Raw genomic sequence first — 53,220 nt, 5'->3', positions numbered from 1 at the left:
TGTGCCACAAAAATTCTTGTGGGGTGGGCATCTTGCCCGCCCCAAATATTTGCACAGGCAAGATGCCTGTGCCACAAAAATTCTTGTGGGGTGGGCATCTTGCCCGCCCCAAATATTTGCACAGGCAAGATGCCTGTGCCACAAGGATTTCACAGGCAAGATGCCTGTGCCACAAAAAATCTTGTGGGGTGGGCATCTTGCCCGCCCCAAACTATTTGCACAGGCAAGATGCCTGTGCCACAAAAAATCTTGTGGGGTGGGCATCTTGCCCGCCCCAAACTATTTAAAATTCTCCTAAAGACCGGCCGCACAAACAGCCGCACCAATTAACCCTACATTGGGATTCAAAACAAGACGAACAGGCATCATTTCTAACAGCGAATCCATCCGGCCTTTGTGGGTAAAAGCCCGCATAAAACCGCCTTCTAGAATCAGTGGCAAAATCTTAGCAGCGATGCCGCCGGCTACGTACAAACCGCCGTAAGGTAACAGTGTCACAGCCAGATTTCCCGCCACTGCACCGTAGGCTTCTACGAACATTTGCATTGTTTGTTCGGAAAGCCGATCGCACTTTTTGAGTGCCGCCTGTGCAATTGTCGCCCCCGGATCGACAGTCTTCTCGCTTTTCCCGATTTCTGACTCCCATTTTTTGATAACTTCCCCTATCTCCGGCGATTCAGGAGCAAACTTTCTGTCCCGCAAAAACTGGTAAATTGAAACAATCCCTAGTCCCGAAACCACACGCTCGATCGATATTCTTTGAATGTCGTGTTTTGCTAACAAATATTTCAGCAATTCAAACTCCAACTCCGAACGAGGAGCAAAGTCACCGTGTCCCCCTTCCGAAGAAAAAACCTTGATGCCATTTGCCTCGGGAACTGCAAAACAATTTCCCAAACCAGTCCCCGCACCAATAACAGCAATTGGATCGTGTTGGCGGGGTTTTCCGACTTGCAAAATGTGCAAATCTCGATCGTCCAAAGCCCACACGCCGTAGCCAACCGCGACAAAATCATTAATTAAACTGACGCGGGATATTCCTAATTCTTGTTCCAGACGCTTCGCATCCAGCCTCCAAGGCAAATTAGTCAGTTTTGCAGTGTTGTTAACCACCGGGCCTGCGATCGCAAAACAAGCTTTTTCAGGCAATGGCGCAAAATCCAATTTCATAGCAGCTTCCGTCAAAAACTGCTGCACCATCGGCACTAAATCGGGAAACTCCCCGCTCGGATAGCGAAACTCGTAAAGAGCGTTCATTTCACCGTTAACAGTCCTTTCCACTAAGCGCAAAATTGTCTTAGTTCCGCCAATATCGCCCGCTAATAATAATGCCATAAATCTCTTTTTCCACCAAAGATAACATTCCCCATTTAAACACCCACAGTATTAATTGCCAACCAAGCCCGCAGCACCTCAGCCACAGTCCAAGCTTGAGCCGTGCAGCCCCGCGGCGAGTGGGGGGCGTCGCCCTCAAAAATTTCGCTCATACTGCCAACTCCGCCGGCCATTATATGATGTGCCATCGGTTCTAGGAATTCGCGAGCTTGTGCTGGGTTTTTGTATACGTGTAAGTGCGCCAAGACAAACGGGCCAATCAGCCAGCCCCAAACTGTGCCCTGGTGGTAGGCGCTGTCGCGCTGCAATTGGTCGCCTCCGTATGCGCCGCGATACTGCGGGTGCTGCGGCGAGAGGCTGCGGAGGCCGACAGAAGTGAGCAACTGTTGAGCGCAGGCGTCCACCACGCCACGCTGCTGGATGGGCGTCAGTAACGGTGTATAGCGGGTTTCCTGGCGCATCCCCGCTGACAAGGAGTTGGCGGAGTGAGGAGGAATCGAGTCTAGGGGCAGGGATATGGCGAATATCTGGTTGGGCCGCAGCGAGCTATCGTGTCCGTCTGGGCCGTCCAGAACGTCGTAACAGTAACCGGTTGAGGCGTTCCAGAAGCGAGAAAATCCGGCGGCTGTTCGATCGCCCAATTGCTGGTATTCATTGTGAGGCTTGCCCAATTTTCGAGCAAAACTTGCCATAGCTTGTATAGCATTGTACCAAAGGGCGCTGAGTTCGATCGGCTTACCAATCCGAGGCGTCACCACCCAATCGCCGATTTTCGCGTCCATCCAAGTCAGTTGCACACCCTTTTCGCCGGCGTAGATTAAACCGTCATCGGGATCGAGGCGAATTTTATACCGAGTTCCCTGTATGTGCCAATCAACTATCTCACATAAAGTAGGCCAGAGTTCGCTCAAAAGTTCGTCGTCCCCCGTGGCATCAATATAAGCGCGAATTGCCTCAAAGTACCACAGAGTGGCATCTGCGGTGTTGTATTCCGGTGCGCCGCCCGCATCCGGGAAGCGGTTCGGCAGCATTCCCCGATCGACATACCGCGCAAATGTCCGCAAAATCGATCGCGCAATTTCCCATCGCCCGGTACAGATTGTGAGACCGGGTAGGGCGATCGTCGTGTCGCGCCCCCAGTCGCTGAACCAGGGATATCCGGCGATAATCGTTTTGCCTTCGGGTTCCTCCGCTAGTGGGCGGCTGACGATAAATTGGTCGGCGGCGAGCACTAACTGATTGATCCAGTCGGGAGATTCGCTCACTTTTGACCAGTTTTGCAGCAGTTGTTGGTCATAAGTGCGACGAACTTCTAAAGCTGTACCGCCGTTGAGTTCGGTATTTTTCTCCGTGCTCGCTATCAATGTCAGAGAACTTCCCGGTGCGATCGTCATGTGAAAAGTCGCCGCGTGCAAGTGATCCTCGCAGTAGTCCAATCCCCGGCGCTTTTCGGCTGCTAGGTCAAATCCGTAATGCCAATTGTATAAAGGCGTAGAAACTCGAAATTTCGCCTCGGGTTCGGCATCCGTCAGCAGGTACAGGGGTACAGACTTGGGAAATGCAGTCACGCAAACCCCGCGTTCCAAGGTTTGTAGGCTCATCTGCCAGTCGCCGACGCTCGTGGTGTGGTGGTAGTCGCGGTAGTTGACTAGGGCTTTGACAGCGAGGGCGATCGGTTGTGAGGCGCGGTGCAGGCGGTATTGAATATATGTTGTGTTAGCACCTTGCTGCATCCAAATCCGCTTTTCCAGGATAGCGTCGGCGAGAGCAAACCTCCAAACAGGCGTCGTGCCTTCGAGGTGAAAGCTTTCGATGTAGTTGTAGCCGTGGGGTTCCATCGTCGCGTCGACCCAGCGGTTTGTATAAAGCGGATAGGCGCGATCGTGATACACAGCCGTCTCGTCCAGCTTGGCGAGCATCAAAGTGCGTCCCAGCGGGGGTTTGAGGGCGGCTACCAGCAAGCCGTGATAGCGGCGGGTGAGGAGATTTGCGATCGTCCCGCTAGCGTAACCGCCGATCCCGTTGGTGACCAACCACTCGCGAGACTCCGCCGAGTCGAGATTGCAGCAGATTTCCCGTCCAAAAGCCATAACCATAAAACACACACTCGCGCTGATTTTTTACCTACCTTTAGGTAGATTTTCGACATGATATCAACCAGAAATATTAACGATTCCAGGCCGTTAATTTGGCGATCGCCCCCGCGCCGATTCCTGCTCTAATTTCGGTCTCACCAACCGCTACTTTTGCCCCTTACCCAATTTTCCCCTTTGATGCCTCTGTCTAAAGTTAGTTGTTTGTTATATTAAGTAATATTACCGTCTAAACAGGCGCTGAACGTTAAGGGCAAGCATTTGATAGCGCGTCGGGCGATCGAACTACCAACCTATTTTATAAGGAGAACAGCTCAAAGTGAAGATAGGAGCAAATTACCTCGGCAATAACCAATGTGAATTCATCGTTTGGGCGCCCACCGTCAAACAAATCGCAGTCCAAATTGTTTCCCCAAAAAAACGCCTGATACCCCTGCAACAATCGGCAGAAGGTTATTGGCAAACCACAGCTACAGACATCGAACCAGGAACCCTTTACACCTACCAAATCGAAGGAAAAACTGAGCGACCAGACCCAGCCTCAAAATATCAACCCCAAGGCGTACACGCTCCGTCGCAAGTAATAGATGAAAATATTTTTACTTGGACAGACACAAATTGGCAAGGCGTGCCGCTAGCCGAAATGATTATTTACGAACTGCACGTCGGCACATTCACCCAAGCCGGAACATTTGAAGCAATAATTCCCCAGCTAAAACAACTTAAAGAATTGGGAATCAACGCCATCGAAATAATGCCAGTAGCCCAATTCCCAGGCGAGCGAAACTGGGGATATGACGGCGTATATCCCTACGCCGTTCAAAACTCCTACGGCGGCCCCGAAGGCTTCAAAACACTCGTCAACGCCTGCCACGAACACGGCATTTCAGTAATTCTCGATGTAGTTTACAACCACCTCGGCCCAGAAGGAAATTATCTCAGGGACTTCGGCCCCTACTTTACATCCAAATACGGCTCAATTTGGGGAGATCCCCTCAACTTCGACGACGCCTACAGCGACGGCGTGCGTAACTACTTTCTTGAAAATGCTCTATACTGGTTTCGAGACTATCACATCGATGCCCTGAGATTAGATGCCATTCAAGCAATATTTGAAGTAGGTGCAAGACCTTTTTTACAAGAACTATCTGATGCCACAGCAGATATTTCCCAAGAACTAGGACGGCAACTTTACTTAATAGCCGAAAGTGACTTAAATGATGTCCGCACTGTACGCCCCAAAGAACTCGGTGGCTTCGGACTAGACGCCCAATGGTGTGATGATTTCCACCACGCACTGCACGCCTTGCTCACCGGAGAAGACGACCGATACTACCAAGATTTCGGCAAGTGCGAACACTTAGAAAAAGCCTTCAAAGAAAGCTTTGTTTACTCCGGCCAGTACGCCCCCCACAGAAAGCGGAAACACGGCAATTCTGTTAAGGATGAACCGGGTCATAAATTTCTGGTGTTTGCCCAAACCCACGACCAAATCGGCAACCGCATTTTGGGAGACCGACTCTCCAAAATAGTTAACTTTGAAGGCTTGAAACTTGCAGCAGGCACAGTCTTAATTTCTCCCTACATTCCCTTCTTTTTTATGGGAGAAGAATACGGAGAAGAAGCACCGTTTTTTTACTTCGTTTCCCACTCGGACGAAAACTTAATTGAAGCTATCCGCAAAGACAAACAACAAGAATTTAAAATCTTTGAAGGCAGAGGCGAGTTTCACGACCCCCAGAGTCCTGAGACTTTCGATAAGTGTAAGTTAAACTGGGAAAAACAAACCGAAGGCAAACACAAAATCCTTTGGGAATGGCATCAACATCTGATTCAACTGCGGCGGACAATACCAGCCCTTAAAAAACTCGACAAAAACAGTCTAGAAGTATCCAGCATTGAAGCGGAAAAAATCTTATTTCTACGTCGCTGGACAGATGACAGCCAGCTCTTCTGCATTCTAAACTTCAACACGCAAGATGTAGCTTTTACGGCTGCACTGCCCCAAGGCACCTGGAACAAAATTTTAGACTCTGCTGATGAAAAATGGATGGGTTCAGGTTCTAGCTTGCCTGAAAAAATAAATGCAGAGCAAAAATTGATCGTTAAACCGCAGAGTTTCGCACTTTACGAATTAGAATAATTAAAAGTCGAGGCAGAGCCTCAAATACAGCCGTTCCTAGGCAGAGCCTAGGAACAAGAAACGGGAGGCAGAGCCTCTCTCGTTCCCAGGCTCTGCCTGGGAATGCAGTAGAGGAGGCTCTGCCTCATATATTAAAAGAGAAAACCCTAAAAAACCCGGAGTAAAATTAACATGATGAGAATTCCCACAACAACCTATCGGATTCAATTTCATGGAGGTTTTAACTTTGAAGCCGCCAAACAAATCCTTAGCTATCTGGAAGATTTAGGAATTACCGACCTTTACGCTTCACCAATATTTAAAGCCCGAAAAGGCAGCTCTCACGGATACGATGTCGTTGACTCAAATCAGATCAATCCCGATTTGGGAACATCAGAAAATTTTGAAGCCCTCACATACGAAATCAAGAAACGGAACATGGGATGGTTGCAAGATATTGTCCCGAACCACATGGCTTATGATACTCAAAATTTGCTGCTGTTAGACGTGTTGGAACACGGGCCAGATTCCGACTATTTCGATTACTTCGATATTGAATGGAATCACGCTTACGAACATCTCAGGGGTCGAGTGCTGGCTCCGCTGCTGGGCAATTTTTATGGAGAGTGTCTGGAAAATGGCGAGATTCAACTCCAATACAGCGAAATTGGGCTAACTATCAATTATTATAGCTTAAAATTGCCAGTAAGAATTGAATCTTATGCTAAATTTATCAGTCATAATTTGGGACATTTAGCCAGAGAATTAGGCAGACGCCATCCAGATTTTATCAAGTTTTTAGGAATTCTTTATTTAATTAAAAATACCCCCTCAGAAACTAAAGGTAAAACCAGATACGATCAGATAGCTTTTGTCAAAGGACTGCTGTGGGAACTCTACAATCAAAATCCCCTTGTACAGGAATTCATTGATGAAAATATCAAAGTTTTTAACGGAGAAAAGGGAAATTCCGAAAGCTTTAATTTGCTAGACGAATTGCTTTCCGAGCAGTTTTACCGTCTGTCTTTCTGGAAAGTGGGGGCAGAAGAAATTAACTACCGAAGGTTTTTTACGGTCAACGAACTTATTTCGGTAAAAGTTGAAGAGATTAAAGTTTTTCACAAAAACCATGCTCTGATATTCGACATGGTTGATGAGGGCAAGTTTACCGGATTGAGAATCGACCACATCGACGGACTGTACGACCCCACAGAATATTTGAAACGCCTCCGGGAGAAAGTCGGAGACACTTACATTACTGTTGAAAAGATTCTGGAACACGAAGAAGATTTGCCGTCATATTGGCCGATTGAGGGAACGAGTGGCTACGACTTTTTGAATTATGTAAACGGCGTTTTTTGTCGGTGCGATCGCGAGCAGCAATTTACCGAAATCTATCAGAGATTTACTCGATTGAATGTTCCCTATGAACAGTTGTTTTTAGATAAAAAAGGGCTGATTGTTGAGAAAAACTTGGCGGGAGATGTAGACAATCTAGCTCAACTTTTGAAGAATATCTCCGGTCAATCGAGACAGGGAAACGACTTTACTCGTCCCGGTTTGGAAAAAGCATTGGCGGCTGTTTTGACGATTTTTCCAGTGTACCGAACTTACATCAATCAAGATGGTTTGAGAGAGTCCGATCGCACTTACGTAAAATATGCGATCGCCCATGCCAAACAACAAGTACCGCGACTCCTCAAGGAACTTAATTTTATCGAAACGGTGCTGTTGCTCGAAGAAGAAGAAACCCTAACACCCGAACAAAAAGAGCAGCGCCGGCACTTTGTAATGAAACTCCAGCAGTTGACGGGCCCATTAATGGCAAAAGGCGTTGAAGACACGCTTTTATACGTCTACTATCGGCTTTTATCTCTCAACGAAGTGGGAGGAAATCCCAGCCAGTTCGGCGTGTCGCTGGGAGATTTTCACGAGTTCAACCAACAGCAGCAAGCCGCTTGGCCGCACAAAATGAATGCGACAGCTACCCACGATACCAAACGCGGCGAAGATGTGCGAGCCAGACTTAACGTTTTGTCAGAAATTCCCGATGAATGGGAACAGCAAGTCAGGTCTTGGAGAGAGGTAAACTCTTCTAAGAAAGTCAACTTTGCGAATCGAATGGTTCCAGATACTAATGACGAATACTTCCTGTACCAAACTCTGCTCGGCAGTTTTCCCTTTGAGGGAATTGAAAACACTGATTATGTCCAGCGCCTGAAAGATTATGTGATCAAAGCTGTCCGTGAAGCCAAAGTTTATACGGCTTGGCTGAGACCGGATAACGATTACGAAGCTGGTTTTATGACCTTTGTCGATACCGTTCTCGAACCTTCGGAACAAAATCAGTTTCTCAACAAATTTACACCTTTCTGTAAAAAAGTAGCTAATTACGGAATTTTCAATTCTTTATCTCAAACGCTGCTGAAAATCACGGCTCCCGGCGTTCCCGACATTTATCAAGGGACGGAATTCTGGGATTTAAGCCACGTCGATCCCGATAACCGCCGTCCCGTTGATTTTGAGCGCAGAATCGAGGTTTTGCGGGAAATTAAAGAGCAAGCTCAGACGGATATTTTGCAACTGGTTGAAGATTTGATTGCGACGCGAGAAGACGCGAGAATTAAGTTGTTTTTAACGGCAAGAGCGCTAGAAGCGAGAAAAAAATACTTGCAAGTTTTTCAATCAGGCGATTATCTGCCCCTGGAAGCAGTTGGCACGTTTAAAGATAATGTTGTTGCCTTTGCCAGAAGCTTTGGAGAGACTACCGTTATTGTCATTGCTCCCCGGTTTTTGACGGGGATTGTCAAACCGGAAGAAATGCCTATCGACAAACAAGTCTGGAAAGATACTAATTTGAAATTGTCCGAACAAATGCCGTCGGTTTGGAAAGATGCAATTACAAATCAGGCGGTAGAAAGTAACGGTACTTTGGCAATTGGTGACGCTCTGAGTTACTTTCCGGCAGCTCTGCTGATCGGTAAAAAATAGCAATTAAAGTTGTAGGGTGCGTCAGGAATTGATTATTGGGAGTTCACAATGTTTTTTGGCTCTGACGCACCATACCATGTGCTGGGCTTTTTGAGTTAAAATAGTAGCAGGAAAGCAATCTTAGTAGCGGGGGAAATAGCAAAATGCGATCGCTCGTCAAAACCGAAACCAGTACCGAAACCAGACTCTCTTGGTGGGCTTACCTATTTGTCCTCGACGAATTCATTGCCGAAGCAGATGCTACGATCAACGGCCCAGCAGCCTTTGGCAACCCTGTTTTGAAGCTGTCCGAGCGCGACTGGGATTTTTTGTTAGATATGATGTTAGATCCGCCAGAACCTTCTGAAGGTTTAATTGCATTAATCAAAGAATGTAGGAGTTCTCAAGAGTAAATCATTGTGAATTGGATTATCTCTCCTATAGATTCCATAGAACGGAGTCTCAGCAGTCTCAGAAAAGACCCTTTTCAATCGGGAAATCCTGAATTAGATCGATATCTGAAACAGTATGCTCTGAAAAACGATAAAAACGGGATTTCTAGAACTTTTGTTGCTGTTTCATCTGAAGACAGTCAAAGGATAGTTGGGTATTATTCTTGCTGCACAGGCGGACTATCTTTTGAAGATTTACCTGCCCAGTTGCAGGAAAGGCTGCCCAGATATCCGACTCCAATTATACTGATTGGGAAGCTAGCCGTCGATCTTTCTGTGCAAGGAAGAGGTCTAGGAAAGCGTTTGCTATTTCACGCATTAGAAAATGCAGTAAATGTATCTCAAACAGTAGGAGTATATGCTGTTAAAGTTGATGCCATAGATGAAGCAGCCAAGACGTTTTACGAAAATTCAGGATTTCGAGAAATGCCGGAGATACCTCTTTCTCTTTTACTCCGGCTTCAAACCTTTAAACAAGCACTTGATGACTAGCTCGCTCTAATTAAACCTAAAATGCGATCGCTATTAGATTCCCGACTTTTTAAAGAAGTCAGGAATCGGGGTATTCTGTTTATATTTTGAAGCCGATCGACCGATCGCCCCTACCAACCAAACAAAATTTATACAACAAAGACGGCAAATACAACACAACGTATACGGTTTGCCACAATACCCGAATCCATCGCACACCGTACATTGGGAAGAGTAAAGAAAAGCAGTCAACAACTGTAGCGGTGCAAGCCTCACGGATGCAACCGTCCCCCAACAGGTTCGGTAAATACCCCTTCATCGCAAGGTCTACCGCCCGCAGTATAGAGATCAGCACCCTATCGAAGACTGTATTAAAGCAGGACTCACTACCCGTAAACCGCGAGGTAAAATCGCAGTCCTGAATAACCAGACTATCACACAGATAGAAAACCAAAATTTTGTAGAGATTGGAGCCGGAACACCCCTATGGGAAAAGTAGTTGGAATTGACTTAGGTACGACAAACTCCTGCGTCGCAGTTATGGAAGGCGGCAAACCCACCGTCATAGCCAACGCCGAAGGGGGTCGCACCACACCTTCCGTAGTAGCATATGCTAAAAATGGCGATCAACTTGTCGGACAAATCGCCAAGCGTCAAGCCGTGATGAACGCCGAAAACACCTTTTACTCAGTAAAACGGTTTATCGGGCGTCGGGTTGATGAAGTAACCCACGAAACCACTGAAGTTTCCTACAAAGTCCTCAAAGTCGGCAACAGCCTCAAACTAGACTGTCCCGCCCGCGGCAAGCAATTTGCCCCAGAAGAAATTTCTGCACAAGTTCTCCGCAAACTCGTAGAAGACGCCAGCAAATACCTCGGCGAAACTGTCACCCAAGCAGTAATTACTGTTCCCGCTTACTTCAACGACTCCCAGCGCCAAGCTACCAAAGACGCGGGAAAAATTGCCGGGATTGAAGTGCTGCGGATTATTAACGAACCTACAGCAGCAGCTTTAGCTTACGGATTAGATAAAAAGAGCAACGAAACCATCCTCGTATTTGACTTAGGTGGCGGTACTTTCGACGTATCTATTCTTGAAGTAGGCGACGGCGTGTTTGAAGTGTTAGCAACTTCTGGAGACACTCACCTCGGCGGTGACGATTTCGACAAAAAAATTGTTGATTTCATCGCTAATGAATTCCAAAGAGCCGAAGGCATTGACCTTCGCAAAGACAAACAAGCACTGCAACGCCTGACGGAAGCCGCAGAAAAAGCCAAGATTGAGCTTTCGAGCGTTACCCAAGCAGAAATCAACCTGCCGTTTATTACCGCGACTCAAGACGGGCCAAAACACTTGGACACGACTTTGACGCGGGGCAAGTTTGAAGAACTCTGTTCAGATTTGATCGATCGCTCGCGCATCCCCGTAGAAAATGCGATCCGCGACGCCAAATTAGACAAATCTGCAATTAATGAAGTCGTCTTAGTTGGTGGTTCTACGCGCATTCCAGCGGTGCAAGAACTGGTCAAAAAACTCCTTGGCAAAGACCCCAACCAAACGGTAAACCCGGACGAAGTGGTCGCAGTCGGTGCAGCAATTCAAGCCGGCGTACTCTCCGGCGAAGTCAAAGACATCTTGTTGCTCGACGTTACTCCGCTGTCTCTCGGCGTCGAAACCTTGGGCGGCGTGATGACCAAAATCATTCCCCGCAACACCACTATTCCTACCAAGAAGTCGGAAACTTTCTCGACTGCTGTAGACGGCCAAACAAACGTGGAAATTCACGTTTTGCAAGGCGAACGGGAAATGGCGAATGATAACAAGGATTTGGGAACCTTCCGCTTAGATGGAGTTCCACCAGCCCCCCGTGGCGTACCTCAAATTGAAGTTACTTTCGATATCGATGCTAACGGTATTTTGAATGTAGCTGCTAAGGATAAAGGTACTGGTAAGGAGCAATCGATTAGCATTACTGGTGCTTCTACTTTGCCCAGCAATGAAGTTGAGCGCATGGTGAGGGAAGCCGAATCGAATGCTTCTGCTGACAAGGAACGTCGCGAAAGGATCGATCGCAAAAACCAAGCTGATTCTCAAGCCTATCAAATCGAGAAGCAGTTGGCAGAATTGGGCGATAAAGTTCCCGCTGATGACAAAACTAAGATTGAAGGGTTGCTTAAAGACTTGCGATCCGCGATCGAGAGTGAAGATGACGATCGCATCAAAACCCTAACAACAGAGTTGCAGCAAGCATTCTACGCTGTCAGCAGCAACCTGTACCAGCAAGCAGGCGGCCCCACTGATGGCCCTGGTGGCCCTGGTGGCTATGGAGACGGCGGCCCCACTGGAGGCGGCGACGACGTGATTGACGCCGACTTCACAGAAGGCAACAAATAAAAGGCTAAACTAAAAGCCCCCAGCTAGAAGCAAGAAACCCGGTTTTGAACAGAAACCGGGTTTCTGTGCATTCCAAAACCAACCAAAGTCGATCGGCTAAAATTACTAAAAATCTTGCTTGAGGCATAGAGACCCAACTAGAGTATGCTTCAATAAATATCATAAACTAGCATTAATATCGCAATCGAGAGCAATTAAATGTCACGTTCTCCTATACAAAATTCCTCCCCAAATACTCCCAGCCAATCTCATGTTGCATCCTTGCGCCGACTCCGCCGGATCAGCCATTTACTAGACAATGCAATTCCGATTCCCGGCACAAAATACCGCATTGGACTCGATCCAATATTAGGACTGATACCGGGCGGCGGCGATTTAATTAGTTCAATTTTTGCAGGATATGTTGTCTTTAAATCCGCTCAGATGGGAGTGCCTCAAGAGACTTTAGTAAAAATGGCAACTAATATCGTATTTGATACAGTTGCTGGTACTGTACCGGTAGCAGGAGATTTGTTGGATGTTGCTTGGAAAGCTAATGTCAAAAATATAGAATTGCTGGATGCTCATTTAGGTTCCCCTGAACAAGGCAAAAAAGCCGATTGGTTATTTGTGGCGGCGTTGTTATTGGGTTTGATATTAATTGTCGGAGGCGTGATTTTCTTGAGTGTGATGCTTTTTGGATGGCTATTTCAAGTAATTACAGGGCGTTAATCTTGGGTTTTAGACCCAATTTTTCCGATCGAGCGATCGCCCTCTCCCGATCCGAAAATAATATATCTTAAGGGTATTGACAAATTTTATTAACTGTGTATTAAGAATCAAATTTCTTTAAAACTAGCTATTGACCCGATCGCCCTTGAGTCCGATATAGTGATATAATGCAGACTATAATATCAAATTGATATAAATGCTTGAATTATCAGCCCTTGGGCTGCTACAGTTGCAACCCCTGCACGGCTATCGGTTAAAGCAAAAACTGGAGCTGTTTATGAGCAGTTGCATCAGCGTCAACTACGGAGCGATTTACCCGCTGCTGAAGCGCTTGGAAGAGCGAGGGGAGATTTCGGTAATAGCCGAAGAAGCCGGAGATGCGGGCTGTCCGCGCAAAATCTACGGAATTACCCCCAAAGGGCGCGAACTCTGGCGGCAAAAAATGCTCGAACACCCTCAAGAAAGCTGGGTTAACAGTGGTTCCCGGTTCCAAATCAAGTTTTTCTTTTTTGGCGACTTAGAACCCTCAGAACGGCTGAAATTGTTGGAACACCGCTTGCGAGCCTGTTACACCCGACAAGACTACATCGAAAGCCTCAAGAGCGAATATCCACTAACCGACGACTATCAATTCGCCTCTCGCGATCGCTGCAAGTCAGTGCTGGCGTCAGAGATAGAGTGGTTAACCGAGCAGCTAGCCAAGGAAAAAAGCGCGATCGCTGGAGTTCGTGACTCCCCAACCTCCGCTGAATCCGCTGACTCCAAGGGAAAATCCTTCCAACTCACCCACTCAGGTGAGTCATAAGAAGGATGTGTAATCTTCCCTGCCATCGTAACTTTTGAGAGATAACAAGAAGCTTTCCTAAAAATAATCACTCCCTCGCGAGCGCTAACTGCGATCGGACTAAAGCCCTGCACATACCCCAACCCCATTAAAAAGTTACTTTCCCGATTCCATCCTGTTTAAAATCGCTTGTCCTTATTCCCCCATGTTTGAGAGGAACGCCGGAAAATCAAAGATTTCGCCCAAGTCTCAGTCAGAAGTTAAAAAAAATCTAAGTGGTGCTGCCAATGAGTTATTCTAAATCCCCAGAATCCGTCGTTGAAGCTGAAAAGCAAAAATCTCCCACACCGGAACTGCACCCAACTGATGCAGACAACGATCGACCGCAGGATTCTGCCACCGTTGCCGATCGCCCCGAACCGGTTGCTAAACCGGAACAGCACCCAACGGATGCAGACAGACATCGACCGCAGGATTTGGCCCCCGTTGCCGATCGCCCCCACCCTCCTGCTAAACAACGATCGCGCTGGCCCCTAATTGCCACGATCGCGATCGCCACAGGCGCAGCCGGTTTCGGCTGGTACTCGTGGCAATCGGGTCAGAATCGCGCACAGCAACCGGCAGCAGCAGCCCAACCCCCAGGCATACCAGTCAAGCTGGCAGCCGTACAAACCAGCTCAGTCCAAGATTCTTCGGAATTTGTCAGCAGCTTAGAAGCCAAGCGTTCGGTAGAAATCAAACCCGAAGTAGAAGGGCTAGTCACGGAGATTTTTGTCAAATCCGGGGACTTCATAAACAAAGGGCAAGCCATCGCCCGCATGAAAAGCGAGAGCGCCCAAGCTGACTTGAGGCAATCCCAAGCCAACCTGATCCGCGCTCAATCCCATTTAGCCGAATTGCAAGCAGGAGCCAGGCCCGAAGAAATCGCCCAAGCTCAAGCCCAAGTCGCCCAAGCCCAAGCCAACCTCGCCCAACTGCGATCGGGCTCTCGGCCAGAAGAAATTGGTCAAGCCCAAGCCCGTGTTTCCCAAGCTGAAGCAGACCTCGCCGACGCCCAAACAGGTAGCCTTTTAGAAGACATCGCCCAAGCAAGAGCGCAAATAGAAGCAAGCACAGCCGAAGCAAAATTAGCCAGCCAGCAGCTTGCCAGATATCAGGCATTGGCAAAAGAAGGCGCAGAATCCGCGAACACCCTCGAACAATACACGCAAAAAGAAGGCACCGCCAAAGCCAACCTCCGAGAAGCTCAAAGGCGGTTCGAGCAGCGGCAAAAAAACAGACAAGCCGAGATCGAGCGCCGGACAGCAGCCTTGCAACAGCAGCGGCAAGCTTTGCGGCAATTGCAAAACGGTTCGCGCCCAGAGGAAATAGCCAAAGCCGAAGCAGAAGTCGCACAAGCCAAGAGCAGATTAGCGCAGTTAGCCAACGGTACGCGCCAAGAACAGCTCGATCAAGCCCAAGCGCAAGTTGCCGAGGCCGCCGCTCAAGTGCGCGGCTTTGAAGTACAACTACAAGAAACTGCGGTCATCGCGCCCTTCGCGGGAGTTATCGGCGACATACCAGTGAAAGTAGGTGATTACTTGCAAAAAGGTGATGCCATTGCCACCCTGACAGAGAACCAATTGCTAGACTTGCGGTTATCAATTCCTTTGGAACGGATGCCTCAATTACGCTTAGGGCTGCCAGTACAAATGCTCGACGCTCAAGGTAAGGCGATCGCCCAAGGTCAAATCAGTTTTATCTCCCCCAACGTCAGCGCCAATTCCCAAACAATTTTAGCTAAAGCCACCTTTCCCAACCCCAGCGGCGAACTGCTTAATCTCCAGTTTGTAAAAGCTAAAGTCATCTGGAAACAGAACCCCGGAATTTTAGTTCCAGTCACAGCAGTCACTCGCTTAGGTGGTCAAACTTTTGTCTTCACAGCTCAAAAGCCGGAACAGCCAAAACCGGGAATGCCACCTTTAGTAGCGCGCCAAAAGGCCGTGAAATTGGGAGCCATTGAGGGGAATAATTATCAAGTTATCGAAGGTTTGAAAGCCGGGGAAAAAATTGTTACTGCCGGCATCCTTAACCTCACAGACGGGGTTCCCATTATGGCTCAAGAGGAAGGGAAAGGAGCAGAGAAAAAATTACCATTAGCAAGCCAAAAATAAGGTGTGTTGTTGCACTTCAGCGCTCTTAATAGGTTAATTAAGAGTGCTAAAGCGCAACTACGTACCTTACGCGAAACTACTTGATTGCTCCGCTCTAAAAAAGGGGGCTATTTTAATTTTTGACTGAAGTGCCTGCAATTAGGAATTAGCAATTCTCAACTAACAACTACCCATTACCCAAATAATGTTTGCAGATTTCTTTATTAAACGACCTGTCTTTGCTAGCGTCTGCGCCTTAATTATTGTTTTGGTAGGCGCAATCAGCATTCCCACATTGCCGATCGAGCGCTTCCCCGACATCAGCCCTACCCAAATTAACGTCACAGCTAACTATAGCGGGGCGAGTGCTGAAATTGTCGAAAATGCAGTTACCAACATCCTAGAAAGGCAAATAAACGGCGTTGAAGGACTAAAATATCTAACTTCCAGTAGTAGTAACGATGGCACTAGCACCATTACAGCTACCTTTGATTCCTCGCGCAACAAAGACATTGCCGGCGTCGATGTTCAAAATCGAGTTGCAGTTGCTCAACCCCAGCTACCAGATGCCGTACAGCGCACAGGAGTTACAGTTACAAAACAATCTACCAGTCTCCTATTAGCGATCGGTTTATTTACCGAAAATAAAGAATACGACACCATATTTTTAAGCAACTACGCTGACCTATATTTAGCAGATGCTTTAAAGCGGGTAAAAGGTGTTGGCGACGTGCGAATTTTTGGGGAAAGACGCTATGCAATGCGTTTATGGATAGACCCCAATAAACTAGCAGCTCGCCGTCTCACAATGCAAGATGTAACGAGGGCTCTCAACGAACAAAACTTGCAAGTTGGTGCTGGGAGAGTTGGCCAAGAACCTGCTCCACAGGGACAAATGTATCAAATTGACTTGCGTGCTGAAAGTCGCCTCAAAGAACCAGCAGAATTTGAAGATATCGTCCTCAAAACAGAGACAAATGGAACGTTAGTTAAATTAAAAGATGTGGGGAGAGCAGAACTAGGGGCAGAGAATTACAGCTCATTTCTGCGATTTCGAGGCAATGATGCAGTAGGTTTAGGGATTTACCAACTGCCTGGAAGTAATGCTTTGAATGTTGCCCATGCCGTCAAAAAAGAAATGGAAAAACTAGCTGTTGCTTTCCCTCCGGGGTTGATACATAGAGTAGCGCTGGACACGACTTTGTTTGTAGAAGAGTCGATGGCAGAAGTAGTCAAGACATTATTTGAATCAGTATTGCTAGTGGTGATAGTAATTTTTCTTTTTTTGCAAGACTGGCGCACAACTATTATTCCTACCATCACAATTCCAATTTCTTTGATAGGGACGTTTGCCTTTATCAAAGTTTTCGGATTTACGATTAACAGTTTATCTCTGTTTGGTCTGACATTAGCGACCGGATTAGTGGTTGATGACGCTATCATTGTAGTAGAAAATATTGATCGGCTGATCCGCCAAGGGATGAATGCCCGCCAAGCGGCTTTTGAGTCAATGCGGGAGCTTTTTAGCGCTGTAATTGCGACTTCTTTAGTGTTGATGGCAGTGTTCGTGCCCGTGGCATTTTTCCCCGGAACTACAGGAGCGCTTTATAAACAATTTGCGCTGACAATTGCTTTTTCAGTCCTGCTTTCTACCTTTATGGCGATTACTCTTACGCCCTCACTTTCAGCTATATTACTGCGTCGAGGTCCGAAGTTTGGAGGCCCGCTGGGTTGGGTTTTTGACCGATTTAATGGAGTTCTCGATTGGGTACAGCGGCAATATCGGAAATCCTTAATATTTCTAACAGGAATTAAGACTATTGTCACCCTGGTGTTCATCGCTTCTCTGGGAGTAACAGCTTGGCTTTATTTATCAGTGCCCACAGCATTTATCCCGGAAGAAGACCAGGGGTATTTTATGACAATTATTCAAGGGCCCCAAGGTGTTTCGCTGCAATACACTCAGAAAGTAATGGATCAAGTAGAACAAGAAATCCTCAAACTTCCTGAAGTTGTCGGGACTTTTTCAGTGGGTGGATTTGGTTTTAGCGGTAGCACTTCTAATCAAGGCATTATATTTACTACACTTAAATCCTGGGATGAACGTCACGGAGAAGATCAAACTGTACAAGCGATTATTGGTAAGTTGCGGGGTAAGTTTTTCTCGATTCCCGAAGCTAGAATTTTCCCTGTGAATCCGCCGGCTATTCAAGGTTTAGGTCAATTTGGGGGTTTCCAATTTCAATTGCAAGACCGCAAAGGTAACAGCGGTTTAGATGGCTTAGTCCAGACTATGGGCGGGATTTTGAAGCAGGCAAATCAGACACCGGGATTGCAAGCGGTATTTAGTACGTTTGCGGCGAATACACCTCAGTTAATTGTGGAGGTTGACCGCAATCGAGCTAAAGCTCTAGATATTCCGATTAATGATGTTTTCAGTACGTTACAAACGGCTCTGGGTGCTCAGTATGTGAACGATTTTAACCTCCAGCAGCGCAATTATCGGGTGTATGTTCAGGCGGATAAACAGTTTCGTGATAACCCTGAAGATATTGGAAAATTGTATGTGCGTTCTGGAAAGAATGAAATGGTTTCTTTGAGCAATTTGGTGAAGATCACTCCGGTGGTGGGAGCTCAAACTGTTAACCACTACAATTTGTATAGGTCAATTGAAATTACTGGCTCTCCGGCTCCGGGAGCGAGTTCGGGACAGGCGCTAAAATCGATGGAAAAGGTGTCGGCTGAAGTTTTACCCTCTGGTTTTGGCTATGAATGGTCGGGGAGTTCTTTAGAAGAAATTGAATCGGGCGGTCAAGCACCGATTATTTTCGGTTTGGGGCTGATTTTTGTGTTCTTGGTGTTGGCGGCTCAGTACGAAAATTATGTCGATCCTTTCATTATTTTGCTATCGGTGCCTCTGGCGATTTTGGGTGCTCTTTTAGCTCAGTCGTTGCGGGGTTTGGCGAATGATGTTTATTGCCAGATTGGTTTGGTGATGTTGATTGGATTGGCTAGTAAAAATGCGATTTTAATCGTGGAGTTTGCGAACCAGTTACGGGAGCAGGGATATTCAATTGCTAAGGCGGCAGTTGAGGCTTCTCAAGAGCGTTTACGACCGATTTTGATGACTTCTCTGGCTTTCGTTTTGGGTATTTCTCCTCTGATTAACCCAGAAGGTGCGGGTGCAGCGAGCCGGCGATCGCTAGGGAATGCGATCGCGGGGGGGATGGTTGTTTCTACTGTCTTGAGTTTGTTTATGGTGCCGGTTCTGTATGTGGTGGTTGTCTCGGCTCGCGATCGCTTTAAGAAGCGCGATCGACCGCAAAATCTGCCCGATGATGGCACAATTTTGAATGGCAAAACGACTCCCCACGAGGAGATTGAACGCGACAAAGTATCGCCGTTGTAGTTGGTAAGTGGAAAATACTATGGTTTTGTCAGTAGAATTGGTGCGATCGCCCAAAACCCGCCAATCCCGCATCAAAACCCCCAAAGTCCCCAGATTAGTCCGGGGATCAATTCTTCAATCCAAAATCCAAAATCTAAAATCTAAAATCTAAAATCTAAAATCTAAAATCGATTGACGGCGGCCCCCATCTGCGGCTACGCTTTGAAGTGAGAGGTTGCTTGCTTGTAGAGGAGGCAGCCCGCGTCGCCCAAAAATCTAGTTGCACTGCCCAAAGCTGCTACGAACAGCAATGGACAGCATAACCGCCAAACTGGTACGAGCAGTCTGGAGGCTAACGGAGCATTTTAACATCCTCTGTAGCCGCCCTGCTATGTCTTGAAATGCGGGGCGGCTGGGTTTTTGGGTTTTTCTAGAAAACCCAAAACCAGGAGAACATATTATGTCACAGGAATTCGTGCCTGACGACAACTTGTCCGATCGCCCAAATGACGACTCAGCAGCAGTATGCGAACAGGAAGTGGTGCTGTTAACGGTTGTCGGTTCGCCCAAAGGTGTCAGGGAAACCATACTCACTTTGTACCGACTGGGATTTGCAGAAGTGGGCGATTGGAGTCCCGTACAGCGTGCCGCTAATCCGAAGCAGGTGATGAGCGTGCTGATCCGTCGGAAGCGATCGACTGATGATACACCGCCGAGAAAATCTGGACGGTAAGCTGCGCGATCGAGTAGTTGAGGACTGACGCACGGGTGGTCAGAAACCGGGTTTTTTGCGAGAATACTTCGCTGTGGCGCACAGATTCGCTGAAAAACCCGGTTTCTAGGCCTCGGAGTATGTCTGTTCTGTCTGAAAGTCGCATCCCCATAAGTAGGAGATGCGACATTCTTTCCCAGATGACGGGTACTACTTCTTAGAACCTGACTTTAGTACATGAATTAGTAGTGCAATTGAGCGGATCAGGATTGCGATCGCTAAGAAGGTTTCAGGTACACTGCCTGTATAAGATTGCGGTGGCAGATTTGGTTCGATATGAGTTGGTATAGAAATGATTGGTTCGCTCGTGTAAGTCGTGGGTTGTGTTTGAGACATGGAGTTATTTGTCCTGTAAAACTCTACACTCCAATAGTCTGAAAAGTCTGAGTGAGGTCGAATCTGAGGAATATCTGACTTGATAACTGAGTTCGCAACTGATTTGTGACGCGATCGTTTTGTCCAAATATGCGGAATTATCAGTACCAACTGTGTAATTTTATAAATAAGTAAATCTTGTGGGATGAGCCATGACAAGATCCGTCAAAATTAACCCAGATCGCAAGCAGCAAGTTATATCAGCCATTGAACGCAATGGGTTTTTGACTCAGGGGGACTTAGCAGCACATTTGGGGATAGCTTTATCCACCGTCAGCAACTTCATTAATAGTAAGCCTGTATTTGTATCGACTTTTGAACGGATTTGTGAAAAATTGAACTTAGATAAGCAAGAAATCAAGTCAGTCCAGTCAGAAGATGACGCTCTTTCGGAACAGCCACTTGCTTTAATGAATTTTTCTGTCTATGACTCTTCCTGGGTAGGTCGAGAGAAAATTCTTGCAGAACTAACTGATAAACTTCGCAGCTCATGTCGGTTGTTGCTCGTCCTAGGACTTACAGGAATTGGTAAAACTGCTTTTGCAGAGCGAATAGTAGAGGAATTGCGAGGAGATTGGACTGAACACAGGGATAATTTTGAAGATGATAAAAAAGCTTCAGATTTTGCCAGTGTGGCGCTGCAATGGCTGGAAAAGTGGAGGGAAACTGTCCCAAAGGAGGAGCGCAAACCAGAGCAACTGTTACAGCGATTAGTCAAACGCTTGCGGGAAAATCGGTATTTAATCCTCATAGATTCTGTTGAGTACCTATTGACAGGAAATGAAGAGGATGGCTGGGGTGATTTTGCTGATGAGTGGTGGGGTAAGTTTTTTGTGAGTTTGTTGGCAGAATCATCTTGTCAAAGTCGCTTCATTCTTACATCTCAGGATTTGCCAACTAAGTTTGAGATGGCGGAGTGCGATCGCTACAAAAATCTTTGGTATTGCCAACTTTTGAAAGGATTAGAAGTACCTGAGCAGGTGGCTTTATTTCAAAAAGCTGAACTAGATGGCGATTTGGAATTACCGCATAGTCCCCTGCGAGTAATTGGGGAAGTTTATGACGGGCATCCTTTAGCCTTGCGGACAATCGCCGGAGAAATTAAGGGTTCCTATGGTGGGAAAGTCAGGTCTTACTGGAAAGATAATAGTCGTTACATTGAAGAAGTAAAAGAGGCTCTTGAGGAAGCTCGGAATCAAGAAATAGTTCAAGGAGATGAGGATAGGTGGGAGTTAGCCTCATATAATACCGTCTTGCGGTGGAAAGTCAAGGAACGGATTGAAAAGACATTTGAACGGTTAAAAAATGATGTTTACGATGCTTATCTTTTGTTTTGTACTGCCTCAATATATCGCGGCGAAGTGAAAGAAAAATGGTGGGTGATTAATTTAGAAGACGAGGGTTACACTGAAGAACAGCAAAAAGCAGCAATGCAAACTTTGCGCGCTCGGTATTTAGTTGAAGATGGAGGAATTGATGATGAAGATAATCGGCTGGTGGGACAACATAATTTGATTCGCAGTGTGGCGATCGCTCACCGATTACAGCTACCAGAAAACTGAACAAATTAGAGAAATTAACCATGACAAATAATCTGACACCATCTGGAGAGGAGGTTTTGGAACAGTTAGGAATCAATTCTAATAATCTCCGTGCCGATTTTCCTACTCGCGAGCAGCGGCTTCAGTACAGAGCAGTTGTACAGTGGCTCACGGATTACAAACCGAAGTCAGATGCTACTAATTTGGATAAGGTGCGGGGGTATTTGGAAACCTTTCATCATCTGGGTAAGGTAGAAGATTGGATGCGAAATAGCAAAATTATATCAATTCGACTAGATACACCTACCAAAGAGGAATTGCACCATCAATTATCACTCTGGGGCTACTATAAGGAACTGATTGAGGTTTATAAGCAACTTTTGGGCAAATTAAGCTCTAATCTGGATGCTGTTTTTCTCGCAAATCTAGGCAATGCTTACGATGCGCTAGGAAATTATACCCAAGCTATTGACTATTACCAACATGGTTTAACCATTTTTAGGAAAATTGCCGATCGCAAAGGTGAGGGCCGCGCACTGGGGAATCTGGGAGGATCTTACCGTTCGCTAGGAAATTATCTCGCAGCAATTGACTATCATCAACAGAGTTTAACCATTGCACGGGAGATTGGAAATCGCGAATGTGAGGGAAACGCGCTAGTAAATCTAGGCAATGCTTACAATTCGCTAGGAAATTATCTCCAAGCTATCGACTATTACCAACAGGGTTTAACCATTTTTCAGCAAATTGCCGATCGCAAAGGTGAGGGAAACGCACTGGGCAATTTGGGTAATGCTTGCGATGGGCTAGGAAAATATCTCGCAGCAATTGACTATCATCAACAGAGTTTAACCATTGCACGGGAGATTGGAAATCGCGAAGGTGAGGAAATCGCACTGGGAAATCTGGGTAATGCTTACAATTCGCTAGGAAATTATCTCCAAGCCATTGACTATCACCAACAGAGTTTAACTATTGCACGGGAAATCGGCGATCGCAACGGTGAGGGACGCGCATTGGGAAATCTGGGAGTTGCTTACGATTCGCTAGGAAATTATCCTCAAGCCATCGACTTTCACCAGCAGCATTTAACCATAGCACGGGAGTTCGGAAATCGCAGCGGTGAGGGAAACGCACTGGGAAATTTGGGCAATGCTTACTATGGGCTAGGACAATATCTCCAAGCCATAGACTATCTCCAGCAGAGTTTAACCATTGTTCAGGAAATTGGCAGTCGCAACGGTGAGGGAACTGTCCTGGGAAATCTAGGACTTGCTTATGGTCTGCTAGGAGACTATTCCCAAGCCATCTACTATCTCCAAGAAAGTTTAACCATTGCAAGGGAAATCGGAAATCGCAACGGTGAGGGACGCGCACAGGGAAATCTGGGCAATGCTTACAATTTGTTAGGAGATTATTCCCAAGCCATCCACTATCTCCAACAAAGTTTAACCATTGCAAGAGAAATCGGCGATCGCAACGGTGAGGGAACCGCACTGTTAAATCTGGGAGTTGCTTACTATTCGCTAGGAAAATATCCTCAATCCATCAACTATTACCAACACAGTTTAACTATTGTACGGGAAATCGGACAACGCTCGGCCCAAGAGCGAACGTTACTTAATTTATGCAAAGCTTTCTCTGCTGTAGGAGACTATAACAAAGCAAGAGAGTACAATCAACAGCACTTAGCTCTCATCCAACCCACATAACAGTAGCTGAAACTAGCGAAATTCCTATCTTATGCCAGCTTGCTCTGTACCAACTACCGGATTCAAATCGCACAAAATCACATCTCCTCTGGTATAAGTTACATTTACTGATGAAGCCCCTACCATTGAATTTCTCCTCGTGCTAACTTTTCTTCTTAGGCTTCTAAATCATTTAAATAGTCAGAAAAGTCTGATTCAGTGAACTGTGGCAATTCACTGTTATATTTGAGGAGCAAAAAGTCTATGAAATCATTCACTTCTTGAACAAGTGACTCTGGCAGTTGGCTAATTTTAGCCGAAGTTAGATCGTAAATTGTCATATTTTTACTTTATTTATTCGATTGTTCTCCATTTTAGCATCAGAAAATAGCGATCGCCCCCCAGCTTATCCTCTCGGACGATCGCACTTATTGCATCAACCAACAGCAAACTCCGTAAATTTGCGTTTATAGGGATTGTGAAACCCTAAAACAATATCGCTTTTAGGAATTCCTGCTGCTAGTAAATCATCAACTACACACAAATCTGTCCAATCTTCTTCAACCCAAATTTTGCCATCTTTAATACGAAGATACATCGTAATGTGGCATATCCGTTTTTTTTCCTCCCAACCAGAGCGAAACCACAGATATTGATCTCGTTTTTCGTCAAATGCAAGGCGGCTGTCTGTCTCTAATTCATCTATCGCCATCCCTCCCTTGACGCCGAGTTCATAATATTCAGTCAATATTTTTTCGATCGTACTCCGATAGTATTTTAGTTGATCCATTGCAGGATTTCCTCCTTTTCCATTTCAACTACCATTAACAAAAGCTTGTTTTCATTAGTAATTAATTGTATAGACTTGCGTTGAAAAAAGTTTTTGTAGACAACATCGTCAATTGCTAAATAGAGCTTGTATTCTGGCTCTGTGAGTTGAATGAGATTTCTGTATACCATATATTGACCGAGTGCGCCGTGAAAATCATACATTAGCGATCGCCCAATAAAGCTCTTAATTTCAACAACTATCTTTTGTCCATGACGTTGTGCTGCAATCGGCTTTTCTGCTGCTAAATCAGCATATAACTCGGCATCCTCATATTTAATAAAGTATGGATCGGCCGTAATTGTCCAACCGTCTTTGAGTAAGGCATTTTTAACTTCGTTGTGGTAGATATCTTTAGCTGGCATAAATCAACTTGAGTTTTCAGCTACTTAAATTATAGTCATGCTGACCAACATACTCCCAAACTTGGCGATCGAGTACAGTAGGTAATCCCATCCTATAATATCCTCATTCACTTTAACTGAATCTCCCCACAGCCAGCACTCGCATCAAGTCCCACCAGGGGCGTGCCCGGAGTCTTTTTGGGTATCTTTTCGCCGATCGCACCCCATCGTGCAATAATGATATGACTTGCACAAAAACTCTATTAGTAGGTAAATTTTGCCTACCTTACCGCTACATATAGCGTCTCAACTGTCAACCCGTGCAAGTTCCCAATTCAACCGGCTGTTGCACTACCCAAATTTTTCCTAATGGCTGAAGTCCCCCTAAATCCCGCAGAACTTGCAGAAGCCCTCAACGGCTTTACCGATATCAATTTCCAATTGCCAGACCCCGAAGACGAACAAATACCAGACTTTGATTTTGACAATCAGGTTGACAATGCCTGGAAAGTGTGCGATCGCTTCGACTTGCAAACCGACATTTGGCGGGGACGCATTCTCCGAACAGTTAGAGACAGAGAAAAAAAAGGCGGCGAAGGACGCGGTACAGGCTTTTTGAACTGGCTCAAAGAAAGAGAAATTGGCAAAAGTCAAGCCTATTCTTTGATAGAATTAGCTAATAGTGCCGATACTCTGATCCAGCAAGGAGATTTAGACCCAAATTCCATTAGAAACTTCAGCAAAAGAGCCTTTGTAGAAACCGCCAAAGCATCTCCCGAAGTCCAGCAAATGGTAACAGATGCAGCAGCAAATGGCGATCGCATCACCCGCCGCGAAGTCAAACAACTATCCGACGAATGGATGGCAATGAACTCAGATTTATTGCCAGAAGAAGTCAAAGAAAAAGCATCTACAGGTTCTCTACCTTCCCGCTACCTCGCTCCTTTAGTCAAAGAAATGGAGAAACTCTCCCCCTCTCACCAAAGCGAAATTCAAAAAGAAGTAGCAGAAAATCCCGACGTAGATACTGTCAAACAGCTAACTTCCGACGCCAAGAACTTATCAAAATATCTCGACGCCGCCGCCCAAGTGCAAGCTCTCAATCAGTCTCACTTAGACATGGAAATGGCCTTAGAAGAATCTTTGCGAGTAGGCTGTTTGGGAACCACCGCCGACGTTGTAAAACAAGCCGCACAGCTTGAACAAACAGTAGTCAAACTCTACACAATTTGGAAGCGTTTAGGCAGTTTGGCCGATAGATTGTACGTGGATACAGGAGCAAGCACACCCAATCTGCGATTGCTTTTGGGATGCTTGGACAGTCTTTCGGGAGAAAAGATTGAAGTGGATTTCGGAGACGGAGAACGCTCTATTCGCTTGCAAATTTTCAGCGAATAGCTCAACCTTGACCGCAGATAAACGCCAATCTCCCGGCTCATTATCGGCGTCGAACCCTGTTCATCTGCGGTTAAAATTTCTGATTTTTTTCCAAAGATATCGCGGATGCAAATAACGCCGATATTTGGTAACTACTTCTTTCCCCAACAGCACTACGCTAATCCAAAAACAAACTTCCGCCCCAACAGCTAGAACGACAGATAAAGTAGTTTTTTGGGTAATGTCCAGCGGCAGGAACGGCACAACAAATAAGATTGCCAGCCAGGGCAGAAAAGATAGGAGAAATAAAAACAAACCGAGCTTTTGCATAGATTCAGATAATACAGCTTTGATATCCCCTTTATCTCTTAGTCCGCTTGGAGTTGACTTCGCACCAATGTCAGCAACAGGCAAGATGCCTGTTCCACAAGAATATTTAGTATTTGTGGAACAGGCATCTTGCCTGTTCTAGAGAATGGTTCAACAAATGACTACAAACTTAATTGCCAAGCATCTCCACCTCAATTCTTAATCCCCGTCGCCGCAATCCCCCGTATAAACTGCCGTTGACCGGCCAAAAACAGCAACACCACCGGTACAGTTCCAATTACCACCGCCGCCATCAACAACTGCCAACTGCTAGTAAACTGTTCCTGAAACTCAGCCAGAACCAACTGCACAGTCCGCAACTCCGGCCGCGTCGTAAACACCAGCGGCTTAAACAAATCATTCCACTCCCCGATAAACGTAAACAAAAACAGCGTCACCAAAGCAGGGCGGGCCAAAGGTAACATCACCTGCCACAACACTTGCCAGCGGTTAGCCCCATCCAGCATTGCCGCCTCCTCCAACTCCACCGGAACAGTCATAAAATACTGGCGCAGCAAAAAAATCCCAAAACCGTTAGCCGCCGTCGGCAAAATCAGCGCCCCGTAGGTATTCAGTAGATGGCCCCACTTCAAAACCAAAAAAATCGGAATCACCAAAAGCTGAAACGGAATTACCAGCGTCGCCAAAACCCCCAAAACTAGGGCCTGTCGCCCCCGAAACTTTAGCCTGGCCAAAGCATAACCGGCCAAAGCAGAAGTCACCACCTGAAAACCCGTCACTGCGATCGCCACTAGAGTAGAATTAAGGAATGCCAACAAAAAATTGCCCCGTCGCCAAGCCTCCTGATAGTTTGCAAAAGTCAGGCCTGTGGCCTTGACACCGACACCCGATGGTGATATTGAAACCAAGAATACAGCAGCCAGTGGCAGCAGCACCAGCGCAGCACCCGCCAGCAACAAAATAAAACTCAGCAGTTCCAGCGCCTGAGACCTGTCAAAGGATTTACCCATAAATTTGTGAATTAACCTAAAATAATAAGCCTGTGACGTTCTCCAACCCGATCGCATCCCAGATTCCCATACAAGAACATAATAGTAGTAGAGGGAAAGAAGGAGTACCTAGGGAGGAAGTTGTGATTAGGATATAATGTTATAGATAGAGTTGGTACTGTAAAACCCTGAAAGGTGGAGACATAGACCGTATTTCTATCATCTATTTCCGGGCAAAAGATCGACTAACGACTAATTCAAGTAATTAGTAAATAGATAGCATTCTAGCGATAGTCTTTCTGGAGTGTTCGACGGCAAAAGTCCGGCAAACACGCACGCTTGACGCCAGTTTTTCCCGGAACGTCAAAGAAAAGTTCTTTGTCGAAAGCATCCTCAGCTATAATCTGTGATTTAGATGGGGTGCGTTCAAAATAGGTAAAGTGTACTGTCACTGACCCCCCATTTTAAAGGGGTTTCCCAACATCCCGCAAGCTTATATAAGGAGACTACATATCTATGCCCCAGCTTGAGGCCAGCCCAACAATTGACTTTCAAACCGAAACTTACAAAGATGCTTACAGCCGCATCAACGCCATTGTGATTGAAGGCGAACAAGAAGCTCACGATAATTACCTGACACTGGCCGAACTGTTGGCGGACAAAAAAGCAGAGTTAGTTGGCTTGTCCAAGATGGAGAACCGCCACATGAAAGGCTTCCAAGCTTGTGGCCGGAATCTTAAAGTCACGCCGGACATGGCATTTGCCAAGCAGTTCTTTTCGGAATTGCACAAAAACTTCCAGACGGCTGCGGCCCAAGGTCAGATTGTAACTTGCTTGTTGATTCAATCGCTAATTATCGAGTGTTTTGCGATCGCAGCTTACAACATCTACATCCCCGTCGCCGATGACTTTGCTCGCAAAATCACCGAAGGCGTCGTCAAAGAAGAATACACCCACCTCAACTTTGGGGAAGTCTGGCTGCAAGCTCACTTTGAGGAATCCAAAGCCGAACTCGAAGCTGCCAACCGCCAAAACCTGCCCATCATCTGGAGACTGCTAAACTCTGTCGCAGACGATGCCCGCGTTTTGGGAATGGAAAAAGACGCTTTAATCGAAGACTTTATGATTGCCTACGGCGAAGCCCTAGGCAACATAGGCTTTAACAACCGCGATATCATGCGGATGTCAGCACAAGGCCTCGCAGCCTAGTTAATTTGGAAATAAGGAATGGGAAAAAAATTAAAAATTAAAAATTAAAAATGGGATACCTCATTTTAAAATATATATTTTTAATTTTCCCATCTTCCATATTCCATCTTTCATCTTCCATCTTCAATCTTCCTTCATTTGACAACTTAATGTTTGGTCTAATCGGTCACTTAACCAGCTTAGAACACGCCCAATCAGTAGCTAACGAGCTGGGCTATCCAGAATATGCCGATCAAGGTCTAGATTTTTGGTGCAGCGCACCGCCCCAAATAGTTGATCAGATCACGGTAACAAGCATCACTGGACAAAAAATAGAAGGCCGCTATGTGGAGTCCTGTTTTCTGCCAGAAATGCTAGCCACTCGCCGGATAAAAGCAGCCACTCGCAAAATCCTTAATGCAATGGCACACGCTCAAAAAAACGGGATTAACATCACGGCTTTAGGCGGCTTTTCTTCGATCATTTTTGAGACTTTCAACTTGCAGCAAATTAAGCAAATTCGCAATCTCAAGTTGGAGTTTGAACGCTTCACCACTGGTAACACTCACACAGCTTACATCCTCTGCCGCCAAGTAGAAGAAGCAGCCCCTAAATTGGGGATTGAACTTTCAAAAGCCACGGTAGCCGTTTGTGGTGCTACTGGCGATATTGGCAGTGCTGTGTGTCGCTGGCTCAATGTTAAAACAAATGTAGCAGAATTGTTGCTCATCGCCCGCGACAAAGAACGATTGCAAGATTTGCAATCAGAATTGGGTCGAGGGAAAATTATGGACTTGGAAGAAGCCCTGCCCCAAGCGGATATTGTAGTCTGGGTAGCCAGTATGCCCAAGGGAGTAGAAATTGACCCTAAGACATTGAAGCAACCATGTTTATTGATTGACGGTGGCTATCCGAAAAATTTGGCAACTCAGGTTCAGCATCCCGGAATTTACGTACTCAATGGCGGCATTGTGGAGCATTCCCTCGATATTGAGTGGAAAATCATGAAGATTGTCAATATGGATGTGCCGGGCCGACAGTTGTTTGCCTGTTTTGCTGAATCAATGCTACTGGAATTTGAAAAAATGTATACCAATTTTTCTTGGGGACGGAATCAAATTACTGTGGAAAAGATGGAGCAAATCGGTCATATTTCTGTCAAGCACGGTTTCAGACCTTTATTAATGTCAGTTTGATGTTAAAAGTCAACTGTTAAATTTGAAAATTTAATAGTTGACTTTTTCTTTGGCATCGGAATAATATTTGGAGGAGTGCAGCGCGATCGGGAAGCTCGCGCTATATGATAATGATGATGTGACCGAGTTGGATATCATACAAAATTTAAAACTCAAAATTTCCAAATTTCCTCTCTTTTTCAGCATCCCCTGACAGGGTAGGATCGGAAAATAGTCGATCGACAAAACCTGACAAAACCTGACAAAACCTTATAGAAATTATCAGCGTGCCAAACCCAGACCGTAAACCCTTACTCTTAGATTTTGAAAAGCCCCTGGCCGAACTCGAAACCCGAATTCACCAGATTCGCGAACTCGCCGCAGAAAACAGCGTCGATGTCACCGACGAAATTCGCAAACTCGAGGCTCGCTCAGCCCAACTGCGACAAGAAATTTTCAGCAGCTTGTCCCCCATGCAGCGACTGCAACTCGCCCGTCACCCGCGCCGCCCCAGCACCCTCGATTACATTCAGGCAATTAGCGACGAGTGGATCGAGCTTCACGGCGATCGGCGCGGCGGAGACGACCCGGCCCTCGTCGGTGGAATTGCCCGCATAGACGGGCGTCCCACAGTCATCATCGGCCATCAAAAAGGACGCGACACAAAAGACAATATCGCCCGCAACTTCGGCATGGCGGCTCCCGGTGGCTATCGCAAAGCCCTGCGGTTGATGGAACACGCCGATCGCTTCGGAATGCCAATTTTCACGTTTATCGACACTCCGGGGGCTTGGGCGGGCTTAGAAGCAGAACAGCTCGGACAGGGAGAGGCGATCGCCTGTAACCTCCGAGAAATGTTTCGCCTCGACGTTCCCATCATCTGCACCGTCATCGGCGAAGGCGGTTCCGGCGGCGCATTGGGTATCGGTGTCGGCGAGCGGCTGTTGATGCTGGAACATTCCGTCTACACCGTCGCCACCCCCGAAGCTTGTGCCGCCATTCTCTGGAAAGACTCTGGCAAAGCTAACTTGGCTGCAGAAGCCCTGAAAATCACTTCCTGGGATTTGAAAAACCTCGGCGTTCTCGATCAAATAGTACCAGAGCCGATCGGTGGCGCTCACTCGAATCCCCTCAAAGCCGCTTCCATACTCAAACAAGCTTTGTTAGAAAACTTAGCAGAACTAACCCAGCTTACGGGTCAGCAGCGACGCGAACTCCGGTATCAAAAGTTTCGTCACATCGGTGTATTCACTGAAATTGCGGCTTGAGCCGCTCGATTCAGAGCTGTGAGTTATGAGTTGAAAATCTTTTACTTTAAACTCATAACTCACACCTCATTATTCTGCGGATCTGTCAGCAGTGTTATAATTTCTCAGGTGACACGGCTTAACAGTTCTTAATGTTTATCTCATAATTAACTGTTATCACCCGCAGCAGACAGTTGTCTAATTTGCCGAAGAAGGCTGCAACGCTGTAGGGAGTTGCCGAGCGAAAGTATTAGGACACTGAATGAACCATCCAACAACAAAGCAGGCTCTGATTACCGGAGCCAGCAGCGGTATTGGCAAAGCGACGGCTCTAGCGTTCGCCGCCGAGGGCATAAATCTGGCCTTAGTTAGCCGAGAGTCGGAAAACTTAGAAGCCGTTGCCGCAGCAGCCCGAAAAGTCGGAGTGAAAGCAGAAGCTTATCCCTTAGACTTGGCAAAAATTGAGCAAGTGCAAAGCAGCATCAGCGCGATCGCAGCTCAATTGGGTTCCGTAGATATCCTGGTAAACAGCGCTGGCATGGGCTACACCGGCTCCTTGACGGAAACGTCCCTAACCGACTGGCAGAGCGTTCTAGACCTCAATCTAACTAGCGTTTGGCAGTGCATTTTAGGAGTTTTGCCCTCCATGCGCGATCGCCGATCGGGAATCATCATCAACGTTTCCTCGATCGCCGGCACCCAAGCCTTCCCCAACTGGGGAGCCTACTGCGTTAGCAAATTTGGTCTCATGGCTTTGTCTAAAACCTTAGCCGCCGAAGAACGGGCTCACGGAATTCGCGTAACAGCAATCTGTCCCGGTTCTGTCAACACTCCCCTGTGGGACACAGACACCGTGGACGCCGACTTCGATCGCACCGCCATGTTAACCCCAGAAATCGTCGCCCAATCAATTCTGCACGCAGTTCAGTTGCCAGCGAGTGCAGTAATTGAAGAAATCACGCTCATGTCCAACGCAGGAGTTTTGTGAACTTGAGATTTTAGACTGCTGGATTTTTCTCGAATTCAACAATCTTTGAATCTCTAGCTATAGCGGTTCTCAGATAAATGAGGTATACAGAAACCCTGTAAGGTCAAGCTTTTCAGGTCAAAATTCGTACCTCACCTTTTTGAGAAAGGCTATATATCCCCCAATCGAAAATCTAAAATCGAAAATCGAAAATCGATTCACCCTCACACCAACTTGTTATGACAATTGCATCTTCCACCGATTCCAATGGCTCGAACTCACTCTCGACTGACAGCATGAAACTGTTACAAACCGCAGATAATAACTCCCCGCGCATCCCCACTCGACCCGATCGCAATTCCTCGAACGGTCAAGAATCCAGCGTGCCCAAACCCTCAGAAGTAGGCCAAGAAGAAATGATGGAGGCCGTTCGCACAATACTGCTGGGAGTAGGAGAAGACCCCGAACGCGAAGGATTGCTCAAAACCCCAAAACGGGTAGCAGAAGCAATGCGGTTTCTCACCAGTGGTTATAGTCAATCCCTCGAAGAACTCCTCAACGGCGCTATCTTTGACGAAGGTCACAACGAAATGGTACTGGTGCGAGACATCAGCGTATTCAGTATGTGCGAACACCATATGCTGCCGTTTATGGGCAGAGTTCACATTGCTTACATTCCTAACCAAAAAGTAGTGGGATTGAGCAAATTAGCCCGAATTTCCGAGATGTATAGCCGCCGGTTGCAGGTGCAAGAACGTTTGACGCGCCAAATTGCCGAAGCAGTTCAGACAATATTGGAACCGAAGGGAGTAGCTGTGGTAATGGAAGCCAGCCATATGTGCATGACGATGCGGGGTGTGCAAAAACCCGGTGCTTGGACGGTTACAAGTGCAATGTTGGGCGTGTTCCAAGAAGAACAGAAAACTCGTGAAGAATTCCTGAATTTGATCCGCCACCAACCGGCATTCTTTTAGTCATTAGTCATTAGTCATTAGTCATTAGTCATTAGTCATTAGTCATTAGTCATTAGTCAATCACTTTTTCCAGGTGGCTAGCGATCGAGCAATTTGGTCATTAGCCCCCAGATTCATCCGCAGTCGCAATCTAAAATCTAAAATCTAAAATCAGATGACGATCGACTGATAAACCCATAAAATAGACGGGTGACTCATGACTTGTGACTAAATGAATCCTATTAAATTCGGTACAGATGGCTGGCGCGGCATCATTGCTGACGATTTTACATTCGATCGCGTAGCGTTAGTCGCTCCCCTAGCGGCACAAGTTCTCGCACAAACCGGCGGCAGCGATGGCAGCAGCGGTACCGTAATTGTCGGTCACGACCGCCGATTTCTGGCTGAAGAATTTGCCTTCACAGCGGCTGTTGCCATCCAAAACGCAGGATTTGACGTGCTCCTGAGCGAATCCTACGCCCCCACTCCAGCTTTCAGTTTAGCTGCCAAACAATTAAATGCTTTGGGTGCGATCGTCCTGACAGCCAGCCACAATCCCGGTGCATATTTAGGGTTAAAAGTCAAGGGCGGATTTGGCGGTTCAGTTTCGCCCGAAGTTACTCAACAGATAGAAGCAAAACTCGAAAATCCGGCGGCACTTTCAGCAACTCCCGGCAAATTGGAGAATTTCAATCCTTGGCCGGCTTACTGCAAAACCTTGCGGGAAACGGTAGATATTGAGGCGATTAAAGAAGCGATCGCCAGCGGCAAAATTACAGTATTTGTAGATGTAATGCACGGGGCCGCCGCCGGAGGATTAGCTCAAATTTTAGAAGAAACAGTGCACGAAGTCAACAGCGATCGAGATCCGCTGTTTGGTGGCGGTGCACCCGAACCTTTGCCGCGCTACCTGTCGCAGTTATTTCGGGTGATGCGTACTCACCAGCGAAAAAGTTCTGGTTTGTCAATCGGATTTGTATTTGACGGAGATAGCGATCGAATTGCAGCCGTTGACTCTAGCGGCAACTTCCTCAGTTCACAAATCCTAGTTCCCATCTTAATCGAACATTTAGCAAAACGGCGCGGCTTGACCGGGGAAGTCATCAAAACAGTCAGCGGTTCAGACATAATTCCCAAAATTGCCAAGCTGTACGACTTGCCATTATTTGAAACGCCGATCGGTTACAAGTATATAGCCGATCGAATGTTGACCACCCAAGTCTTAGTCGGCGGCGAAGAATCGGGAGGAATTGGCTACGGTACGCACATTCCCGAACGAGATGCTTTACTGTCAGCCCTGTACTTATTAGAAGCAGTGGTCAAATCCGGGGAAGACTTAAGCGAAATTTACAGCCGACTGCAACAAGAAACAAGCTTTACTTCAGCGTATGACAGAATAGACTTGCACCTAGCAAACATGGAAGAAAGGTCGCGTTTGCTGTCCCTGCTGCAAAATCAACCCTTAACAGAAATCGCCGGCAAAGCAGTTGTAGATTGCAACAAAGTGGACGGATATAAATTCCGTTTAGCTGACGGAAGTTGGCTGTTAATTCGGTTTAGCGGAACAGAACCCGTGTTGCGGCTGTATTCAGAAGCAGCGACATTGAAAGAAGTCATGCAAAACTTAAACTGGGCGAAAAATTGGGCGCATAATTAATCGGACTTTTCCACCGCAGATAAACGCAGATGAACGCGGATGACTCGATCTCAAATCTCTCTTTCTCTGCGTCCTCTGCGGCCTCTGCGGTAAAAAAAATATTACTCACAATGAAATACTATTGCTATATCAGATTAATTTTAGGATAAAAGCAAATGGCTTACAGCGATTTCAGCCTTGCGAAAGTCAAAAAAGATTTTGGATTGATTTTAGATGAAACTCGCAATTTATTTGCCGATACAAAACCCGTCTCACCATCCGAAATATTAACAACAATCCTGATTGATTATGTACCGCTAGCAACTTTTATTTCCACAGAAAAAGCTCGCTCAGAATTTTTGATTGCCCCGATATTAGCAGAAGTTCGGCGATTGTTAAACAAACGAGTTTCTCTTTTTTCCGGTAAGGATTTTACTGTCGATCCAGAAAGAGGTTTGCAAGGATTTTGCGATTATATTATTAGCGGTTCTTCAGAACAATTGTTCATCAGTGCTCCGGTTATAACAATTTTTGAGGCAAAAAAAGAAGATATTATTGGCGGTTTGGGTCAATGCGTGGCTGCAATGGTAGCGGCCCAATGTTTCAATCAAAACCAAGACACTGAGGTCGATCGCATTTACGGCGCGGTGACGACGGGAACTAACTGGAAATTCTTGATTTTGGAGGAAACTATTGTTTATATCGATCCGATTGAATACTATATTCAAGATGTTGATAAGATTTTGGGAATTTTGTTGCAACCATTTCCCCAATATGTTTGTTAATATGGATCGGTAAGTTTTAACAGAAATAATGACCGATCGCAAATTGCTAGTTGTAGCTACGGGCAATCCGGGTAAACTCAAGGAAATGCAAGTTTATCTTCAGGATTTGGGATGGGAATTGGAACTAAAACCGGAAGAGTTGGAAATCGAGGAAACAGGCGAAACTTTTATTGCTAATGCTTGCTTGAAGGCGTCTGAAGTGGCAAAAGCAACGGGCAAATGGTCGATCGCCGATGATTCTGGTTTAATGGTAGACGTACTCGACGGCCAACCTGGGATTTACTCCGCACGCTACGGGAAAACCGATCCTGACAGGATATCTCGACTTCTCAAAGAATTGGGAAGCGAACAAAACCGGGAAGCACAATTTGTTTGCGCGATCGCGATCGCCCGTCCCGACGGTACAATTGCCTTGCAAGTAGAAGGAATTTGCCGCGGCGAAATCCTGCATACTCCTCGCGGTACGGGAGGTTTCGGATATGACCCCATTTTCTACGTACCCGCACAGCAACAGACATTTGCCGAAATGACACCGGATATCAAGCGATCGCACTCTCACCGCGGCAGAGCCTTCCACGCTCTTATACCACAAATGGCGAGCATTGTCAACCCCTAATTAGGAAAAAAGCCAAAACCGGGGGTAACTGTGGCATTGGATATTGACACTTAGGTATCAGAACTAAACAGGAAAGAGGTTTTTCCTTGGCAATGATTAGTTACCAATGACCAATGACCAATGACCAATTACCAATGCCCAATGCCCAATGCCCCAGTATCTTAGATTGCCTCCAAGTTCTTTTCCCCAGTCCGAATCCGAATAATTTGTTCTACAGGAGAGATGAAAATCTTGCCGTCGCCAATCTCGCCCGTGCGGGAAGCCGCGATAATTTTATCAACCACCATGTCAACCTGATCGTTTTCCACAACAATCTCCACCTTGAGCTTTTGCAAGAACTCAACAGTGTACTCAGAACCGCGATAGCGTTCTGTCATGCCCTTCTGACGGCCAAAACCTCTAACTTCAGAAACAGTCATCCCCACAATACCAGCATTGACGAGTGCGATTTTCACTTCGTCTAGTTTAAAGGGGCGAATAATAGCTTCAACCTTTTTCAAGTTTCTCACTCCTAACAGTTAGTACCTTCGTTATATTACTTAATCGGCGTGACATCTTTTAATATCACTGCCAGCAGCAAGTATTTTGTCAAGTATATTACCGTATCTTGTACTCGCGATGAAATGCACGCCAACCTTTAACAATCTTCTCGGATTTTCCGGGCGAGCGGGTTCTCGGCTCCGGCCGATCGCGGTAGAGTTAAGAAGACTGCAGCAGCCGTCCCCCGCCGCTGATCTGCTAAAACAGAAAAAGAACGCAGGAGACAGGAGTTTTCCGAGTTTCCGCTTTGCTATGTCAGATTTGCACATATTGCTGAAAACTATAATTGCCAGAAGCGGTCAGTTAAACTATTCCTATGCACCCAGCCAGCCCTCCCCCTGACCGCAGCGGGCTTGATGCCCTACTGAGAAATCGCCCCTTCCTCGCCTTGTGGACGGGCCAATTATTGGCCCAAGTGGCGGATAAAATCTTTTACGTATTGCTGATTATTCTGCTGAAAACCGGCGACTACCGACCCTGGCCTGTTTCTTGGCAACATTCGGAAAATTCTATGCTGTCAGCGGTGATGATCGCCTACACCGTGCCGGCGATCGTCTTTGGTTCCGTAGCCGGTATCGTGGTAGACCGCTTTTCCAAAAAGCAAATGCTGATCGCCTGCAACGTGATTCGAGCCGCGTTGATTGTAGCTTTGCCGTTTTTGCCCAAAGCTTTTGTGGTTTTGTTGACGATGACGTTTTTAATCTCTACCGTAACGCAATTTTTTGCTCCGGCAGAGCAGGCTGCAATCCCCCTGACCGTGGGGCGAGAGGGACTGATGTCGGCAAATGCGCTGTTCGCCTCGTCCACAATGGGCGGGATTATTGTCGGGATGACGATCGGCGAACCGCTGTTTAGTTGGGTCAAACACAGCTTCGGATCGAGTTCTCAAGAGTTTTTGCTGGGCGGGTTGTACCTAATATCAGCAGGTTTGATCTATGCTATGCGGATCAAAGAACGTCATGCCGGCAGCAGTGGCAAAAACGTCCATCCTTGGCAAGATCTCAAAGAAGGTTTGCGCTATTTGAAACACAATCACCTTGTCAGCAACGCGATGGTGCAGTTGACCATTTTGTATTCGGTGTTTGCGGCGCTTCAGGTGCTGGCGATCGCGCTTTCAGGCAAAATAGGTCTCAAAGAAACTCAATTTGGCTTTTTGCTGGCTGCAGCAGGAGTCGGAATGGTCTTCGGCGCAGCCTTTTTGGGACACTGGGGCGATCGAATGCACCACAAACCTCTGCCTTTAATCGGTTTCTTGATGATGGGTTTTGTATTAGCAATGTTTGCCTTTACTCGACAGTTATGGGTGGGTTTCGGATTGAGTGCTCTGTTTGGTTTTGGTGCTTCCTTGATTAACGGCCCGATGCAAGCTCTGATTCAAGAAAAAACTCCCGAATCTATGCGGGGTAAAGTCTTTGGATTTGAAAACAATGCGATTAATATTGCTCTGAGCCTGCCTTTAGCGATTACTGGCCCACTGACTGATGCTGTCAGCAAAGCAGTCGGCTCGGATGACCTCGGCTTGCGGATCGTGTTGCTGAGTTTGGGCTTTTTGGTCTCGGTGATGGGCATGGCAGCTTGGAAACATACTCGCAAAGTCTTGCAGGATGTTCTCTGAACTTTGCAAAGAAGGAAGAAGCAAGAGGGCTTGGTTTTCGCGATCGATCCATAACATAGCAACCGCCCTGATGATTAGGACGTTCTTAATTGCTCAAACGATTAGTTTTTCTTGTCGAATGCCGAATCACCAAAAAACGAGCGAGAAGCCCCTGGCTTTAGACATGGGGAGGAAAGCGACTGCGACGACCGTCGCCGTGGAAGGATCGCAATTGGAGTCGCAATGATATGATAAGTGCAGCGACTAAGAATAACCATCTACGTGTTGAAACATTTTAGTTTCGGTGAGATTCCGGCACAGTAAGCCACTACTGCATTTGAGCAGGAAGCCTATTTAACTGACAAAAAATATCAAAATGTGGAGCGTACCTATCTGGCATAAGTGATGGACTCCGAAAGCAGAAAAAAGCCAAAAGTATACGCAAAGCTTGGATTCGTCCATGCTGAGTGGGTAGAGGCGCATTGATAGCGCCTTTGAAAGTCCCTTTGTGGTCTTATTCAAGAATCCCCCTGATTCATCAGTGGGGAGTATCAAGAATGCTATACAAGCGTCATATCGCGGTAAACCGGCATAGGGGCCGCGATTTCCTCTGTTTCTTTTGAGCCTCTGCTGTTCCACAATTTCGCGATCGGACACCGCCCGCTCGCCAAACTTTTTGTAAAATATCAGCAGTCAAATTTTCAGAGTTTGACTATTGAGATTAAAGTATAGCCTTTCTCAGAAAGATGAGGTACTCATGGGCTAATGGCTAATGGCATAGGTCATAGGGCTAATGGCTAATGGCCTACCTCACTTTTTTGAGAACCGCTATAGTATTATAAAACATCATTAAGATTGTAAACATCAATAGACAATGGTAGTATCATATAGCCAGATGATTAATGCCGATGTTAACGGGTCTATAATATTTTGAGAAAAGCAATCCCAAATGCGTTTAGCGATGGGATAGGGAGCTGCGTAGTTCAGCCGAGGCGGGTTAATCCGCTCAAAGTAAAAGCGAAAGGGGAGGGACTTCATGCCTCCCACGTCATGTAATAGATGACTATAGTTTTACAAGCTATAAAAGCTTTCATTAAAAATCATAATTAGTTTAAGGGAGGAAATTCTGTGCAACTAAAAACTAAAGTGACCATCAGGCGTGCAACTGGTGGATTTGCTCTGATTGACAGCTTGATCCGCCACGGCGTCAAGCATATTTTTGGTTATCCCGGTGGCGCAATTCTGCCGCTTTACGACGAACTCTACCGCGCCGAAGAAACTGGCGCAATCAAACATATTCTGGTGCGCCACGAGCAAGGTGCTGCTCACGCGGCCGACGGGTACGCCCGCGCTACCGGACAAGTTGGGGTTTGTTTTGCTACTTCGGGCCCCGGCGCAACTAATTTAGTGACGGGGATTGCGACAGCCCACATGGATTCGATCCCGATGGTAATTATTACCGGTCAGGTGCCCCGTCCGGCGATCGGCACTGATGCGTTTCAGGAAACAGATATTTACGGGATTACCCTGCCAATTGTCAAGCATTCCTATGTAGTACGCGACCCGAAAGATATGGCGCGAATTGTGGCTGAAGCTTTCCACATCGCGAGTACAGGGCGGCCGGGGCCTGTTTTGGTTGATGTACCCAAGGATGTGGGTTTAGAAGAATTTGACTATCTGCCCGTGGAACCCGGATCGGTGAGAATTCCGGGCTACCGGCCGACGGTGAAGGGAAATCCCCGGCAAATTAATCAAGCAATTTATTTGCTGCAGGAAGCAAAGCGTCCTTTGCTTTATGTCGGGGGCGGGGCGATCGCAGCCGGGGCCCACGAGGAAATTAAGGAACTGGCCGAACTTTTCCAATTGCCGGTGACGACAACGCTGATGGGCAAAGGTGCCTTTGACGAAAACCATCCTTTGTCGGTGAAAATGCTGGGGATGCACGGCACTGCTTACGCTAATTTTGCCGTTACCGAGTGCGATTTGCTGATTGCTGTCGGGGCTCGGTTTGACGATCGGGTGACGGGCAAATTAGACGAGTTTGCAGCGCGCGCGAAGGTGATTCACATCGATATCGACCCGGCGGAAGTAGGCAAAAATCGCGGCCCTGACGTGCCGATTGTCGGAGATGTCCGCCAAGTTTTGCTCGATTTGCTGCGTCGCTGTCGGGAAACTGGAGTTTCGGGGAAGGCCGGACAGACTGCGGAATGGCTGCACAGGATCGATCACTGGAAACAGGACTATCCGTTAGTTGTGCCTCATTACCCAGACATTTTGTCTCCGCAAGAGGTGATTTCTCAGTTGGCTACTCAAGCACCTGATGCTTACTACACAACGGATGTCGGTCAACATCAAATGTGGTCGGCTCAATTTTTGAACAACGGGCCGCGCCGCTGGATTTCCAGCGCTGGTTTGGGCACGATGGGTTTCGGGCTGCCGGCTGCGATGGGCGCGAAAATGGCGCTACCCAATGAGCAAGTGATTTGTATTGCTGGGGATGCTAGCATTCAAATGAATATTCAAGAGCTGGGAACACTAGCACAATACGGCATTAATGTCAAGGTTGTTATTGTAAATAATGGCTGGCAAGGCATGGTGCGGCAGTGGCAGCAGGCGTTCTACGGCGAGCGTTATTCCTCGTCGAATATGACGGTGGGGATGCCGGATTTTGTGATGCTGGCTGAAGCTTATGGCGTGAAGGGGATGCTGGTTTCGCAACCGGAGGAACTCAAAGATGCGATCGCTCAAATGCTCGCTCACGACGGCCCGGTGCTGATGAACGTGAAGGTGACGAGGGACGAAAACTGCTATCCGATGGTAGTTCCAGGTAAGAGCAACGCTCAAATGGTTGGTTTGCCGGAACGTAGCAAGTTGCAATCTACAGAGTTGGTTTATTGTCCGAGTTGTGGCGCGAAGAATGTTTCGAGCAATAATTTTTGTCCTGAATGCGGGACAAAAGTTTAACGAGTTTTGAGTGGGGACTTAGGCAGTGCCTATTAGTCTCAACTTAAGGTCAAACGTAGTCATAGACTGCTGTTTATCGTCGAGGCCAGATCCCCCTAAATCCCCCTTAAGAAGGGGGACTTTGAGATCGCTCCGGTTCCCCCCTTCTTAAGGGGGGCTAGGGGGGATCTGGCCTCGGATAAAAGCGAGAGATACAAAGGTTTCAGACTTAAGTTGACACATATCGGCAATGCCGTCTCTTTACCCGGATCTGCTGTTTCACATTTAACACCATCTCCGCTGGCATCGCATCGAGAGCTTTAATGTGTAATCTCTAAGCATATTTTATGAGCCAGTGTCTAAACCCTGATTGCCTATTCCAAAACCCGTCTGGCTATACAAAATTCTGTCAAAAATGTGGGAATAAACTGCTATTGGGCGATCGCTACGGAGCCCAAAAAATTATTGGACAAGGGGGATTTGGGCGCACTTTTCTAGCTATTGACGAGTATAAACCATCTAAACCTCCCTGCGTTATTAAACAATTTTACCCCCAATTTCAAGACCCTTCTAGTATCCAGAAAGCTGCTGAGTTATTTGAGCTTGAAGCAGTCCGCCTAGAGCAGTTGGGTAAACATTCTCAAATTCCCGACTTATTAGCATATTTTAGTCAAGATGGACGGCAGTATTTAGTCCAAGAATTCATCGACGGTGAAAACTTAGCCGAAGCACTAGAATCTAAGGGATATTTTAGCGAAACGCAGATTCGCGACTTGCTTAATAATTTACTGCCAGTATTCGAGTTCATTCACTCTCGCCAAGTAATTCACCGGGATATCAAGCCAGAAAATATTATTCTTAGGCAAGATGGGCAACTGGTTTTAGTTGACTTTGGAGCCGCGAAATATGCGACACAAACGGCTCTAGGGGTAACGGGAACGAGAATCGGGACGGCTGGATATACGGCACCAGAACAAGCCAACGGTAAACCGATTCATGCGAGTGATATTTATAGTCTGGGTGTCACTTGTCTGTGTCTGTTAACTGAGGTTGAACCGATTGATTTATTCGATGATAGCGAGTTTGAGTGGGTGTGGCGAGAACACTTAAAAACATCTGTCAGTTCGGAACTGGGTCAGATTTTAGATAAAATGATACAACCTGCTATTAAAAAACGTTATCAATCTGCTACTGAAGTTTTGCAGGATCTTGCTTCTCAATCACCTCAATTATCAGCTCAAACACCTCCACCACCAACGCCACCAGACTCGCTTACATCAGCGCGGGGTGTTGACTATACTCGTCTCCGGGATTTATTAGCAGCAGGAAAGTGGAAAGAGGCGGATAGGGAAACATTCAAGGTGATGTTAAAAGCTGCGAGACGGGAGAAGGAAGGTTGGTTCGATACGAACTCGATCGAGAATTTTCCTGGCGATGATTTGCGGACGATCGACCAGTTGTGGGTAAAATATAGTCAGGGTCGTTTCGGCTTTAGTGTCCAGAAAAAAATCTGGTTAGAAATAGGCGGTAAAGTTGATTATGACACTGAATGCAAGCTAGGCGATCGTGTCGGTTGGCGAAAGAGGAGAAAGGGGAGGAAAGGTTGGTTGGAGTACGATGATTTAACCTTTAATCTGGAAGCACCACGGGGTCACCTCCCGTCGTGTGCGCGTGTGTTTGCGTGGGGGGGAGAAGGATTGGGTTGGGTTGTTGGGGTGTTGGGGTGGTTGGGGTTGGTTGTGTGGTTCTCTCTTCTCTCGCATCAAGAGCTGTAAGCTGTAATTTATAGCGATTTCAGCCCTTGGTTGGTTTGCCCGATCGTAGCAAGTTGCACTCTGCGGAGTTGGTTTATTGTCCCAGTTGCAGCGCGAAGAATGTTTCGACGAATAACTTTTGTCCTGAGTGCGGGACAAAAGTTTAAGGGATGAAAGTAGGGACACGGGGGTCAGCCCATAGGTGTCAACAATCGCCTGAAAACAATTGTATCTCTGGTCGATCGCCGAGTCCCAATCCCCCTCGCATCCTTAAGAAGCTACCCTGTATACACAAGTCCGAAATCTTTCCACACAATTCCTGAAACCAAAGTCTCGCATGAATCTCAGAAAGGAAGCTTATTTTAATAAATTTTAAGTTATTGATTCGGCAAAACGAGAAATCCAGGTGCTAGGAAACAGGGTTTCTACAATATGGGTCAGCGAGCAACTTGTGTGTACACGGTAGCATCATAGAGGGGGTAGCTAACCCGGATTTGGTATAAATATTTTTTAAATATTTAAATAACACTTATATGTGCAATACTTAAAATTGTTGTAAATCACAAATCCGTGAAAAACGTCTAGCAGCGACGTATCCCAACGGTTTACCTTTATAAACCAACACTTCTCTGACCACAATAAATTCTCACAAAAATTAAAGGGGTAACTGATGACGAATATTAAAGAGGCACTACCTGCTTCACAATTTCTGAAAAACAACTTGGGTATTTCCGAAATTCCCCTTGAAGCATACCTTAGCTATGGATATGCACTGCTCGCTATTGCTGGAGCTGATGGAGAGGTTTCAGAAGCCGAACTTAATTGGTTACTAAATCATCAGCGCATGGCTGGCGCTCCTGAAGAAGTAATAGAAAAATACAAAACATTTGAATACAAAAATGCTGATTTAGAAAGCCTGCTCACCAAGATTACAGTTGATGTTTCTACTTGGTCAAAATCAAGGTCATTGTTGTATCATGCAATTCAAATGGCTCGTGCAGATGACAATTACTCACTTGAAGAGCAAAAAGCTGTAAAAAAAGCAGCTAAACTGCTGAAGGTTGAAGATGATATTGCGCTTGCTCTCCATAGGTTGATAGAAACAGAAGAAGCAGTAACGGCATTACGTAAAGCGCTACTACAAACTGAGGTTTTAGGTTAATCGAAGGGCTTTGTGTTACTTGAAAAAAGTTTAGTTTGTTTCATTAATTTTTATGGCAGTTAGATCCCGAATTCTTCAATAACTCTGGGATATAACTGCTTTTGGGTGTTACTTAATCGGGGTATAAAAAAATAAGTTTAAAATCCAGAAGCTTTATGGATACAGGTTTCTATGACTTGCATATTTAGCTTTTCATACCCTAAATTCAGCAAGGCCGACAAAGGTATGTAGTTGCGCTGAAGCGCTCTTATCTTAGGAAAGAGCGCTTCAGCGCAACTACATACCTAAACTGTAACCCCCATTTGTGACAGTTGGTCTTAGCCTTAATGCAAATAAACTTTTTGGTTTACTCAAAATAGGAAAATTCGCGGGAGTGGCAAATGAATCTTTATTTGGGAATAGATTTCGGCACGACTGGCGCCCGATCGACTGTCATAGACTCCCAGGGTACAATACATTGTGAGACAGAATATACTTTTGCTAACAACGGTCAACAACAGCCTGAATTGCCCTCGGTGTGGCAAAATGCGCTGTGGGATTCGATCGAGCAAATTCCCCCAACAATCCGCAATCAGGTAAGGGCGATCGCCCTTGACGGCACATCTTCCACTGTCATGCTGTGCAATACTGACGGTATACCAGTATGCGAGCCGATTTTATACAATGATGCGCGCGGTGCAGCGGTGACAGAGAGGTTGCGGGCGATCGCACCGGATAACCACACAGTATTGAGCGCAACGTCGAGTCTGGCCAAACTCCTGTGGTTCCAAGACTTTCGAGAGGAAACCGCCCCTACATTTTTCCTGCATCAAGCTGACTGGCTGGCATTTCTGCTGCACGGAAAATTAGGAATTAGCGACTATCACAATGCTTTGAAACTCGGTTTCGATGTTGATACTTTGTGCTATCCGAATTGGCTGATAGAGGGAATTGCGGGCGCTGCAAATCCTGAATTGCCGCAAGTTGTCGCACCGGGCACGCCTGTGGGGGAAGTGAGAGATCAAGTGCGCGATCGCTTCGGTTTTCCCCGTGATTGTATGGTTTGTGCTGGTACAACCGATAGCATTGCCGCATTTTTAGCAAGCGGTGTCAATTTACCAGGGGAAGCAGTAACTTCTCTCGGTTCTACACTAGCAGTCAAACTGTTAAGTCATACCCGCGTAGATGATTCTAAATACGGGATTTACAGTCATCGTTTCCCCCCCTTGTGTAGGGGCGGTGCCCCCGTGCCCGCCCTGGCAGGCGATTTGTGGTTGGTTGGAGGTGCTTCTAATACCGGAGGTGCGGTGCTGCGACACTTTTTTACTGATATTGAGTTGGATAATTATAGCAGACAAATTGATCCCGAACAAGAGAGTTTGCTGGATTATTACCCATTGTTGAAAAAGGGCGATCGCTTTCCGATTAATGACCCGAATTTGCCGCCCAGACTCGAACCGCGTCCAACTGATTCAGTGGAATTTCTGCACGGTTTGCTAGAAAGCATCGCGCGGATTGAAGCGCGGGGATATCAATTATTGCAAGAATTGGGTGCAACTCCTTTGACAAAAGTTTATACTGCTGGCGGCGGGGCAAAAAATTTGGTTTGGAGTGCGATTAGAAAGCGTTATTTAAAAGTGCCTGTAGTAAAGCCAATTCATACTGCAGCTGCTTATGGAAGTGCGTTATTGGCGAAGCATGGAATGCAAATTTAAAGGTGGTAAATTTGGACTGATATCGCTCTCGATTAAAGCTAAAATGAGAGGAAGTAAACATTCTGATATATTGTGTTAAGTTGTTATCCCTAAAAATTAAGGACAATGGCAAAGCTACCTGATGACATCCTGAACACAATTTTCACATTGCAGCGGCGGCTAGTGGAAATCCTCAACGAAACAACCGCCACAGAATATATATTCATGCAGCAGTTTGGCGAGACAGAAGCGACACTCCCGGAACTAGAATCCCTGGATAATATTAAGGAAAGGTTGAGAACCTCTTACAATCGTTTGTACAGGCTTTTGCAGCAGGTGGCAGAATCTCAACCCGCTGCGACTGCGGATACGTTAAACTTTTTGTATGGAACGATAGAAGACGGAGAGGCAATTGTCGATGCCTCAGCAGCAAGCATTCAAGAAATCAAAATGGATTGGAACTTACGATGAATCAACAACCTAGAATCCCCGACGCTGAAACCAGAAAGCGACACGTTGAAAAGATGCGTGAAGTCTGCCGACAGTTGGACGCTTTCAATTTGAAGTTAGATGAAGCGATTGCCATATTTGAAGCTGACAACCGCCGCCAGCGTCGAGAACGTTTGGCGGGTAAATACAGGCGTGTGGAATCTCAGGTAGTCGAATAAGATATGAGATGTTGCATCCTTGTTAATAAGTCTTTTATGAACAGGCAAGATGCCTGTTCCACAAAGAGTGAATTTTCTTGTGGAACAGGCATCTTGCCTGTTCTTGAAAATGGTGCAAGATGTGAGATAAGATCGATCGAGGGGCGATTCCCTGCGGGATAGCCTTGAATCATTTCTTTTGAGTCCCCTCTGTTCGGACGCAAGGTTGTGTAGTAACGGTTTTAACCGCCGACTCCGATCGGGAGTTTTCAACGCAGATTTGATATATGCTAATTTTCGCACACCATCCACACTAAAAATCCCAATATTTTATCTACTGGAGGTAGCGGATAATCGGTAAGATCGATCGTCACTATTTGCCCTTCCAGCTTGAGAAACCGCCAAGCTGTGCCGCTGGAAACGCTGCCGTAGATGACGGAAATCGAGATCCCTTTTGCTTCATTAAATCTCTGGGCTGCCACCATTTCAGCAATACATTGACCCAAACCTACTTTCAAATCTCCTTTTTTAGCTTCCACCATCACAATTACCGGGGCCTCAACGTCTAACTGTTCCGGGGAACGGCTGATGATAAAATCGCAAACTCCTGTAAGTCCAACAGCTACATCAACATTAAATTCCTCACCCGAAAACACGCTGATTTGTTGGTTAAGAATCCTGCGAACTTCCAGCAATACAGGGTTAATAATAGCTTCAGAACGGGCTTTTTCGGTGCTAGTGGCGATCGCCCAAGGCAAATTTGTCTCCAGCATGGTCTGCAAGGCTGTTGCGGGTGCGATCGGTTCGATTTCCGGCAGAAATCTGATTCCTTCCACTACTGTAAGATTGAAGGCTTCTTTAACCTTGCCGATGGTCGTAAATTGACTGTAAGACATAAGAGTTTAGGTTTTTATTTCTGCTTTTTACTTAGATAAAACTAAGGTTGAAACCGCATCGACACAAACGAGATACCCGACGTGGACTAAAGATAAAAACGTAATTTTTACCGCCCCCTCGGAAACCCGCGTCGGCGGGTTTTGCCTGTATAGACGCGGTTTAAACCGCCGGATTTTCTATTACACTCGCTGCAACTTAGCTGTTCTCGGATCGATAATTTTTCTGCCCAAACCTGAAAACTTAATTGCCAGATTAGTTTTATCGCCTTCTCCCAAAACATGGGTAATTTCTCCCACTCCAAAAGCATGATGAAAAACCCGATCGCCCGTTTTCCACTCTGCCGATTGAGAATTCCCAGAATTAGCTGCTGAATTATTAGTTTTTCCCTTGGAAACAGCCGTTTTAGCTGTCTTAGTTTTCTTCGCACTTCCAGCCAGCAAATGTGTCGGCAATTCCCCTAAGAATAGCGAAGGGGTGCAGTGTTCCCGGTAGCCTCCCCAGAGGCGGCGTTCGCGAGTGTGGGTGAGAAATAGCAATTCCTGGGCGCGAGTGATGCCCACGTAGCACAAACGGCGTTCTTCTTCGATCGCTTTCGGGTCGTCCAAACTGCGAAAATTGGGAAATAAACCCTGTTCCATTCCGACTAGAAATACTACGGGAAATTCTAACCCTTTTGCAGAGTGCAGCGTCATCAGCGACACGCGGGAATCCTCTTCCTGCAAGTCATCTAAATCGGATGCTAAAGATGCTTTTGCTAAAAATGATGTCAGCGTCGGTTCTTCGTTTTGTTCTTCAAATTGCAGCACAGCATTGTACAATTCTCTGACGTTTTCTATGCGATTTTCTGCTTCCTCGGTTCCTTGATTTTTCAAATCTTCAATGTAGCCTGAATCTTGGATAATTCCTTGGACAATTTGCGAAGCGGGCAGGGTTTCAACTTGCGATTGCCAACGACCAATCATTTCGGCAAACTTAATAATAGCTTTTGCCGATCGCCCTGCGAGAGTATTGACAGAAGATTCATCGCTGAGGATTTCCCACAACGGAATGCCTAACTGAGTTGCAGCGTCTTCGATTTTGGAAAATGTGGTATCCCCAATGCCGCGACGGGGAGTATTGATGATGCGTTTGAGGCTGACGCTATCGTCGGGATTGGCAAGCGCCCGCAGGTATGCTAGGATATCTTTGATTTCTTTACGATCGTAAAACTTGAGACCACCGACAATATTGTAGGCAATGTCTAAACGCATTAACGCTTCTTCAAAGGAGCGAGATTGAGCGTTTGTGCGGTAGAGAATCGCAAAGTTACTACCGTTTTCGTATTCGGAGTTTTGGCGCTTCAAAGAATGAATTTGACCTGCTACAAATTCCCCTTCATCTAATTCGTTGTCAGCCCGCCAGACAACAATGGGAGCTCCGGGTTCGCGAGTCGGGCGCAGAATTTTCTCGATCCGTTCGGTATTGTGTTCGATCAAGTGGTTTGCGACTTGCAGGATGTTTTCGCGCGATCGATAATTTTCCTCTAATTTTACCATCGTCTGAGTTTTATCGTCCGACAAACCATCTCCGAAATCCTCTTGAAATTCCAGCAATATGGTATAATCTGCCATCCGAAAGCTGTAAATTGATTGATCGACATCGCCCACGACAAAAATCGAACGGTTTTGCCATTTATCGAAGTTTTTCGGGTCGGCGTTATTTGTCACCAACATCCGAATCAAATCGTATTGAGTGCGGTTAGTATCTTGGTATTCGTCAACTAAAATATGGCAAAACTTTTTATGCCAGTAACTTAATACTTGCTCGTTTTGGCTCAAAAGTTTAACGGGAACGAGGATTAAATCGTCAAAATCTAGGGCATTGTTTGCTGCTAAAGCGTCTTGGTAGCGACTGTAAACATCGGCAATCACGCGACCTCGATAATCCGGTTCTGCTGCTTGGTATTCTAGAGGCGACCAACCTTTATTTTTAGCGTTGCTGATGACATAGCGGACTTTTCGGGGGTCAAATTTCTTGTCGTCGAGGTTCAGTGTTTTTGTGACAATTTGTTTGACGAGACTTTGAGCATCTGACTCATCAAAAATCGAAAAGTTTTTCTTCCACTGGCGCCCTTTTTCGTCTTGGTATTTTTCTATATCGTAGCGGAGAATGCGGCCGCACAAAGAGTGAAAAGTCCCCATCCAAATGTGTTTGGTGATTCTTTGGTAAATTTGCGATCGCAATTTCGTCTGCACATCCGGGGCTAAGTCTACCAAAGGTTTGCCATATTCGGCTTCAGCTTGCTGAGTTGCCAGCAATTTCTCAATTCTTTCTTTCATCTCCCTGGCGGCTTTATTTGTAAATGTCACCGCCAGAATATTTTCAGGATCGACTCGATTGGTGCGAACTAAGTTAGCAACTCGGTAAGTTAGAGCTCTGGTTTTGCCGGAACCAGCCCCCGCTACTACTAACAGCGGCCCGTTATAATGGGCGACTGCTTGGCGCTGAGATGGATTGAGGTGGCTGAGGAAATCAGTGGTTTGAGTCATAGCTAGAAAGTTAGTTTAATTTTTTAAGGGGTAAATAATACTTGGTATGCGATACCGCGAGTTCTTTTTAAGGTAAGGTGCGCCTAGCGCACCCTATATTATAACTAGAACGGTGATTTTTTAAACTTTAAATATTTTTGGCTCAAAGGAGTTGTTTAAGGTAAGGTGCTCGGCGCGCACTCTACACTATAAATAGATAGGTAATTTTTTTTAACCTTTAAATATCCGTGTCAGCCAAATTACTGCTAATATTCCCAAGCCAATCCAAATGGCAATAATCACAACAGCGGCAGCCCGATTTATCGGTTTTCCTCGCTCTATTTCTGCGGCTGCTTTTTCCCGACACTCGGCTAAAACCTGTGGCGGAATCATCTTCAGTACCAGCCAAATTCCCAAAGGTACAATTATCAAATCGTCCAAGTAGCCGAGAATTGGTATGAAATCGGGAATTAAGTCGATCGGGCTAAAAGCGTAGGCAACCGTAAGGCCTGCTAAAATTCTGGCGTACCAAGGTACTCTCTGGTCTGTACTTGCTAAATAAACAGCGTAAGTTTCTTTTTTGAGTCGGCGGGCAAGTTGTTTTAACGATTGCATATAATGACTAATGACTAATGACTAATGACTAATGACTAATGACTAATGACTAATGACTAATGACTAATGACTAATACTTTTTTTAGTTGCTAAAAATGTAACAACCCGGATATTTAGCACTTTCAGTGGGAAGGTAAAGTATAGCATCTGTTGTATGTGAGGAGAATCAAGTTTATGAATTCAAATTGGCAACGTCGCGATCGCATTAATTTCCGTAGTCTGGTAACAGCGTTATGTTTAACCTTAACTCTCGTTAGTTTTGTGAGATTAGATCCGGCGGTGGCCCAAGAACAGCGGATCAGAACATTGACTGTTACTGGGCGGGGTGTGGAAGCGATTCCTACAACTCAAACGCAAGTGCGGCTGGGGGTTGAGGTGCAGGGGAAAACGGCGGCCGAGGTGCAGCAGGAAGCGGCGAGACGATCGTCCGCTGTGGTAGAGTTGCTGCGATCGCGCCAAGTCGAAAAACTCGAAACTGCCGGCATCACCCTCAGCCCGACTTACAGCTACGAAAACAACCAGCAGCGCTTGACTGGCTATACGGCGACAAATACCGTCAGTTTTCGGATTAATACTGCATCTGCCGGCACTTTGCTCGACGATGCGGTAAATGCCGGAGCCACACGCATCGACGGTGTGAGTTTTGCCGCCGCCGAAAGTGCGATCGAATCTGCTCGAAAACAAGCAATCAAAAAAGCAACTCAAGATGCTCAAGCGCAAGCGGATGCAGCCTTTAGCGCCCTCAACCTCAAGCGGGGAGAGATTCTGGGCATTCAAGTCAACGGTGCGATCGCGCCGCCTCCAATGTATCGGCAGTTTGCTACTTCTCGCCCTGCTGGTGCTGATATTATTACAACGCCAGTGGTGGGAGGGGAACAGCAGGTAGAAGCTTCTGTGACTTTGCAATTTGGATATTAAATAGTTAGGGGTTGAACTGGCCACCTCAGCTTGACCCTAACTATTTCTCGATTTATCAAGCAGCTTTTTCTACAAAAAAATTTAGCCGTTTTAACCACTTCTGCCAGTAGTCTAGAAACGAAATCTCTCCTTCTTCAGGGGGAGAGTTCCTCAATAAATAGACTCTCCGTTAAACCCTAGGCGATCGCATTTCTCATACACAGAAAAGAGTGGACTCTTTTCTCAGATCCACTCTTTGTTAAACTCTCTTAGGGCTAGCTTGAACAAGCTAGAGTTAAGTCCTTACTTTACCTAGTCCTTAATGATTCTCTTGTCATGAATGACCACTTGATCCTTGAGTTTAGGAGTGCCGGAGATGTGAATATCCGTATCCATATTTTCCTCGGTGGATTCGGCTAGATATTGGGCAGATGACTTAACATCGTGCGCTGCACGTTTAGCAGATTCGGCTGCATTTTGGGCAGATGAGTTAAAACCATGCCCTGCACCTTGAGGAGATGGGGTTGCATTTTGGGCAGATGACCTAAAATCAGGCACTGGAGGTTTAGCAAATTCGGCTGCATTTTGGGCAGATGATTTAAAATCATGCGCTGCAGCTTGAGGAGATGGGGTTGCATTTTGGGCAGATGACTTAACATCCTGCTTAACATCCTGCGCTGCATCTTTAGCAGATTCGGCAGCATTTTGGGCAGATGACTTAACATCCTGCGCTGCACCTTTAGCAGATTCGGCGGCGCTTTGAGCAGATGACTTCATTGATTCAGCAGCACTCTTACCAGATGACTTAAGCGATTCGGCTGCACTTTTTATAGAGGGCTCAACTGCTTTCGCTGTATCTTTTACAGTCGATCTCAGATCCTTAGTTGCCCCCTCAATTTCCTGAGCTACAGCTTTGGCAGAAGGCTTAACTTCATCAGCAGTGCTCTTAATAGAATCCGCTGCACTTTGTATAGAAGGCTTGACACCTTCGACTGTCTGCTTGACTGAATCTTTTACTTCTCTAATTGTAGGTTTGACTTCCTCGGATGCGCTCTTGACTGCTTCTACTACAGAAGGCTTGGCTTCCTTAACTGTCTGATCGACAGATTCGGCTATACTTTTAATCGAAGGCTTGGTTTCCTCAACAGTCTCCTTGACTGCTTCTGCTGTAGCTTTGATAGATGGTCTAACTTCCTCAGCAGTTTCCTTTACTACTGTCCCTAGCTCTTCTACAGTGTGTGTAATACCGTCTGCTACGCTGTGTGCTGCATCCCCTAAATTATCTACAGCACGGTTAACAGTATCAGCAGTACCTTTACCAATCATAGCGCCAGCAACTGAGCCTGCTACAGCACCAATAATGCCTCCAGAGCGAGCACCGAGTATACCACCGACTGCTGCTCCAGCTATCCTAGCACCAATGCCTGAGCCTGATGATTGATCTTCCTTTGATTCTGCATTTTCGTTAGTCTGAGCCTGAAGCTGCGCGTTTTCGCTATTGTCAACATTCTTTTCCTGGAAGTCAGGATTGGCTTCAGGTTGGTTAAAAGGCTGCTTATTATCAGTCATAGATATCCTTGGGTATTACTGTTACATTTACTAGGCTAACTATATACTTCTCAGAAAATCTACTGCCTAAGAACTAGATTTTGACTGTTACTTAAGAAGTAGATTCTCAAAAATACTGACCACTACCGCGCTAGGGACTCGCTGTTCCTTCGACCTTGAACAAGTTGGAGGCGCGCGTTAGCGAAGCCCTCGAAGAGGATCGCATATCTGGCACAGTCTTAGCTTAGCCAGCCAAAAATAACTAATATATACAGGCTTGTTTACTGATTAAATGATTCATAAATATTCTAAAAAAAATGGGAGTGTCCGCTTATAATTTAAGGTTTAACAACGATATTAATAATATATTTATCAGGGAAAGTTGTAGGTTTAATTATTGAACCAAGTGATTTGTTTTGTGGACGTTGCTGATTTACGGTAGGAAAGGTTAAATATGCCAGTCATAAAAACCAGTCCCCACAAAGCTTGGGGATTTTCAACTGATTTTTTTCATACCCTGATTAAGCAACGCCAGATTTAGGAGTGATCTAACTGACGAGGAGAACTCTTTGAACAGCAACTTGACCGCTTTAGCCACCAGAGGCGCGATCGCACTTACGTGTAATTGGGCATAAGTTCGATCGCTCCTAAATTTTAGCGTCACATACGGCATTTTGCCCTATATAATAATAGAGAGATTATATAGCCTTTCTCTGAAAGATGAGGTATCATGTTACTGACACTCACTCGTGAGGGTCAAACAGAGAAAATCAGCT

43 protein-coding genes and 1 pseudogene are annotated in these 53,220 nt (G+C 46.2%); 31 read left to right on the top strand and 13 right to left on the bottom strand.

Annotation, left to right across the window (positions count from 1 at the left end; translation table 11 throughout):
* Nucleotides 1–294 precede the first annotated feature (294 nt).
* The gene (locus QUB11_RS18135) at nucleotides 295–1,335 is read right to left on the bottom strand and encodes a glucokinase (protein ID WP_333204122.1); all 1,041 of its coding nucleotides are present in this window, start codon (nucleotides 1,333–1,335) and stop codon (nucleotides 295–297) included.
* A gap of 35 nt (nucleotides 1,336–1,370) precedes the next feature.
* Entirely contained in the window at nucleotides 1,371–3,431 is a 2,061-nt protein-coding gene (locus QUB11_RS18130) for an amylo-alpha-1,6-glucosidase (protein ID WP_333391313.1), read from the bottom strand.
* Nucleotides 3,432–3,747: 316 nt separating this feature from the next.
* Between QUB11_RS18130 and treZ the strand changes: the two genes are divergently transcribed.
* The 10 genes from treZ to QUB11_RS18080 all read left to right on the top strand — a co-directional run bounded on the left by treZ (nucleotide 3,748) and on the right by QUB11_RS18080 (nucleotide 19,585).
* Nucleotides 3,748–5,571: a malto-oligosyltrehalose trehalohydrolase gene (gene treZ / locus QUB11_RS18125; RefSeq protein WP_333391312.1), complete on the top strand. Its 1,824-nt coding sequence runs from the start codon at nucleotides 3,748–3,750 to the stop codon at nucleotides 5,569–5,571.
* Nucleotides 5,572–5,745: 174 nt separating this feature from the next.
* Complete coding sequence (gene treY, locus QUB11_RS18120; RefSeq protein ID WP_333391314.1) at nucleotides 5,746–8,541, top strand: malto-oligosyltrehalose synthase; 2,796 nt, start codon at nucleotides 5,746–5,748, stop codon at nucleotides 8,539–8,541.
* A 143-nt stretch (nucleotides 8,542–8,684) separates the two neighbouring features.
* Nucleotides 8,685–8,933 (top strand): type II toxin -antitoxin system TacA 1-like antitoxin, encoded by a 249-nt coding sequence (locus QUB11_RS18115; protein ID WP_333204115.1) that lies wholly within the window; start codon nucleotides 8,685–8,687, stop codon nucleotides 8,931–8,933.
* Nucleotides 8,934–8,939: 6 nt separating this feature from the next.
* Nucleotides 8,940–9,464, top strand: coding sequence for a GNAT family N-acetyltransferase (locus QUB11_RS18110; protein ID WP_333204113.1), 525 nt, complete (start codon nucleotides 8,940–8,942; stop codon nucleotides 9,462–9,464).
* A 465-nt stretch (nucleotides 9,465–9,929) separates the two neighbouring features.
* A complete protein-coding gene (dnaK, locus tag QUB11_RS18105; RefSeq protein WP_333204111.1) occupies nucleotides 9,930–11,837 on the top strand; it encodes a molecular chaperone DnaK in 1,908 nt (635 codons plus the stop codon).
* 198 nt (nucleotides 11,838–12,035) lie between these two features.
* Nucleotides 12,036–12,548 carry a DUF4112 domain-containing protein gene (locus QUB11_RS18100; RefSeq protein WP_333204108.1) on the top strand — a complete coding sequence of 171 codons (513 nt, stop codon included), beginning with the start codon at nucleotides 12,036–12,038 and terminating at the stop codon, nucleotides 12,546–12,548.
* 196 nt (nucleotides 12,549–12,744) lie between these two features.
* Entirely contained in the window at nucleotides 12,745–13,353 is a 609-nt protein-coding gene (locus QUB11_RS18095; RefSeq protein WP_333204101.1) for a PadR family transcriptional regulator, read from the top strand.
* Nucleotides 13,354–13,619: 266 nt separating this feature from the next.
* Nucleotides 13,620–15,485 (top strand): efflux RND transporter periplasmic adaptor subunit, encoded by a 1,866-nt coding sequence (locus tag QUB11_RS18090; RefSeq protein WP_333204098.1) that lies wholly within the window; start codon nucleotides 13,620–13,622, stop codon nucleotides 15,483–15,485.
* A gap of 184 nt (nucleotides 15,486–15,669) precedes the next feature.
* A complete protein-coding gene (locus QUB11_RS18085; protein WP_333204093.1) occupies nucleotides 15,670–18,873 on the top strand; it encodes an efflux RND transporter permease subunit in 3,204 nt (1,067 codons plus the stop codon).
* Nucleotides 18,874–19,312: 439 nt separating this feature from the next.
* Nucleotides 19,313–19,585 (top strand): hypothetical protein, encoded by a 273-nt coding sequence (locus tag QUB11_RS18080; protein WP_333204091.1) that lies wholly within the window; start codon nucleotides 19,313–19,315, stop codon nucleotides 19,583–19,585.
* A gap of 189 nt (nucleotides 19,586–19,774) precedes the next feature.
* On the opposite strand, the gene QUB11_RS18075 is transcribed toward QUB11_RS18080, so the two are convergent.
* On the bottom strand, nucleotides 19,775–19,960 hold the full coding sequence (locus QUB11_RS18075) for a hypothetical protein (protein ID WP_333204089.1): 186 nt from the start codon (nucleotides 19,958–19,960) through the stop codon (nucleotides 19,775–19,777).
* 191 nt (nucleotides 19,961–20,151) lie between these two features.
* On the opposite strand from QUB11_RS18075, the gene QUB11_RS18070 reads away from it, so the two are divergent.
* Both QUB11_RS18070 and QUB11_RS18065 read left to right on the top strand, forming a co-directional pair.
* A complete protein-coding gene (locus tag QUB11_RS18070; protein WP_333204087.1) occupies nucleotides 20,152–21,561 on the top strand; it encodes a helix-turn-helix domain-containing protein in 1,410 nt (469 codons plus the stop codon).
* Between the two features lie 20 nt (nucleotides 21,562–21,581).
* Complete coding sequence (locus QUB11_RS18065; RefSeq protein WP_333204086.1) at nucleotides 21,582–23,252, top strand: tetratricopeptide repeat protein; 1,671 nt, start codon at nucleotides 21,582–21,584, stop codon at nucleotides 23,250–23,252.
* A gap of 155 nt (nucleotides 23,253–23,407) precedes the next feature.
* Here QUB11_RS18065 and QUB11_RS18060 read toward each other — a convergent pair whose 3' ends face one another.
* From QUB11_RS18060 to QUB11_RS18050, 3 genes are all read right to left on the bottom strand, one after another.
* Nucleotides 23,408–23,572 carry a DUF2281 domain-containing protein gene (locus QUB11_RS18060; RefSeq protein ID WP_333204084.1) on the bottom strand — a complete coding sequence of 55 codons (165 nt, stop codon included), beginning with the start codon at nucleotides 23,570–23,572 and terminating at the stop codon, nucleotides 23,408–23,410.
* A 95-nt stretch (nucleotides 23,573–23,667) separates the two neighbouring features.
* Nucleotides 23,668–24,021: a XisI protein gene (locus QUB11_RS18055; RefSeq protein ID WP_333204082.1), complete on the bottom strand. Its 354-nt coding sequence runs from the start codon at nucleotides 24,019–24,021 to the stop codon at nucleotides 23,668–23,670.
* Nucleotides 24,009–24,425, bottom strand: a complete 417-nt coding sequence (locus tag QUB11_RS18050) for a XisH family protein (protein WP_333204080.1) — start codon at nucleotides 24,423–24,425, stop codon at nucleotides 24,009–24,011. Before QUB11_RS18050 ends, QUB11_RS18055 begins: the two co-directional genes overlap by 13 nt.
* 348 nt (nucleotides 24,426–24,773) lie before the next feature.
* Between QUB11_RS18050 and QUB11_RS18045 the strand changes: the two genes are divergently transcribed.
* Nucleotides 24,774–25,802: a hypothetical protein gene (locus tag QUB11_RS18045; protein WP_333204078.1), complete on the top strand. Its 1,029-nt coding sequence runs from the start codon at nucleotides 24,774–24,776 to the stop codon at nucleotides 25,800–25,802.
* 60 nt (nucleotides 25,803–25,862) lie between these two features.
* Here the strand turns inward: QUB11_RS18045 and QUB11_RS18040 are convergent, their stop codons facing one another.
* Nucleotides 25,863–26,195: a transporter suffix domain-containing protein gene (locus QUB11_RS18040; RefSeq protein WP_333257205.1), complete on the bottom strand. Its 333-nt coding sequence runs from the start codon at nucleotides 26,193–26,195 to the stop codon at nucleotides 25,863–25,865.
* A 107-nt stretch (nucleotides 26,196–26,302) separates the two neighbouring features.
* Entirely contained in the window at nucleotides 26,303–27,121 is an 819-nt protein-coding gene (locus QUB11_RS18035) for a carbohydrate ABC transporter permease (protein WP_333204076.1), read from the bottom strand.
* A 495-nt stretch (nucleotides 27,122–27,616) separates the two neighbouring features.
* Between QUB11_RS18035 and QUB11_RS18030 the strand changes: the two genes are divergently transcribed.
* The 8 genes from QUB11_RS18030 to rdgB all read left to right on the top strand — a co-directional run bounded on the left by QUB11_RS18030 (nucleotide 27,617) and on the right by rdgB (nucleotide 35,667).
* Nucleotides 27,617–28,309 (top strand): aldehyde oxygenase (deformylating), encoded by a 693-nt coding sequence (locus QUB11_RS18030; RefSeq protein WP_333204074.1) that lies wholly within the window; start codon nucleotides 27,617–27,619, stop codon nucleotides 28,307–28,309.
* 149 nt (nucleotides 28,310–28,458) lie between these two features.
* Nucleotides 28,459–29,484: a long-chain acyl-[acyl-carrier-protein] reductase gene (locus QUB11_RS18025; RefSeq protein WP_333051513.1), complete on the top strand. Its 1,026-nt coding sequence runs from the start codon at nucleotides 28,459–28,461 to the stop codon at nucleotides 29,482–29,484.
* A gap of 266 nt (nucleotides 29,485–29,750) precedes the next feature.
* Nucleotides 29,751–30,731 (top strand): acetyl-CoA carboxylase carboxyl transferase subunit alpha, encoded by a 981-nt coding sequence (gene accA, locus QUB11_RS18020; protein WP_333204073.1) that lies wholly within the window; start codon nucleotides 29,751–29,753, stop codon nucleotides 30,729–30,731.
* A gap of 241 nt (nucleotides 30,732–30,972) precedes the next feature.
* Nucleotides 30,973–31,698 carry an SDR family oxidoreductase gene (locus QUB11_RS18015; protein ID WP_333204072.1) on the top strand — a complete coding sequence of 242 codons (726 nt, stop codon included), beginning with the start codon at nucleotides 30,973–30,975 and terminating at the stop codon, nucleotides 31,696–31,698.
* Nucleotides 31,699–31,916: 218 nt separating this feature from the next.
* A complete protein-coding gene (gene folE / locus QUB11_RS18010) occupies nucleotides 31,917–32,651 on the top strand; it encodes a GTP cyclohydrolase I FolE (protein WP_333204070.1) in 735 nt (244 codons plus the stop codon).
* 211 nt (nucleotides 32,652–32,862) lie between these two features.
* Nucleotides 32,863–34,287, top strand: a complete 1,425-nt coding sequence (locus tag QUB11_RS18005; RefSeq protein WP_333204068.1) for a phosphoglucomutase/phosphomannomutase family protein — start codon at nucleotides 32,863–32,865, stop codon at nucleotides 34,285–34,287.
* Between the two features lie 155 nt (nucleotides 34,288–34,442).
* Nucleotides 34,443–35,051: a hypothetical protein gene (locus QUB11_RS18000; RefSeq protein WP_333204066.1), complete on the top strand. Its 609-nt coding sequence runs from the start codon at nucleotides 34,443–34,445 to the stop codon at nucleotides 35,049–35,051.
* Between the two features lie 28 nt (nucleotides 35,052–35,079).
* Nucleotides 35,080–35,667: an RdgB/HAM1 family non-canonical purine NTP pyrophosphatase gene (gene rdgB / locus QUB11_RS17995; protein ID WP_333204064.1), complete on the top strand. Its 588-nt coding sequence runs from the start codon at nucleotides 35,080–35,082 to the stop codon at nucleotides 35,665–35,667.
* Nucleotides 35,668–35,828: 161 nt separating this feature from the next.
* On the opposite strand, the gene QUB11_RS17990 is transcribed toward rdgB, so the two are convergent.
* Nucleotides 35,829–36,167, bottom strand: a complete 339-nt coding sequence (locus QUB11_RS17990) for a P-II family nitrogen regulator (protein WP_006633346.1) — start codon at nucleotides 36,165–36,167, stop codon at nucleotides 35,829–35,831.
* Between the two features lie 356 nt (nucleotides 36,168–36,523).
* Here QUB11_RS17990 and QUB11_RS17985 point away from each other — a divergent pair, with 356 nt between their 5' ends.
* The 9 genes and pseudogenes from QUB11_RS17985 (at nucleotide 36,524) to QUB11_RS17950 (ending at nucleotide 46,001) form a co-directional block, all read left to right on the top strand.
* Entirely contained in the window at nucleotides 36,524–37,822 is a 1,299-nt protein-coding gene (locus QUB11_RS17985; protein WP_333204062.1) for an MFS transporter, read from the top strand.
* 862 nt (nucleotides 37,823–38,684) lie between these two features.
* Nucleotides 38,685–38,857 (top strand): annotated as a pseudogene (locus QUB11_RS17980) (RNA-guided endonuclease TnpB family protein); the annotation flags it as partial.
* A 72-nt stretch (nucleotides 38,858–38,929) separates the two neighbouring features.
* Complete coding sequence (gene ilvB / locus QUB11_RS17975) at nucleotides 38,930–40,765, top strand: biosynthetic-type acetolactate synthase large subunit (protein ID WP_333204060.1); 1,836 nt, start codon at nucleotides 38,930–38,932, stop codon at nucleotides 40,763–40,765.
* A 326-nt stretch (nucleotides 40,766–41,091) separates the two neighbouring features.
* Nucleotides 41,092–42,519 carry a serine/threonine-protein kinase gene (locus tag QUB11_RS17970; RefSeq protein WP_333391310.1) on the top strand — a complete coding sequence of 476 codons (1,428 nt, stop codon included), beginning with the start codon at nucleotides 41,092–41,094 and terminating at the stop codon, nucleotides 42,517–42,519.
* Nucleotides 42,520–42,545: 26 nt separating this feature from the next.
* Entirely contained in the window at nucleotides 42,546–42,665 is a 120-nt protein-coding gene (locus QUB11_RS31310; RefSeq protein ID WP_445300857.1) for a zinc-ribbon domain-containing protein, read from the top strand.
* A gap of 503 nt (nucleotides 42,666–43,168) precedes the next feature.
* Entirely contained in the window at nucleotides 43,169–43,660 is a 492-nt protein-coding gene (locus tag QUB11_RS17965; RefSeq protein WP_333149670.1) for a TerB family tellurite resistance protein, read from the top strand.
* A 380-nt stretch (nucleotides 43,661–44,040) separates the two neighbouring features.
* Entirely contained in the window at nucleotides 44,041–45,354 is a 1,314-nt protein-coding gene (locus QUB11_RS17960) for an FGGY-family carbohydrate kinase (protein ID WP_333391308.1), read from the top strand.
* Between the two features lie 105 nt (nucleotides 45,355–45,459).
* Nucleotides 45,460–45,804, top strand: a complete 345-nt coding sequence (locus tag QUB11_RS17955; protein WP_106146328.1) for a hypothetical protein — start codon at nucleotides 45,460–45,462, stop codon at nucleotides 45,802–45,804.
* Nucleotides 45,801–46,001: a hypothetical protein gene (locus QUB11_RS17950; RefSeq protein WP_333051533.1), complete on the top strand. Its 201-nt coding sequence runs from the start codon at nucleotides 45,801–45,803 to the stop codon at nucleotides 45,999–46,001. The genes QUB11_RS17955 and QUB11_RS17950 overlap by 4 nt, the downstream gene beginning before the upstream one ends.
* A gap of 269 nt (nucleotides 46,002–46,270) precedes the next feature.
* Here the strand turns inward: QUB11_RS17950 and QUB11_RS17945 are convergent, their stop codons facing one another.
* The 3 genes from QUB11_RS17945 to QUB11_RS17935 form a co-directional block, all read right to left on the bottom strand.
* Nucleotides 46,271–46,876 carry a hypothetical protein gene (locus tag QUB11_RS17945; protein WP_333204052.1) on the bottom strand — a complete coding sequence of 202 codons (606 nt, stop codon included), beginning with the start codon at nucleotides 46,874–46,876 and terminating at the stop codon, nucleotides 46,271–46,273.
* A gap of 180 nt (nucleotides 46,877–47,056) precedes the next feature.
* Nucleotides 47,057–49,405 (bottom strand): DNA helicase PcrA, encoded by a 2,349-nt coding sequence (pcrA, locus tag QUB11_RS17940; protein WP_333204051.1) that lies wholly within the window; start codon nucleotides 49,403–49,405, stop codon nucleotides 47,057–47,059.
* A gap of 210 nt (nucleotides 49,406–49,615) precedes the next feature.
* Nucleotides 49,616–49,999, bottom strand: coding sequence for a YkvA family protein (locus tag QUB11_RS17935; RefSeq protein WP_333204049.1), 384 nt, complete (start codon nucleotides 49,997–49,999; stop codon nucleotides 49,616–49,618).
* Nucleotides 50,000–50,173: 174 nt separating this feature from the next.
* Here QUB11_RS17935 and QUB11_RS17930 point away from each other — a divergent pair, with 174 nt between their 5' ends.
* Nucleotides 50,174–50,917 carry an SIMPL domain-containing protein gene (locus QUB11_RS17930; protein ID WP_333204047.1) on the top strand — a complete coding sequence of 248 codons (744 nt, stop codon included), beginning with the start codon at nucleotides 50,174–50,176 and terminating at the stop codon, nucleotides 50,915–50,917.
* A gap of 291 nt (nucleotides 50,918–51,208) precedes the next feature.
* Here QUB11_RS17930 and QUB11_RS17925 read toward each other — a convergent pair whose 3' ends face one another.
* Nucleotides 51,209–52,465: a hypothetical protein gene (locus QUB11_RS17925; RefSeq protein ID WP_333204045.1), complete on the bottom strand. Its 1,257-nt coding sequence runs from the start codon at nucleotides 52,463–52,465 to the stop codon at nucleotides 51,209–51,211.
* Nucleotides 52,466–53,220 lie beyond the last annotated feature (755 nt).

This window comes from Microcoleus sp. B6-A1, assembly GCF_036705085.1.
GTDB lineage: Bacteria > Cyanobacteriota > Cyanobacteriia > Cyanobacteriales > Microcoleaceae > Microcoleus.
The sequence above is the reverse complement of the archived record's forward strand: the minus strand, read 5'-3'. Positions and strand labels throughout refer to the sequence as shown.

Excerpts from the sequence above, each read along its gene's own strand:
- QUB11_RS18060 (WP_333204084.1), bottom strand. The coding sequence starts at position 23,572 with ATGACAATTTACGATCTAACTTCGGCTAAAATTAGCCAACTGCCAGAG.
- dnaK (WP_333204111.1), top strand. The coding sequence starts at position 9,930 with ATGGGAAAAGTAGTTGGAATTGACTTAGGTACGACAAACTCCTGCGTC.
- QUB11_RS18005 (WP_333204068.1), top strand. The coding sequence starts at position 32,863 with ATGAATCCTATTAAATTCGGTACAGATGGCTGGCGCGGCATCATTGCT.
- QUB11_RS18050 (WP_333204080.1), bottom strand. The coding sequence starts at position 24,425 with ATGCCAGCTAAAGATATCTACCACAACGAAGTTAAAAATGCCTTACTC.
- pcrA (WP_333204051.1), bottom strand. The coding sequence starts at position 49,405 with ATGACTCAAACCACTGATTTCCTCAGCCACCTCAATCCATCTCAGCGC.
- QUB11_RS18075 (WP_333204089.1), bottom strand. The coding sequence starts at position 19,960 with ATGTCTCAAACACAACCCACGACTTACACGAGCGAACCAATCATTTCT.
- QUB11_RS18015 (WP_333204072.1), top strand. The coding sequence starts at position 30,973 with ATGAACCATCCAACAACAAAGCAGGCTCTGATTACCGGAGCCAGCAGC.
- QUB11_RS18085 (WP_333204093.1), top strand. The coding sequence starts at position 15,670 with ATGTTTGCAGATTTCTTTATTAAACGACCTGTCTTTGCTAGCGTCTGC.
- QUB11_RS18025 (WP_333051513.1), top strand. The coding sequence starts at position 28,459 with ATGTTTGGTCTAATCGGTCACTTAACCAGCTTAGAACACGCCCAATCA.
- treY (WP_333391314.1), top strand. The coding sequence starts at position 5,746 with ATGAGAATTCCCACAACAACCTATCGGATTCAATTTCATGGAGGTTTT.
- QUB11_RS18065 (WP_333204086.1), top strand. The coding sequence starts at position 21,582 with ATGACAAATAATCTGACACCATCTGGAGAGGAGGTTTTGGAACAGTTA.
- rdgB (WP_333204064.1), top strand. The coding sequence starts at position 35,080 with ATGACCGATCGCAAATTGCTAGTTGTAGCTACGGGCAATCCGGGTAAA.
- QUB11_RS17970 (WP_333391310.1), top strand. The coding sequence starts at position 41,092 with ATGAGCCAGTGTCTAAACCCTGATTGCCTATTCCAAAACCCGTCTGGC.
- QUB11_RS17935 (WP_333204049.1), bottom strand. The coding sequence starts at position 49,999 with ATGCAATCGTTAAAACAACTTGCCCGCCGACTCAAAAAAGAAACTTAC.
- QUB11_RS18090 (WP_333204098.1), top strand. The coding sequence starts at position 13,620 with ATGAGTTATTCTAAATCCCCAGAATCCGTCGTTGAAGCTGAAAAGCAA.
- QUB11_RS18115 (WP_333204115.1), top strand. The coding sequence starts at position 8,685 with ATGCGATCGCTCGTCAAAACCGAAACCAGTACCGAAACCAGACTCTCT.
- QUB11_RS17960 (WP_333391308.1), top strand. The coding sequence starts at position 44,041 with ATGAATCTTTATTTGGGAATAGATTTCGGCACGACTGGCGCCCGATCG.
- QUB11_RS17925 (WP_333204045.1), bottom strand. The coding sequence starts at position 52,465 with ATGACTGATAATAAGCAGCCTTTTAACCAACCTGAAGCCAATCCTGAC.
- QUB11_RS17965 (WP_333149670.1), top strand. The coding sequence starts at position 43,169 with ATGACGAATATTAAAGAGGCACTACCTGCTTCACAATTTCTGAAAAAC.
- QUB11_RS17985 (WP_333204062.1), top strand. The coding sequence starts at position 36,524 with ATGCACCCAGCCAGCCCTCCCCCTGACCGCAGCGGGCTTGATGCCCTA.
- QUB11_RS18030 (WP_333204074.1), top strand. The coding sequence starts at position 27,617 with ATGCCCCAGCTTGAGGCCAGCCCAACAATTGACTTTCAAACCGAAACT.
- QUB11_RS18070 (WP_333204087.1), top strand. The coding sequence starts at position 20,152 with ATGACAAGATCCGTCAAAATTAACCCAGATCGCAAGCAGCAAGTTATA.
- QUB11_RS18130 (WP_333391313.1), bottom strand. The coding sequence starts at position 3,431 with ATGGTTATGGCTTTTGGACGGGAAATCTGCTGCAATCTCGACTCGGCG.
- QUB11_RS18035 (WP_333204076.1), bottom strand. The coding sequence starts at position 27,121 with ATGGGTAAATCCTTTGACAGGTCTCAGGCGCTGGAACTGCTGAGTTTT.
- QUB11_RS18100 (WP_333204108.1), top strand. The coding sequence starts at position 12,036 with ATGTCACGTTCTCCTATACAAAATTCCTCCCCAAATACTCCCAGCCAA.
- QUB11_RS17930 (WP_333204047.1), top strand. The coding sequence starts at position 50,174 with ATGAATTCAAATTGGCAACGTCGCGATCGCATTAATTTCCGTAGTCTG.
- QUB11_RS17950 (WP_333051533.1), top strand. The coding sequence starts at position 45,801 with ATGAATCAACAACCTAGAATCCCCGACGCTGAAACCAGAAAGCGACAC.
- QUB11_RS17955 (WP_106146328.1), top strand. The coding sequence starts at position 45,460 with ATGGCAAAGCTACCTGATGACATCCTGAACACAATTTTCACATTGCAG.
- QUB11_RS18055 (WP_333204082.1), bottom strand. The coding sequence starts at position 24,021 with ATGGATCAACTAAAATACTATCGGAGTACGATCGAAAAAATATTGACT.
- folE (WP_333204070.1), top strand. The coding sequence starts at position 31,917 with ATGACAATTGCATCTTCCACCGATTCCAATGGCTCGAACTCACTCTCG.
- QUB11_RS18095 (WP_333204101.1), top strand. The coding sequence starts at position 12,745 with ATGCTTGAATTATCAGCCCTTGGGCTGCTACAGTTGCAACCCCTGCAC.
- QUB11_RS18045 (WP_333204078.1), top strand. The coding sequence starts at position 24,774 with ATGGCTGAAGTCCCCCTAAATCCCGCAGAACTTGCAGAAGCCCTCAAC.
- QUB11_RS18000 (WP_333204066.1), top strand. The coding sequence starts at position 34,443 with ATGGCTTACAGCGATTTCAGCCTTGCGAAAGTCAAAAAAGATTTTGGA.
- QUB11_RS18080 (WP_333204091.1), top strand. The coding sequence starts at position 19,313 with ATGTCACAGGAATTCGTGCCTGACGACAACTTGTCCGATCGCCCAAAT.
- QUB11_RS17945 (WP_333204052.1), bottom strand. The coding sequence starts at position 46,876 with ATGTCTTACAGTCAATTTACGACCATCGGCAAGGTTAAAGAAGCCTTC.
- QUB11_RS18135 (WP_333204122.1), bottom strand. The coding sequence starts at position 1,335 with ATGGCATTATTATTAGCGGGCGATATTGGCGGAACTAAGACAATTTTG.